Source organism: Rheinheimera oceanensis (genome assembly GCF_018831085.1).
GTDB lineage: Bacteria > Pseudomonadota > Gammaproteobacteria > Enterobacterales > Alteromonadaceae > Alishewanella > Alishewanella oceanensis.
In genome coordinates this window covers 1-57,671 of sequence record NZ_JAGPNM010000012.1, presented here as the reverse complement: position 1 = coordinate 57,671, position 57,671 = coordinate 1, and the positions used below count along the sequence as shown (strand labels likewise).

The following is a 57,671-nucleotide window of genomic DNA, read 5'->3' as shown; positions in this document are numbered from 1 at the left end:
AGGGTGTTGATCACCGGCGGCCGGCCGGGCCGGCGCGATATGGCATTGAACACTGCAGAGCTGTTTAACCCGCACAGCAATAGTTTTAGCCCAACCGGTAATATGACAACTGCGCGGCAAAAGCATGCTGCTGTACTACTGCCTGACGGCAGAGTGTTGCTGCTGGGTGGCTCTGATGGTAATGACAACAACAGGCATAACAGCACAGAATGGTTTGACCCTAAAACGAATGTTTTTACAGCCGGGCCAACTATGCAACAAAGGCGTTTTAAAATACCCGATGCTGTGGTCGTGATGCCTGATGGCGGGGTATTGGTGGCCGGTGGCGCTAAATATATTGAATACTTAAATCCCCAAAGCGGCCTTTTTGAGCAGTTGTCGCCAGCGCTGGATCTTGCGCCGGAGTTTGCCACGGCCACCCTGCTGGCCGACGGCACTGTACTGCTGTTGGGCGGCTATGACACGCAAATTAACACTAGCGCCAGGGCCTGGCTTATCAGTCAGCCTTAACAACATCTGCCAGCTAATATTAATATCAGGACTCAACGGCTTTGGGAGCGCTAAAAGCCTTACTGTAAAAACCGGACGGGTCGAAACAACACACCCGCCGCTTGCCCTCTGCCAGCATATTGCAGGCATCACTTACCCGCTTGGCCCGGGTTTTCGCCTGTTTGGCTGACGTGATCCAATGGATCCAATCCAGCCGGGCAATAGTTGTCGTGTCATGCCAAACTGCGCAAGCCTCAGGTGAAACAGCCAGCGCCTGTTGTAAATCGGTTGGTACTTCAGGTTCAGGTTCTTGCTCTGCCGCTTTAATATCAAAGTTGGCACCACTGCCAATGCTGGCTCCTGCTGCTTCAAGCAACTGTTCGCTTAAAGCTAACCAGTGGCTTAGCTGACCATCCGGCTCCAGTGTGGCCTGAAAAGCCACGCCGTTGATATGACCATTTACCGTTATTCTGCCCCGCCTGGGTAGCTTTTCACTGGCCGCCTTAGGCAGCACCACAAAAGCCTGCAGCAGCGTATTGTCTGACTGCGCCGGACGATACACTGTGGCAGTAAACTCAGAGTAGCTGTCGTTTGACGTCATAATAAGTCCAATGTGTTATTGCTGATGTTTTGTTTGGCTCACTACCGGCTTTTGTTGCTGCAACAGCCAGTTGTACAAATCCTGGCCGGCATAAACCTGGCGCCAGGCGTCATGTTCGGCCTGTTCTAACATGCTAAAGCGTACATTGCTGTGGCCAAGCTGGCGCAAGGTTTCAATACCAGGATAAAAGTAGTCTTTGTTAATAGCTGAATCACGCCCGGCGGCAAACACCCACAGCGGGGTTTTCTCTTGTGCAATAGGCGGCATTAAATCCGGGTGGCCCCAACCAACAACCGGTGCAACAGCGGCAAACAGCTGCGGGTGCTTACTGGCCATAAACCAGCTGCCAAAGCCGCCATAACTAATACCGGTTAAATACAACCGGCTGGCGTCGGTATGGTAGCTTGCCTGCACGTTTTGCAATATGGCCAGCACATCCTGCTCTGCCCGCTCCCAGCCATTTGGCAACAGTGCAGGTACGGTGCTCATATCGTGCACGACTGCAGCCGGTGCAATGGGTCTGCCAGACGCAAACATAGCCGGCCGGGGCGGTACGCCATCTGATAAGCGTTTGGGAATATCAGCTGGCGAGCGGTTAGCAATATAAGCTAACTTAGCCATATCAAACATATGCAGTTGTGGCACCACAATAATAAACGGCAGGTCACGCTTTTGCACCCAGGCTTCATATAGCGGGCCATGAATTAAGGTGTAATCCAACTCATCAAGGCCATTACCCCGTTCGCCATTACCGTGTAAAAACAGCATTACCGGCCATTTTTTGTTACTGCTTTGCTGGTAACCGGCAGGTAAATAAACAAAATACTGCCGTATGGTATTATCTATACTGCTTTTATAATCCAACCGCAGCAGTTGTGCTCCAGCATTTGCTTGCGCTGAAGTATTGTCGCTACTCATACAAGCAGCCAGCAGCAACGCCGTTAATGCCACTAGTAATACCAATATGCCTGACTGCTTTTTCATCTGTGCTCCGCTACCGAAAGTTTGTGCCTTACTGTTTCACTGGCCTGATATTTGCGCCGCAATGCTGATAGCCTGATTAACACCTGTGCCGGGGCCGGGCTTATCTGCCAGCCTTATTGATTTTCTGCCCGACGCGCGGCAGCAATCTCTGCCAGTTTGCTGTCAAGTGTTGCCCGGCTTAACCACTGGCCGCGTACCATTACACCCGCAGGCTGATACAGTACTGATAAGTCTTCCAGCGGATTGCCGTCTACCAGCAGTAAGTCGGCGCGTTGCCCTGCTGCTACCTGGCCAAACTGATCTTTATCAGCAAAATACCCGCCCACCAGCACAGTACCGCTGCGTAAAATGTCGTAATTGCTGATACCGGCGGCAGCCATCAGCGGCAACTCGCGGCGTAATGACAAACCCGGTACGCTATAAAGCTGGGGGGCATCAGTGCCCATTAAGATAGTGACATCAGCTTCATACAGCGCACGTAGCAAACGCTGCCGGTTTTGCGCATGCAAAGCCGCAGTATCGCCGCTGTAATAAGCTCCGCCTGGTTGCTGCACATAGCGCTGCCAACCGGCGATAACCCGCGCCGGCATATATTTTAGTTCATCGTAACTTTGCAACTGCGCAGCATCTGAAGCACCGATAATGGTTTGCCACAGTGCCTGGGTTGGTACTACGGCGACATTATGCTTTTTACTCAGCGCAACCAGTGGTGCCATATCAGCGGCAGTCAGCTCTTTGTCAAAACCGCCCAATGCTGCCATGTAACCATCCAGATGATCAATGGTACGGCTGCCAAGTAAAATAGCCTGCTCAATGCCTACCGCATCCGGCACATGGCCGGCAAAGTCTATGCCTTGCTGTTTCGCCTCATCGGCAATAGCCTGATAGTGTTCCAGGCTTAAACCCGGATGAATTTTCAGTAAATCCCAGCCTTGTTGTTTATGTTGGCGCACCCGCTCACGCGCTTGCTCTGTTGAAGTAACCGTATTCTGATTAAAGCTGGGCCCGGCCAGATACAGCGTTGGCCCCAGCCGTTTGCCACTGGCAATATCGTCTTTTAAGCGTAATTGCTGATCATGCCCCAGCATGCCACGCACAGTGGTAACTCCACCGGCCAGATACAGCATTAACACATCGTCCAGATAACGCGCCGGCATGCCGCTAAAATCAACCATCGGCGGTACATGACCGTGCATCTCTGCCAGGCCAGGCAACAGATAACGGCCTGCGCCGTCAATTACCGTAGCGTCTTGCGGCAGTGCCAGCTCTGCTGCCGGCCCAACAGCAACTATACGATCACCCTGCACCAGTACGCGTTGATTACGCAGCAGTTGGTCTGAATCCATCGGTAAAACATGCACCTGATCAAACACCGTAAAAGCTGCTGTTGCCGGCTGTGGTTTAGCCTGCAGAGCACTACAGGCCAGCACTGCCGATATCGCCGTAACAAACCATATAACCTTACTAAAATGTATTTTCATCTGATGTTCTCGCCCTGGTTATGCTGCGCCGCGCTGGTTATGGCGCGCTGGCGTTATTGCTGTAAAACATTAACGTGCACAGCAACAGTTTGCAAATATAGCGCCGGCAGTAAAATATAGTTGCGCTTATGCCACTACTGACTATTGTTAACAACAGAGCAAATGGATCACCGCCTAACCGCTATGCAGATAAGCCGTTACCCGCGCATGGGCCGGTTTTCAGCAGCAACGGTAGCAGATGGAAGTGCAGGTTTTTATGCTGTTTCAGATAGTTCACAGCGCAGGTAGCGCAATTTACTTTGTATTTTTTGTCTTACTGCTGCTTGCCAGCAGGGTACCCCGCACAAATCCGGGCTGTGGCTGGTGGGCCGCCGCCATATTTGTGGCTTTTATCGCCAGGTTAACGTTTTTGCACGTACAGGCTGATGATGCCGCCCTCGCTAAACTATTGTATGCCCTGCTTAGCATCACGGAAAAACTACTGTTACTGATTGGAGCAGCGCGCTTTTTTGGTGTCGTGCTAAGCCGCCGTACTTTATTGTTTGTAGTGCTGTTAATGCAACTATGGCTGCTAAACGCTCATCTTTATCAGTTCTCTACTGCAGTGTACAGCTTTGGCCTGGCGTTGTTTAATGCTGTCTGCCTGCTGATATTTATTATTACCGTCTGGTACGGCAGCGTAGCGCTGCAACGCGGTATTAAACTAACAATAATACTGACCTGCGCCCTGTTGATGCTGCACTGGCTGTTATTTGTTCCCATCTCGCGCATGCTCTATCAGGACTGGCGCACCATGGCCTTTATTATTGGCACCGCTCTGGTAGTAATGCAGTACACCGCCTTAATTGCCGCAGTGTTGTCGCTGTTTCAACAACGCCTGCTGGAATCAGAAAGCAAAGCGCTGGAGCTGGCATATAAAGATCCGTTAACCGGGCTGAGCAACAAACGTTATGTGGATACCTTGTTTGGCAAGGCGCTGCAATTGGCCACACGGCCGCATCAGTTTCTGGCACTGTATTATATTGACCTGGACAAGTTTAAACCGGTAAACGACCAGGCCGGCCACAAAGTGGGAGATTTGGTACTCAAAGAAGTGGCGCAGCGCATGCAAACCTGCCTGCGCAGTACAGATATCTGTGCCCGTATTGGCGGTGACGAATTTGTTGTAATAGCTACCCAGTTAGAGCAGCAAAGCCAGGCTGCTGGCATTGCGGAAAAAATTCTGCAATCTCTGCAGCAACCTTACGTTGTCGAAGGTAAGACGTATCAGCTTGGTGCCAGTATCGGCATCAGCCTATACCCTGAGCATGGCGCAGCTTTTAGCGATCTGTTGGAAAAAGCCGACACGGCCATGTATCAAATGAAAAACGCCGGCCGTGGCGGTTACCGTATCTTCCACAGCGAAATAGCTTAAACGAAGTTTAGCCGTGATCACTGGCCAAACATCTGCGCCGCCCGTTTTGCCATTTCCTGCTCAGACACATCTTCAATATGAGTAGAAATCATCCAGCGGTGGCCAAACGGATCCAGTAAGCAGCCACTGCGATCGCCCCAAAACTGATCGGATACCGCCATGGTAAGGGTTGCGCCTGCTGTGGTCGCTCGCGCGACAAAAGCATCAACATCCGGCACATATATCATCAGCGTTACCGGGCTGTCACCCAGCATATCCGGGCTTTTATTGCCCCAGTCATCGCTTTGCTCGCTCAGCATAAATACCGCACTGCCTATACGCATTTCGGCATGCATTATGGCTCCGCCTGGCATATCCATGCGCATTATTGTTTCTGCGCCAAAGGCGTTCTGATAAAAATCCAGCGCCGCTGCCGCGTTTTTAATTACCAGATATGGCAGCACCGCATTATAACCTGCCGGAATAGCCTGAACCTTGGACATCATTCTCTCCTTGCTGTAAATGGAAATTAAAAGCGGTTTTAGTATAGCTGGCGGCAGACTGCTTGCTGGCTCATTTTAACTGTTGTTTTAGTAAATCGACCACCGGCTGAAATTGCGATTTATTGCTGTCGTTCAGTGCAATCAGAGCTTCATGCGCACGCAGGATCATCTGGCCCTGTTGCTGCTCACTGTAGTGTTGTGCGCTCACGCCTGCCATATTCACGTTCTGATGAGTGGGTTGCTGCACTATATCAAACGCCTGATCCAGGCACAGACTAAACAGCAGTTCATTGACTTCTGTATGGGTAGAAAACAAGGTAGGCCGCGGTAACTGTTGCTGCTGACAATACCGAGCCAGGCTGGCTAACAAACCAACATAGGTGCTGTCCATAAAGCTGGCTTCGTTTAAATCGACTACCACCCGGTTACAACCCATTTGCTGGCGGAACAGCCGCTCAATAAGATCGTCCATACCGGTTGCATTGGTGTAACGCAGCTCACCGCTAAGTTTGAAATAACAGCAGTTATCAATACAGGCGAACAAAATCTGTTCTTGCTCTGCCATAGTCGCCTCAGCTAATGCCATGCTAATGTCAGTATAGTTAAATCATCCGGCAATGGCTGATCAGGGTCAATTGCCAACGCCTGCAACAAAGCGGCAATATCGCGCTGCTGCAAACTGCTTTGCTGTAAATACTGCAACTTTTGCTCCGTTGTCTGCTGTGGCAGCAAGTCTAAAATACCATCTGAAAACAGCAACAAACGGCAGCCCTGCTGCAGTTGCAGGCATTGATTGGCGTAGAGGGAAAAATCAAACATCCCCACCGGGGTGCTTTTTAATGTCAGATAGCCGCCCTCTTGTCCCTGCAGCAGCAAGGGCCAGGGAAAAGCGCCGGCATTGGCGTAAGTTACTTCACCGCTACGGGTATCCAGCACCGCATAGAACAGCGCAATATACTTACCGATTTTCTCCAGCAGTAATTCGGTATTCAGTGCCGCCAGCAGCGCGGCCGGATCGGTCAGTATCGCCGAACTGTCGCACCGGTAACGTTCGAGGTTGGCGCTGATAAAACGTTTTAAGTACACCGTAACAAAGGCCGATGCCACGCCATGGCCTGACACATCGGCGATATAAAACACCACTTTGTGTTCGTCGGCAGCAAAGTAATCAACAAAGTCACCGCTCATAAATTCGGACGGATACAAGGCATGGTTAAACTGAAACTGTGCCACACAGAAATCCGCTGGTGGCAACATTTTAAACTGCACCTGCTTGCCAGCACGCTCCCCGGCCTCCAGTTCAGTCAGGGTTTGCTGCAACTGTTGATTACTTTGTTGTAGCTCTGCCGTTCTGGCCTGCACCTGTTGCTCCAGGCTGGTGTTTAACTGTGCTAATTGTGCAATCGCAATATAAGAGCGCAGTGCCGACACGACCGACGTGTTAAGCCGCTGCACTGTCAGCTCAGTTTTAGCGCGATAATCGTTAATATCATAATCCTGCACCACGCGCTGCTCGGGTGCCTGCCCAGGCTGGCCGGTGCGTAAAATAATCCGTACCAGATGGTTGTGTAACGTTTCGCGAATATAGCGCACTAACGTCAGGCCAGCGTCATCGGTTTCCATCACCACATCCAGCAGGATCAGCGCAATATCATGCTTTGCCGTCAAAATATCCCTTGCCTCAGCGGCGCTGTAAGCACTGATAAAGTTAAGCTTGTGCTGTTGAAAATTAAAATCACGCAGTGCCAGCCGGGTGATCTGATGTATCTCAACATCATCATCAACAATCAGCACTGTCCAACTGTCATATTGCTCGTCAGTAACTTCAGTATCAGCAGCAAACACCAGTACATTTTCATCGGCTGCAGAATTGTACCGGCCATCAAAGTCCTGCGGCATAGAGCTTTCCTTCACATACAGTCAGCGCACGCTGGTATCAGCTAAATAGCATAACTATAGCTGCCTGTCGGTTAAGATGCCCAACGTAAGGTACAGATAGACATATTAACGGCAATGCAATAGATGGCTTGCTTATTGATCTGGTTGATATCGTCTGCAAGACCCAAATACCCCATTGGGGAATAACATTGCCTTTGTACTTTTAATCGCTGATGAACCTACCCTGTTCAAACACCTGCACCGACGCAGGTTCACCATTTACGTAATACACCCAACGGCCATGACGCTGGTTGTCAAGATACTCGTCGATGCTGTTCAAACTGCCATCTTCGTTAAAACTGTAAACTTTGCCTTGTATCCTGCCTTGCTGATCATACTGCATCAGCCCCAGCAGGTGGCCATTGGCAGAAAATGCCTGCCACTTACCTACTTCACGCCCGGCTTTATAGTTGCCGTGCCACAATTTAAGTTCCCGGTAGTTGTTTTCGTCCTGCAACTGCCAGGCACCTTCTCGTTCGCCATTAACATAACGGCCTTTGGCCTGTATCTGGCCATCAAAGCTGTGGCGTAAATAGTCACCGTGCAATTTGTCGTTTTTATAAAACTCCTGCCACAGTACTAAACCATTGGCGGTTATTTCTGTTCTTTCGCCTGACAGCTGGCCTTGCTGGTTAAACTGCTCAGTCAGTGTCACATCCCGGGTTTGGGTTATCCACTGCCCTACTTTTACGCCGTGCTGATATTTGCCACGCACAAAGCTACTGCCATCTTCCGACTCTTCACGATAGTCGCCATGCATTTTGCCGTTAACATAGCTTACCCGTTTTGTATCACCATTCCAGGCCGACCCTAAGTACAGCCCCTGATACTGATCACCAAGCTTCTCTTCGCGTGTGGTTAGCTCACCATCAGCGTTATAGCTTTCGCGTAAACTCCAGTTCTTGGCAGTATTTTGCTGATACTTATAACTTAGCCTGGCATCGTCGGTAAAACGTTGTTCAGTACTCACATAGCCTTCTGCCAGATACTGTGTATCGGTTTGCGTACTGATATTGCCGTTTTTATGATAGTCAATGCGCTGGATTTCCCGGCCGTCAGCATCATAGTTTTGCTGCTGCGTTAGCTCCCCCAACCTGCCGAACTGTTGCTGCAGCCCTACCAGAATGCCATGCTGATAGTTTTTTACAGAACCTAATATGCCGTCAGCCTGATAATAGCGCTCTTCACCGTGCAGTTTACCGTTAAGATAGTGTTGCTGATAAACCAGCCAGCCCTCTTTACTCCAGTACAGCCGTTCGCCCTGATTTTCACCAGCCACTTTATTAACTCTTTGTTCCGGCTTACCGTTATCATAAAAAGCTTCAAACAAGCCTTCCATACCGTTTTCGCCGTAAGTTACCTTCGATGCCAACTGGCCGTTAGCATGAAAGCTCTGCGCCAGCCCCAGATTTTCGTTATTAACACGTTGCTCATGGCGGTGTAGCTGGCCATTTTTATGATAGGTTTTCTGTTCACCATGCAACTGGCCATTTTGATACTGATATTCGCCCTGTATGGTGCCATCTTCCCAATAGTGCCGGTGAGTGCCGTGATAACTGCCACCGGCGGTACTGCTGCCTGAGCGCGATAACTGGCCGTTTTCGTAGAAAAACTCAAAATCACCAACCGGATAATGCCCGGCTAAATCCGGCCCGTTTAAGCTGCCTTTAAAAAAAGGTTTGTTGGTCGAAAGATGAAATAACTCTAATGGCCAAACGCCGTTTTGCTGCTGCGGTGCCTGGTTAATGTAATACATGGCTTCGCCGGGCTCATCGCTGGGTTGCCATTGTTGATCCAACAAAATACGCTCTGCTGCCAGGTTAAACGATAACAACAGTGCGCATAAGACTAATAAACTTTTCATAGTGCGCTCCTTAAGGTAAAGCCGGAAATTGCGTATGCCACTGCTTATTAACCGGCTCACCGGTTGTTATCAGTTGTTCAATAGTCAGGCTACGGCCCGCCAGGGCAAACCAGCGGCCATCCTGCAATACCTGTTGCAGCGGTTGCTGGTAAAAATCAGGGCTGTCAGCTGCGATTAATGGCGCTAACGCCTGCTCTCTGGCATTTAAAAAACGATAGCGTTGCATAAACTGACTAACGCTTAGCGTAGTATCAACATCTGGCAGCTGGCTGATATCTATAAGCCAGTTTTGCTCCGGCTGGTAGGCTACCGTTTGCCACTGCGGTGTACCGGCGCAGGTTAAGTTGCTGCTTACCTTGATGCCATAAAAGTTACGCCGGATACCATCTGCTGTACTTAACATATAGCGGATGTGTTTATCCGGCGCACCGCTTAGGTTGTTACTGGTTTTAACCTGAGTCCACTGCAATTTATGGCCATTAACTTCAGGTGCTTGTGTAATACTTAAGGTGCAAACTGCAGCCTGTTCTGCCGTAAGCTGCAGGCTTACGCCGTAGTTATTGACCATTTGCAGTTCAAGCAAGGCAGGATCGGCTTGCTGCGGTGCAAATTCAGCAAAGTTGTCATACAGGCCATCGTACATGTCCTCCAGATATAACAACTCCTCATGCGCTGGCGGATAAACCGCTTTTTGCCCGTATTGCTCTGCCGGCATAAAGATAAGGTCTTTACTAAACACTGTGCTGTCAGACACAGCATTAACATAGAATGTCAGGCTGGCGGGTAATTGTGTAAAAGTAAACTGTACCCGGTTTTCATACTGCTGTGATGCTGCCAGCGCCACCATAGTTTGCTCTTGATCGCTTAGCCAATCGGGTGCTTCGCTATGTGGCTGCAGATATTGCACTGTAGCGCCTTCTGCACCATCGTAGCGGCGCAGTAACCACTGCTTATCACTACCGCGGCTGGTTAAGCGGTAAGTAAGCGGTTCGCCTGCTACCGGAGCTAACTCCAGTTGTAAATCTTCATATTGCGCCGTTACCGTTTTAGCCGGATCAGGCGTCAGGCTAAGCGTAACTATTTTGCCTGGCGTATACTGGGCCGTGGCGCTGAACTGGGCTACCTGCTGCAGTATCTCTGCCGGAGCATTCCAGCCAACCAACAGGTTTTGCCGCACCGACTTATACAAACCATTCTGATCCGGATAGCTGTAGCTGCCGCTTTCTTCCAGTTGCAGCGGCAGAGTTTCACCCTGAGCATTGCTGGCGGTGATATTAGTTAACTGAAATTCGCCGGTCGGCATCATCTCAGAGAAATCATGCTGATACACCAGATGTAACTGGTGATCCTGCTGCTGAAAGTAGCCACCATCAAAAGGAAATACTTGCTCTTGTGTCAGGGCAATATTGGCGTCATCCACGGCAAAGTCAGGTTGCGCTTCATACTCAAAGGCAGGAAAATCGCGGTCATAATTAAAGCGCTGGCTCAAATCACCTAATTGTGGCTGTTGCTCAAACATCATGATGTTGCTGCGCATAGTGCCACTGTAGCCATAGCGCTCAAACGGCGCTTCAACTATCAGTGTCAGGCGCACTAACCAGCCACGCTCACGTTCCAGCAGCATCTGGCCATAAAATTTACCGTCATCCTGCTCACTTTCTACTTTAGCCAGTACATGAGTGTCCGTAACCTTAAGTACCGTCAACCTAACGTCTGCCTGACCTTGATAAGCAGGCAACTGCACGGTAGCGCCCACTGTTGCCGGTATTTTGTTGATAAAGGTGGCTGAGCCGAACAGCTTTTTCATTTCCTGCTCCAGCTCTGCACCGCGATCAGCCAGCAACGCCTGCCACAGTGGTTTATTTAACGCACTGTAATCTGTTACGCTGCCGCTGCGTAAGTTAGCGGTAAACTCAAATCCCTGGGAAAGAAGCGCATGCATCTCAGGGTTACGCTCAGCACTGTCGGCACTGCTGACACCGCCACCCTGGCCATCGCGCATTTGCATATAATCAATATGCACTTCAAAGCGGCTGTCGGCACCGGTATCAGTGACTTTGTAGCGAATTAACTGATGTGATGTAGCTTTAAGTGTTTCAGTTCGCCGGCCGTTATCGGCTTTGATACTGGTGGTGGTGTATACCTGATAACTGCGCTCCTCGCCCCGCTCGGGCTTAAACTCAACATCAGTATCAAAAAAAGAACAGGCGGATAAAACAAAACAAGCGAGGACACAACAGAGGTACTTCATGGCATTCCTATTACGTTACTAAAATAAAACGACGCAGTTTAACCGTTAAAGCCCTGTAAATAAAATGCTTTATCTGGTTAGGCACTGCGTCTTGCAAATTTCGTAACTAAACGCTTACATTTTACCCTTACGTCGCTGGTATACCACCAATACAGCAGCCGCACACAATAGTAATAATTGGGCAGCTAAGCCCTGCACTGTCGGGTAAACACCTAACCAGCTTACCGTTGGCAGCTGCAGCGGAGTTATTGGCATAGAACCGGCCTCTTGTAACGCCACAACGCCTTTTCCTGCCATTACCACCGCCAGCACTATCATTAGTACTGCGGTACTGCCAAAAAAGGTTTTTAATGGTAGTTTCAGGGCAAATTTAAACATGGCAACACCCAATATCAGCAATGTCAGTAACGCCGCTACTATACCGGCGATAAAGCTGGACTGGTGCACCGCCCCGCCCTGCAGCCACAATGACTGATAAAATAAGATGGTTTCAAATACTTCACGGTAAACCGCTAAAAACACTACCAGCCCAAGACCAAAATAAGCACCGGATTTCAGCGCTTTATTTACCTGCTGGCCAATAAATTGCTGCCACTGCGCGGCGGATGTTTTGCTGTGCATCCAAAAACCCATATAAAACAAAATAGCCGCTGCGGTTAAAGCGGTATAACCTTCAGTCAGCTCTCGCGAAGCACCCGATATGGTAATAACAAAGCTGGCAACTACCCAGGTAACGGCGCCCAGTGCCAGTGCGGCCACCCAGCCGTAATGCACTGAACGCTTTAAGCGCGGCTGTTGTGTTTTTACCGCTACGCTGTATATCGCTGCTACAACCAGCAGGGCTTCCAGCCCTTCACGCAGTAAAATCAGTAACGCCAGCAAAAATACATTAAAGGGTGCCAGCTCGGTTTCATCTAAAACCTGCTGCGCCTGTTGCAGTAACTGCTGTATTTCGCTGATCTCTGCCTGTAATACTGCAGTGGCAGCTTGCTGTTTAATTAACTGGCGCAGCTGCAACATACGCTGTTCAATGTGATCTTTTAACGCACTGTCTACCGCCGCCAGATTGTTTTCTGCCAGCTCGAAGCCATCCAGATATGCCGATACCGCCAGATCGTACGCCTGGGCATAGTGCTGTTGCTGCACCAGCGGCATAATTAAATCCAGCTTGCCGTGTGCAGTATGTAATGGTGAGGCCTGGGCAGCATTAAAAAACTGCTCTGGCTGCTGGCGAAACAAAGCCATTAGCGCTGCGCCATGCTCGGCATACTGTTGTGTCACATCATGTGGGGTAGCCGTAATTAAATTTGTGATGGCGGTTTTACTAATCAGTACCGACGGCACTGCTTTAGCCACTTTGCCTTCACCGGCATCCGGCAAAGCCCTGCTGGCACCTATCTGATCTTCGCTGGCAAGAGCACCAACGTAAAACGCCAGATCCCAGCGGCTTTGCTCATCCAGATGTGCAAAAGCCACCATACCGGTATCGGCAACGCCCAGGCTAATGGTATTAAACAGGCCAAATAAACTGCGGGCGTTATAGCGCTCAGTGTCATAAAAGTCGGTTGGTGCCGGGTCAAGAGCTGTGCCTGCCGGGCCATCTCCGTGGCCGGTATCACCATGACAAGCAGCACAATTTTGCTGATACAAAGCTTTGCCACGCTGGTGATCCGGTGCTTGTAGTGGCAGTGTAATAGCAGGCATGCTGGCAATAACCATTTTACGCATAGCAGCTGTTAATTGCTGAATTTCAGCTTCATCGGCATGGTTGGCTACCAGTTGTTGCAGCAACGCCGCCTGCTGCTGTAATTCGGTTTGCCCGGCTGGTAAATGCGCCGGGATCAGGCTGGCAAATTCCTGCATCTCAGCAAATTCGGCGGCATTTACCACCTGGCCATGTTGCACAGCTTCTTTATAATCGGCACCGATATATTCAATTAACTGGATAAGTTTGTCAGACGCCTGGCCAGGTAAGGTAACGAGGAATAAACACAACAACAGCAGCTTTTTCATGGTACAGCTCAAAACTTAAAAGGAATGATTCGCATTATACTCGTTTTATTGGCAACTGTTGCACCAATATTGGTTAACCGCCTTAAGAAACACGCTTCTTGCCGATTAGCCTTGCCAGCTCTGCTGCATTTGCCCGCAACCGGCTTTTATGAGTATGCTGTAGCATAAGCACCATTGCCGGAGAAACTATATGATTTTACTTAGCTATTTTGAGCCGGAAACCAACAACTGGCGTGAAACCACTTTAGCCCGGTTGCCAGGCTATTTACCGGCTGATGCCAGCTTATGGATAAATCTGAATAACGCCAGCCAGGAAGAGCAGTTGCAAGTTCTGCAACATTTTGCCATAAGCCCGACCCTGGCTGAAGATTTCAGCCGCGAGCGTCATCCGCCGAAGATGGAAGCACAAACCGACTTTACCCTACTAATTATGCGCGGTTATGCCGATGCTGACTTTAGTGAATACAACAGCAGTGCCCAGGTTAATCTGTTGTATTCCAAACAAGTGTTAATCAGTAAAATACAATGCCATAACCCTGTGCTGTTAAAGCAATTAGAGCCTCAGCTGACAGCCGGGAAAAACCATAATGTTGCCGAGTGGATAAAACAGTTAATTTTTGCAGTATCAGGTAGTTACCTGGAAAAACTAATAAACTTTGAAGACGAACAGAGTGAGCTGGAAGATGTTATGCTGCACAGCGGCAACGACGAGAAAATGGCCCTGATTATGCGCTACCGTTCGGTGCTACGAAAAATAAACCGCAACCTGGCCTATCAGAAAGATATTTTTTCTGACGCTTTGTATGAAGAGCAAAGCGCGCTGTTGCGTCATTTTAACAACACTGAAATCCGCGACTTTTATGAGAAATTTGAACGGCTGCACAGTATGACTGACATGTACTACGATCAGCTTAGCGATCTGGTGCATAGTTATATGTCTACCACCTCGCACCAGATAAACGAACGGATGAAAGTACTGACTATGGTAAGTACCATTTTCATACCACTGACATTTATTGCAGGTATATACGGCATGAACTTTATCAATATGCCAGAGCTACAAATGAACAATGGCTATTTTATTGTATTAATTGCTATGGTGACAGGCGGCATAGCCGGGCTGACATGGTTTAAAATACGCGGCTGGTGGTAATGCCACCACAGGCTAGGGAGTTGTAAATGGCTGAAAACCAACCGCTGGATATTGAAGAAATTGTACGGGACAGCTTTAACGAAGACGAAGCAGAACACCTGACCGGAAAGCTAAGCCAGCTGGAGCCGGAAGAAATTGCTATTGCACTGGAGGCTATGCCGGTAGAGCAACGGGTAAGTACCTGGCTAAGCCTGCACCCGGATGACCAGATAGCAGCACTGACCTATATGCGGGTAGACGCCCGCGACAATATATTTAAGCAATTAGACGAAGCGCAGCTACGTAGCCTGGTTGAAGGCATGGAAGTTGACGATCTGATTGAACTGCTTGATGAGTTGCCGCAGCGGATTTATGACTACGCCTGCTCACGTCTTGATGAAAGCCAGCGTCGCTGGCTGGACACTGCACTGGCATATGATGAAGATCAGTGTGGCCGTTATGCTGATCACGATATGCTGATCATCAATAAAAATGCCAAAGTACGTGATGCTATCCGGCTGTTTCGCCAGTTGGCAGAAGATGCAGAGTACCATGATGCCCTGTTTGTGGTAGACCGCACCGGCCGCTATGCCGGGCTGGTGCATGCCACACAATTACTCGGCCTTGCCAGCCATTTACCGATTGAAACCGTGATTGATAACGAAGCTCCTGTGGTTGAAGGTGAAATGGAGCTGGATCAGGGCTCGGATATCGTGTCGCGCTCCGGCTATACCGCCCTGGCGGTTATCGACGACGAAGGCAAATTGCTTGGCCGTTTATCTATTGGTGAAGCGCTGGAAAACGTGCGCCGCAGTCTGGAAAGCCAGTTTATGCACACCGCAGGTCTGGACGAGGAAGAAGACTTATTCGCGCCGGTATTATACAGCGCCAAGCGTCGCGCGTTGTGGTTGGGTGTCAACCTTATTACCGCTTTTCTGGCAGCCAATACCATAGGGCTATTTGAGGCTACATTGGCAGAGGTCGTGGCTTTAGCCGTACTGATGCCAATAGTGGCCAGCATGGGAGGCATTGCCGGCAGCCAGACACTCACCCTGATAATCCGCGGCCTGGCGCTGGAACAAATTACCCCGCAAACCCATATGACGTTATTGCGTAAAGCCTTAGGTGTAGCTGCGCTTAACGGCTTGCTGTGGGGTATGGTCATTGCGGTGCTAACTTATGTCTGGTTCGACAACTGGATTATTTGTATTGTTATCGGGCTTGCCGTCATTATTAATATCATCGTGTCGGCATTTGCCGGTGTTATCATTCCAATCTGGATGAAAAAGGTAAATATTGACCCGGCTTTAGCAGGTTCAGTTGTACTAACGGCCATTACCGACATGACCGGTTTTTTTGTGTTCCTGGGTTTAGGCTCATTACTGCTGCTGACATAAAAAGCAAGCTGATTATTTATCGCTGACAACTGTATTGTTGCTGCCTCAGGGCGCAGACACTTTTACAATAGCAGCTGATCTTACCTCTTATTGGAGAGCGCATGAAAATTGCGATTTTATCGCGCAATGCTGAACTGTATTCCACCAAACGCCTGGTGGAAGCAGCAACCAGGCGTGGCCATCAGGTACAGGTGATTGATCCCCTTACCTGTTATATGAACGTTAACCGTACCAATTCCTCTATTCACCATAAAGGCCAGGTACTGGAAGATTTTGACGCCGTTATCCCACGCATCGGTGCCTCTATCACGTTTTATGGCACCGCTGTACTAAGGCAGTTTGAAATGATGGGTGTATACAGCTTAAATGAATCAGTTGCTATCAGCCGCGCCCGTGACAAACTGCGTAGCCTGCAGTTATTAGCACGTCAGGGGATCGGCCTGCCGGTAACCGGTTTTGCTGATAAGCCCGGCGATATCCCCGACCTTATCGAAATGGTAGGTGGTGCCCCTTTGGTGATAAAGCTGCTTGAAGGTACCCAGGGCATTGGGGTGGTGCTGGCTGAAACCCGTACCGCTGCCGAGAGCGTAATAGAAGCCTTTATGGGGTTAAATGCGAATATATTGGTGCAGGAATATATCCGTGAAGCCAATGGCGCGGATATCCGCTGCTTTGTTGTCGGCAATAAAGTCGTCGCCGCAATGAAACGTCAGGCTAAAGCCGGTGAGTTTCGTTCAAACCTGCACCGCGGCGGTACAGCTTCAGCGATCAGGCTAAGTAAAGAAGAGCGCAGCACAGCTATCCGGGCTGCGAAAACCATGGGTTTAAATGTCGCCGGTGTAGATTTACTGCGCTCTAATCATGGCCCGGTAGTGATGGAAGTAAACAGCTCACCGGGGCTTGAGGGCATTGAAGCGGCAACCAACAAAGATATTGCTGATATCAGCATTGCTTTTTTGGAGCAAAAAGTGGCCAGCCACAAAACCAGGCGCAAACTTAACACCAAAGGAACCGGCTAATGCAAAATGGCACCAGAGCACCTTTTATACTGGGCAACAGTAATATTCCACCGGGCAGTCGAGCTGTAGTAGATATCCCTTTTGGTAAACTGTATACCCATACTGAACTGAACATTGGTGCCCATGTGATCCATGGCCGTAAAGACGGGCCGGTATTGCTGGTAACCGCAGCGCTGCACGGCGATGAAATTAACGGTGTGGAAATATGCCGCCGTCTGCTAAAGCTGCCACGACTAAACCAGCTTAAAGGTACGCTTATTATAGTACCGATAGTAAACACCTACGGCTTTGTGCAGCAATCCCGCTATTTACCCGATCGGCGTGACTTAAACCGCAGCTTTCCCGGTAGCGAAAAAGGCTCACTTGGCAGCAGGATGGCATTTCAGTTTACCGACAAAATATTAAAAAACTGCACCCATGCTATTGACCTGCACACCGGCGCTATCCACCGCTCTAACCTGCCCCAGGTACGCGCCAGCGCCAAAGATAAAATAGCCCTGCGCATGGCCGAAGTGTTTAATGCCCCCATTATTATTAAAGCCGCCAGCCGTGATGGTACTATGCGCGGCACAGCCAATAATCTGGGCATTCCGCTTTTGCTCTATGAAGCCGGCGAAGCGCTGCGCTTTGACGAGCAATCGATTAATGTCGGCGTACGCGGTATTTTAAATGTCATGACTGATTTGGGTATGCTCAGAGCGATGCGGAAAAAGCCCACCACCAAATCATTATTTTCGAAGAAAAGCAGCTGGGTACGGGCCGAGCATGACGGCATAGCCCGTTATTATGTGGGCCTGGGGCAAACGGTAAAAACCGGCGATGTGCTGGCGCATATCTACTCACCCTATTCCGATTTTGAAGTGGCGGTACCTGCCAGCTTTGACGGTATTGTGATTGGCCGTAACAACCTGCCGCTGGTAAACGAAGGTGAAGCACTGTTTCATGTGGCTGAAGTCAGCTCGCTTGATGAAGCAGAAAAAACCCTTGATGCCATTAACGACGAAGTAGATAACGCCATGCCACCGGTGCTGGGCGAAGAATATGGTGTGGTGTAAACCGCTACTGTTTTTGTGAGACCACGTCGTAACGTTTCAGCTCGGGCAGGCGCTGTTGTAATTGTTTTTCAATTTCGTCCAGCTCCTGCATACGCTGACAAAATAGTGCCGACTTTTCTTCCAGCTCTACCGCTTTGGCATCCAGCCCCAGATTAATTTTGTCTACCATTTGGCCAACTGACTGCCAATCCTGGTTATCTGAACGCTCAAAATTGCTATCTGAGTGGCGCAAGGCATCGCGCAGTGCTCCCCAGACCGCACCAACCGTATGGCGGGCCAGATTATCCAGCTGAGGTTTTAACTCGTTATGCAGAAAGTAATCCAGTTCATTCAGGCTTTGCGGCGCCAGATAGAAATGATCGTTGCTTCGCACAAAGCGCGACATCCACTGAAAGGTTGTTTCCCGCACCAGCTCACGCCACTCGGCCTGCTGCGCCTGGCTGCCAATGCCACTAAACATGGCTTCAATGCTGGATAACCCCAGCTCAACACCATCTACCGCTATACTAACAATTTCTGGCACAAAACGGCGTAAGCCCTGGCTGTACTGCATCAGCAATAAGGTGTCATCGTCTTCCAGTGTGATCCACTCACCGCGGATAAACAGTTGGTGATCAGCATTTATCTGCACATGGGTGCGGTTGTTTTGCATAATACGGATCTGATCAGGCGAGATAATAATACCGTGTGCAAAAGCCATATTGCACTCAGCGGCAGAGAGCAACGGCGCAAACAACAGCATAAAGATACAGAAAAAACGCTTCACTGATAATTTACCCGGTAACAATGACAGACAAAGCCTACGTCAGCACTGTAAAAAACACATTACCCTGCATCGCAGGGCAGTTGCCAACTGTCGAAAATGCAACCTGATGCCATATTAATAGAATGGTTCTATCGACACACTGCCATCTACCAGCAGTATTTTTGACGGGCCGTATTCACGGCGGCTGCGGATAATGTCTTTATCAAAGTGCACTTCAACTGCAGAAAATAACTGCTGATGCGCCACAATAAGTGCCTGCCCCAGTTTTTCTTTGCGCTGCACTTCCAGTGCTTTAACATCCTCTATTAACGCTAACGCCACAGTTTTGTGCTCATCAAACTCGCCCTGCAACTCCTGGCGACGCACTTCTATCTGAGCATTACCTTCAATTTTCTTCAACTTTTCCAACTGTTCACGAATTTCCAGCATATCTTTTTTCGCTGCTGTAATACTGGCACGCAGTACTTCTTGTTTTTCTACTATCGGATCGGTCAGCCGGTTAAGTTCAATATAAATATTGCTGCTGGACGGTGCACCAAGGTTGCCGGTATGAATGCCATAATCCAGATAATAATAGCCACCAATCACCTTACCATTAGGGTTGTCTTCAGGGCCGGCATACACTTTGGCAGCAGACACTGCACAATGCATTATTTGTTTTTTTACATAAACATTGCCGCTGGCGTTTAAGCGGGCATACTGGGCAATATTACACTCTATATCGCCCTGAGCTTTTAGCTCAGTGCTGTACTCAGTGTCTTTTTCTGCGGTGGCTATCTGATGGCCGATAATGGCACCACCAATTCTGATATCGCCACCGGCCTCTATCAGGCTACCTTCAACAAAACCTTTTACAAATACATTGCCGCCGGCGATCACTTTCATACTCTCAGTTACATCGCCGTTAATAACAACAGAACCGCGAAAAATAATATGCCCGGTAGCCAAATCAACATTCTTTACGGTAAATACTTCATCGACAGTAGCACCATGTTCGATGACCCGTGGTAAACCATCACGCGCCGCCAACAGTAAATCGGCATCTTCTGTCGATAACTCACTACCCTCGCCCAAATTCCACTCTATAACCTGGCCGGGTGTGGCTGGCAGTACATTGCCGGTAACGGTCATGCCATCTATTCCGGCAGTAGGCGGATGCCGGCGCATTAATGGCTCAGCAGCACGAATTGACGGAATAACACCAAAGTCGCGTAAATCGGCCTTTTCTTCAGATTGCAGTACAGGTTTATTACGGCGGCTTTCCATATCGGGGATCAGTGCTTCAAAACGGGAATCAGCTCCCTGCACTATCTGGCGGCCACGCGCAATAACCAGTTTAACTTTACTGCCGGGTTCAGCCTTGCTGGCATGGGTCACCAGCTTGATGATATGTTCTTTACTAAAGCCAAATACTACCCCGGCTTCCTGCGCGGCTTTAACCAGCATATTGGCCGATACCGGAGCCCCACCCCAGGCTGAGGTGATAATGGCAGCAGCTGACATTTTATCTTCACTGATATCAAACTTAAGCTCAGCCGGGCGCATGTCAGCAATACGATAGGTTAATGGCACACCTTCGGCTTGCAGTTTGTCTTTAATTTTTTGCTGAATTTGCTGATATTCGATCAGCAGATTGGTAAGTTGATCCTGGATCAAAAAGCAACGGCCGTAGCCAGCTTGTTGTAACTGGGCGTTAACGTCCTGCGCTGTCAGCGCATTCAGAGTTACAGGCACGGTTATCTTTATACTATTATTGTGCTCGGTAAATTGCATATGGCTTCACACTTCAGGTTACTGCACGAAAGCTAGTCTAATGAAGCAAATAACCGGCCTTAACACAAGCCCTTTTGTTAATATAGGGCCCAGTTGTGGCTAATACATCAGATATAGTTTTCCTGATGGATACGGATAAACAGTTCTGTACCCGCTTTACTGTAATCAATTTTATATTCTTTGTTATTAATAGCCTGAACAAACAGTAAGGTTTTCACCTCGCTAAAAACGTCAGAGCTGGAAATATCTACCACTTCCATATAGCGATCTTTTGCATCGGCCTTATTAGCCGGTACCGTTTCAGTAAAAACTTTCACGCCATGGCGTGTTACGATTATTACCGGGTCGTTATCATCATTCACTACAACCAAGTCAAGCTTTTTATTCTTATGTATCAATGTGTTGCGACCACTAACTAAAAATGCTTTTTCGTAAGTATTCATTCATTGCCCTGCACAATATCCGGTAATGACAATATTATGATACAGTCAGTACCTAGTGTCTAGGTTACTGTATTCTGGATACATTGTAACCTCGCCTGATTAATCTGCTTACACAGGTTAAGCGCATCTGCTTCGCTAAGCTCAACAGGCACAAAAATATCAAAGCCGGTGGCATTTGCCAGGCGTTGCATCCGGTGAGCGAAAGCCGCCTTAATGCCGTTATATTGCTGAGCCGCTGTGTTGAAGTTTTCGCCCTCCGCCATCAGCTCACTGGCGCACTGGCCGCGGTCACACCCCTGGCGTATTGCTTCAACATACAAGGCGCGTTGCTCTGTCATAATACGCACAGCCAACCGCAGTGGTAAGCTTTGTAAAAAACTGTCGTAGTCGGTCAGTTTAAAAGCAATATAGCTGAGTTTTTTTTGCTCCAGCTGCGGTACACCGCTGTATAAAAAACTGTTCCAGGGCAAAAACCAACTGCCGCGGCGGTGAAAATACTGTAAGCCTGTTTCATCATACTGCAAAAAGTAGGCAGGCTCCGATAATTTAGCCCAACCGGCAAACAGCCCAAGTGCTGCCATAACAAATGCCAGCGCATGCAGTACATTAAGTTGCTCTACCCAAAGCATACTAAGCAACAGTAACAGCAATACAGTGCTACTGCCTATCATCAGTGCCGCGCCGCCACGACTGGCACCACCCTGAATTTGATTCAGCTGCATATTCATTACCTCCGCTGCCGCTATATTATGACTAATATGACAGGCTTTGCTGCTTAGTTCAGCAGATATTGCTGAATCAAACCGCAGTTATACCCCGCTGAATCGACCAACGCCGCTACGACTGCGATAACAGGAAATCTAAACAACGCTTTCTTCCATACAATAAGGCAGAAATTATTATTAAGTTGTTATCCGGGGTTATCGTGGCAAAATTACATTCAAAATTAATTTGGGTGATTCTCATCGCTCTGCTGGTATTAGTGGGCTATTTGTACTGGATACCCAGCCAGAAAACTGACATCCGCCGCGACGCCGCTGTTGTAGCAGTAAGTACTGCTAAAGTAGAAACCAAGCCAATGATCCGCAGTGTTAATTCACTGGGTACCGGTATTTCCAATAACTCCATTCAGTTGATTTCCCCTACCAGTGACTTTGTTACAGAGCTGAATATCCGTGAAGGCAAAGCCATCAAAAAAGGCGAAGTGATTGCCCGTTTACATGATGTACAGGAGCGTGCGCGCGTAACAGAGCTTGAAGGCATACTGGAAGATCAAAAACGTCAGTTAGACCGGCTTAAAAATCTGGCCACCACTCAGGCCACCGCACAATCACTGCTGGATGAACAAGAAACCCGTGTTAATACCACGCTGGCACAGCTTGATATTGCCAAAGCCCAATTAGCAGAAATGACTATCCGCGCGCCTTTTGATGGCTATCTGGGCCTGCGCCAGGTTAGTGTTGGTGCTTATATTACCAATGGTACAGTGATCACCACGCTGGATGACTTAAATACCTTACGTGTAGCTTTTAGTGTTGCCGAACATTATCTGGCTGATATCAGCGTAGGTATGCCTTTAACCGTCACCAATGCCGCTTATGGCAATATCACCTTTAAAGGCAAAGTCAGTGCGATTGATACCCGGCTAGACCCGATAACCCGCACTGTAACAGTACACGGCGCTTTACCCAATGAAGATTTACGCCTGCGCCCGGGCATGTTACTGCATGTAAAACTGGAGCTGGATAACCGTCAGGCCATGCAAATTTCAGAAAAAGCGCTGGTGCCGCAGCAGCAAAAACAGTTTGTTTATAAAGTAGGTGCTGATAACAAAGTCACTCAGGTTGAGGTAAAAACCGGGCAACGCGTACCAGGCTGGGTTGAAATACTCAGTGGGTTAGAGGAAGGCGACGAAGTGGTAGTTGAGGGCATTCAGAAACTGCGCTCAGGTGTTACCATTAACCGGGTTGGAGGCTGATATGCTGCTGTCCGATTTGTCGGTTAAAAGGCCGGTATTTGCTACTGTTATAAACCTGCTGCTACTGGTATTTGGCATTGTCTGTTTTAGTATGCTGCCACTGCGTGAGTACCCGGATATCGATACTCCTATTGTTAGTATCAGCACTAACTACCCTGGCGCCTCTGCCGAAATTGTTGAGTCTAAAATTACCCAGTTGCTGGAAGATCGCATCAGCGGTGTTGAAGGTATTAAAAATATTAACTCGGTCAGCCGTAATGGCCGCTCGAATATTTCTATTGAATTTGCCGTTGAACGCGATATAGATTCTGCTGCCAACGATGTACGTGACCGGGTGTCACGTGCGCTGAACAACCTGCCAGATCAGGCTGATCCGCCTGAAGTGTCCAAAGCCAGCGACGATGAAGACACTATCGCCTGGTTTGTACTAAACAGTGAAACCATGACCTCACTGGAGTTAACCGACTACGCCGATCGTTATATTGTCGAGCGCTTCTCTGTAGTTGACGGCGTTGCCCGTTTACAACTGGGCGGTGCACGTGATTACGCCATGCGTATCTGGCTGGACCGCGATGCCATGGCATCGCGCGGCGTAACCGTACAGGATATTGAAAGCGTATTACGGGCTGAAAACGTAGAGCTGCCTGCCGGTAATATAAAATCTACCGATCGTGATTTTACCGTGCGCGTAGTACGCACCTATAAATCACAGGAAGATTTTCGCAAGCTGGTAATAAAACGTGGTGCCAATAATTATCTGGTGCGGTTGGGTGAAGTTGCCGATGTATTGCTAACTGCAGAAAATGAAGAAAGCGAGTTTCGCGGCGACGGTAAAAATCTGCTTGGTATAGGTATCATTAAACAGTCAAAGGCCAATACGCTGGAAGTTGTTAAAGCCGCACGGGCAGAAATGGAGCGGATTAAACCCACCCTGCCCGAAGGTACCACCATTGAGCCGGGTTATGATTCTTCGCTGTTTATCGCCGAGTCAATTAAAGAAGTATACAACACCCTGGCCATAGCAATGGCTTTGGTTATCGTAGTGATCTTTTTGTTTTTAGGTAATATCCGCGCCACTTTTATTCCGGCCATTACAGTACCGGTATCGCTGGTCGCGGCGGTTACTGTGTTGTTTGCACTGGACTTTTCTGTCAACCTACTAACCTTGCTGGCTATGGTTTTAGCTATAGGCCTGGTGGTAGATGACTCTATCGTGGTGCTGGAAAACATTTACCGTCGGATTGAGCAAGGCGAACATCCGCTGCTGGCGTCATATCGTGGTGCTCGTGAAGTTGGTTTTGCGGTTATCGCCACCACACTGGTGCTTATTTCAGTGTTTGTGCCGCTGGTGTTTATGCAGGGCCAGTTGGGCAAGCTGTTTACCGAGTTTGCGTTGGCCATAGCTGCCGCAGTGGCATTTTCCAGTGTCACGGCGCTTACATTGTCCCCCATGCTGTGTAGTAAGTTACTGACGCATCAGAAACGCGAAAGCAAACTGGGGCTGTGGCTGCATAGCGCCTTTCATAAACTGGAAAATGCTTACCGGCGCCAGCTGGACGTGGTGTGCGCCACACGCTGGCCGGTAATTATAGTGGTTGTATTGTGTTTTTCTGCCAGCTATATGCTGGTAAAACTACTGCCCAGCGAGCTGGCACCGGTTGAAGACCGCGGTACCTTTTTTGTAATGATGAGCCCGGCTGAAGGCGCCAGCTACACCAGCAACAGCCGCAATATGCGTTTGATTGAAGATGTACTTATGCCCTACTACCACGGCGGCGAATTTAACCGCTTACTGGTACGGGTGCCTGGCTGGGGTAACAGTGGCGGTATTGCTATAGTCGGCACAGAAAACTGGCATAACGGCAAACGGCGCACACAGGAATTAATGGGCGAAGTGGGTGTAAAGCTTAACGAGATCCCCGATGTGCGTGCCTTTACCTTTATGCGCAGCGGTCTGGGCGGCGGTGGCGGCGGTGGCCGGCCAATCCAGTTCGTGTTGCAGGGTAATACCTATGAAGAACTGGCGCGCTGGCGTGACATTGTGATCAGCAAAGCGTCAGAAAACCCTAATATTCTGATGCTGGATCACGACTATAAAGAAACCGTACCGCAAATACTGGTTGAAATTGACACCGAACGTGCCGGCGATCTGGGTATCTCTGTCGGTGCTATCGGCCGTTCTTTAGAAGCCATGTTAGGCGGACGCCGGGTAACCACCTTCTTAGATCGCGGTAAAGAATATGACGTTATTATTGAAGGTCTGGATGACGATTTCCGCTCGCCGGGCAGTATCAGCAATGTGTATCTGCGCTCGGATACCTCAAACGAACTTATTCCGCTGGATAACCTGGTCACACTGCGTGAAGAAGCTACATCGTCAAGCCTGAACCGTTATAACCGCATGCGGGCAATTACCTTAACTGCCAGTATGGCACCGGGTTACAGCCTGGGCGAAGCACTGGAATACCTGGAAAACGTGGTTAAAACTGAAATACAGGATACCGTTGGTATTGACTACAAAGGTGAGTCGCTGCTGTATCAGGAGAGCGGCAGCTCTACCCTGATGGTGTTTATTCTGGCCCTGCTTATTACTTATCTGGTGCTGGCCGCGCAGTTTGAAAGCTTTATTCACCCGCTGGTTATTATGGTCACGGTGCCTCTGGGGTTAGTTGGCGCCTTATCGGGGCTGTATTTTAGTGGTATGACACTGAATATCTACAGCCAGATTGGCCTGGTTATGCTGATTGGCCTGGTGGCGAAAAACGGTATTCTGATTGTTGAGTTTGCCAACCAGTTGCGCGATGCCGGTGTAGAATTTGTTGCTGCCATTCAACAAGCTGCAGCACAGCGGTTACGCCCTATTGTGATGACAGCCTTTACCACCGCGATGAGCAGTATCCCGCTGATAGTCGCATCAGGCCCGGGTTCAGAAAGCCGGATGGTAATAGGTATGGTGATCTTCTCCGGCGTGGCGCTGGCAACACTGATGACAATCTATGTAGTGCCGGTAATGTATATTGCTATAGCACGCAATACCGGCTCACCCAAGCGGCTGGAGCATAAGCTACAACAACTGGAAAAAGAAGCTCCAGATGCACACGCGGCAGATGAAGTGCATCCCAGCTGATAGTAGTCAGCTCTGGTGTTCGCTAAAAAACGCCCCGCATAACCGGGGCGTTTTTTATTACAACACTATTAAGCTACGGGTAAGCTACCGGGCCCTGTTGTTTGTCAGAGCGCGTCAATACCCTCGCCTTCTTTATCTACCGGTGGCGGTGGCAGCATATCTTCACGGCTGATGCCGAGAATTTCAGCAATCGCACTGGCAACATACACTGAAGAATAAGTACCTACCGCAATACCAAACAGCAGTGCCGTAGCAAAACCGTGTATTAACGCGCCGCCCATATAAAACAACACCACTAATACCAGTACCGTGGTTAAAGAGGTAATAACCGTGCGGTTTAATGTGGAGGTAATGGCATCGTTAATAGTTTCAGCTACTGTTGTTTCACGCAACTTACGGAAACTTTCACGAATACGGTCAAACACCACTATGGTATCGTTAATCGAGTAACCTATCAGCGCCAGTATCGCGGCCAGCACTGTTAAATCAAATTCCAGCTGCAATACTGAGAACAACCCCAGGGTTAAAATAACGTCGTGTGCCAGCGCCGCTACTGCCCCCACCGACAAGCGCCATTCAAAGCGCATGGCAACATACGCCAGAATACCCAGCAGTGCCATCAGCATGGCCAGGCCACCGTCTTGTTTTAGCTCTTCGCCTACACTTGGCCCGACAAACTCTACCCGGCGCATAGTTACCGCATCTGCCTGTTGGCTGTTCAGTGCCTGCAGCACGGTATCGCCCACCTCTGCCTGGGCAATATCGGGGCGTAGCGGAATACGGATCAACACATCGCGGCTGGTACCAAATAGCTGTACCACGGCATCGTCATACCCGGCATTAGTCAGTGTTTGCCTTACGGCGACTAAATCAGCTGGTTTGGCAAAACCAACTTCAATGACAGTGCCACCGGTAAAATCCAACCCCCAGTTAATGCCATTTATAGCAATAGAAGTAAAAGAGCCCAGCACCAGCAAAGTGGATAACACCACCGCTGCCCATTTTAACCGCATAAAATTCAGCGGTTTGGCAAAGTTAAATACCTGCATAGTGTGCTCCTTATATCGGTAGTGACTGCACGCGGCGGCCACCCCAAATTAAATTAACTAATAACCGGGTGCCAACTACCGCCGTAAAAATAGATGTTAAAATGCCTATCGCCAGCGTTACTGCAAAGCCTTTTACCGGCCCGGTGCCAATGCCAAACAGCACCAGAGCTACCAGTAAGGTGGTAATGTTAGAGTCAGCAATAGTGGCAAAAGCACGGTCATAGCCATGATGAATAGCCTGCTGCACCGAGCGCCCTTCCAACAACTCTTCACGGATACGTTCAAAAATAAGCACATTGGCATCTACCGCCATACCTACCGTTAGTACTATACCGGCCATACCCGGTAAGGTTAGGGTTGCACCGGGGATCAGTGACATAACCCCAACCAGCAGGACCAGATTGGCTACCAGTGCTATATTGGCTACCATGCCGAAGGCTTTGTAATACACCGCCATAAACAACAGCACCACAACCATGCCCCACTGAATAGCGGTTATGCCAAGCTCGATATTTTCTTTACCTAAACTGGGGCCTATGGTGCGCTCTTCAATAATCTGAATGGGAGCAATCAAAGCGCCGGCACGCAGTAAGGTGGCCAGGTTTTGTGCTTCTGCCGGCGAGTTAATACCGGTAATCACAAAGTCGCGGCCCAAACGTGCCTGAATGGTGGCGTCGTTAATCACTTCCTGCTGTTTAATCAGTACAGGGTTGCCGTCAGCGCCTATTTCAGTGCCGGGCTTATATTCAATAAATACCGAGGCCATACGCCGGCCTATCGTGTCTTTTGTACTGGCTGAAAGTAAGCTGCCACCTTTAGCATCCAGCTTAATATTTACCTGCGGCCGGCTGTATTCGTCATAACCCGAACTGGCGCCGGTAATATGATCGCCGGTAAGCATAATGCGTTTTTCCAGCAGCACCGGGCGGCCATCACGGCTGTAATATAACTCTGAATTTGGCGGCACCCGGCCTTCAAGCGCGGCAGCTAAATCGCCGTCTGTGTCTACCAGACGAAATTCCAGCGATGCTGTAGCGCCAAGTATTTCTTTCGCCTGCGCTGTGTCTTGCACTCCGGGCAATTGCACCACGATGCGATCTGCCCCCTGGCGCTGTACTAACGGCTCGGCCACGCCAATTTCATTTACCCGGTTACGGATAATGGTAATGTTTTGTTCCAGCGCATATTCACGGATCTCTTTTAAGCGGTTTTCGCTAAGGCTAACCAGCAAAGTCTGGTTGTCGCTGCCGGTGGTAAATACCAACTCACGATCACGCTGTTTTAACGCTGCTTCGGCAGCAGCCAAATCCTCAGCGCTGCGAAAAGTAATCTGTACCTGGCCACGTCCAATGTCGGCCTGCACATTGCGGTAGCGGATTTTATCTTCACGCAAGTCGGCGCGGAAAGTTTGCACCATGTCGTTCAGGTTTTTATCCAGTGCGGCTTTCATATCTACCGCCAGCAAAAAGTGTACGCCGCCGCGCAAGTCCAGGCCCAGGTTCATCGGCGTAGCACCAATGGCGGTTAACCAACCGGGCGTGGCCGGTGCCAGGTTAAGTGCGGTAATAAAATTTGCCCCCAACTGCTGGTTGGCAATTTCACGCGCCTGCAGCTGATCTTCGGTACTGTTAAAACGGGCCAGAATTTGGCCTTCTTCCAACACCACCGATTTAGCCACAATATTGGCAGCGCGGAAGCCTTGTTCCAGTTGCAAGCGGGTTTGCTCTGCAACAGTGCCTCCGCGGGTAGCGCTGATATTCAGCGCCGGATCTTCCGGATATAAGTTTGGCAGTGCATATACCAGTGCCAGCAATAACATGCTAATCACCAGCACATAGCGCCAGGCAGGGTTTTTATTTAACATCAGTTTATCCTTACATTCTTCCTTACAGCCGCCAGCGATACGGCAACTGCAAGACTGTGCAACACTTTGCGACAACCACGCCGGTGGTTAATAACAGAAAAGGCAAAGTGTGATTTGTAACCGGCTGAATACCGTGCAAGCACAAATAAAGTGCGCGGCTAGCACGTAAAATATGTAATCAGTTTGCCGGGTTAAGCTCTAACTTCAGGAGAATAGCGGCGGTGCTCTGGCTTGTTGCGGAGTAAGGAAAACGGATGAATGCAGTACAGACAATACCGCAGGGATAACAGAAGATGCACTAAACACCACACTGCGTTTTACAGGTATTACTACAGGTTGGGGGTCATCGTCTTTGTCTTGGGGTGTGTTCAGCGTATGCTGATGCAGTGAGGGGTTTACTGCATGAAATTGTGTATCTGCCAGCGGTGATAAGCGTGGATCGTGCACAGAAAATTCTTGCGGCGTACACAATAAGCTTAGATAAAACAGTATGGCAAAACTACTCAGCCAGCGCATAACACCTCATTTTACAGGGCACGTAATCTGCTAAGCAGGTTTACGTAAGCGCATAATGGGCCCTAATTCACCACAGTACAAGCGTTGGCAAAAGAAAATTTGCTGTCGCGCGCACTAAATCACCTTTGAATAACGCTGCTGGCCCTGGCTTAAATAAGCATCAAAGCAGGCGCAAATACTGCGCACCCACAAGCGCCCTGCTGCGGTTACATGTATCCGCCCGGCATAGACCTCAACCAGGCCATCTTCCATAAACGGCTGCAAGCGCTCAAGTGCCGGGGCAAAGTATTGCCAGAAACCATGCAAGCACCACTGGCGGCTGAATGTTTCTATGTCCAGCTCAAAGTGGCAAATTAACTGGCTGATAAGTGCTGCCCGTAGTTTGTCATCAGCGCTTAAGCTAAAACCGCGTTCAACCGGCAACTGGCTGGCAGCAATAGCCGCATAATATGCCGGTAGTTCTTTACTATTTTGCCACAGTACCCCATTTACCTGGCTGATGGCGGACACGCCAAGACCAATCAGGGCATTTTGTCCGGCAGTAGTATAGCCCTGAAAATTACGCTGCAGCTTACCGGCAAGCTGAGCTTTAGCCAGCGCATCATCGGGCCGGGCAAAATGGTCCATACCAATAAACTGATAACCGGCCGCCATAAAGGCTTTAATGGCCATGCATTGTAGCTGCAGTTTAAGCGTGGCATCTGGCAGGCTGGCGTTGTCCAGCTTGCGCTGGGCAGCAAAACGCTCAGGCAAATGCGCATAGCTGAATAACGAAATACGGTCTGGGTTCAGGCGGATAATTTCATCCAGCGTGCAGGCAAAACTATCTGGCTGCTGGAAGGGCAAACCATATACCAGATCAAGATTAACCGAGTTAAACCCCAGTTGGCGGCTAAGCTGCACCTGATGGCAGATAAGTGCGGTGTCCTGCACACGGTTAATGGCAATTTGTACTTTTTCATCTAAATCCTGCACGCCAAAACTCACCCGGTTAAAGCCCAGCGTACGTAAATGCGCCAGTTTACTGTCATCGCAACTGCGCGGGTCGATTTCAATGCTGATTTCCGCATCCGGCTCTATCGCAAAGTTGCTGTGCAGCAGCGCCATTAAACGACTAAGTTGCACTTCAGTTAAAAAAGTTGGCGTACCACCACCCAAATGCAGCTGAGTAATCTGCTTTTGCGCCAAAAACGGACGGTACAACACCATCTCCTCTGCCAGCGCATCCAGATAGCTGTCGGCTTTATGCTGATGCCGGGTTACCACCTTATTGCAACCGCAGTAGTAACACAGCTTATGGCAAAACGGGATATGGACATAAAGGCTAAGCTGGTCCGGGCCTTGCCCTATTGCAATCGGGAGCAGCGTTTTATCAAAATCAGTACTTAACGCCAGCGCTGTGGGGTAAGAGGTGTAACGCGGGCCATTAATATTATACTTGCTGATTAACTTTGGGTCCCAGTTGCTGCCGAACATCTTAACCTCTTTAACACTGCTGGCGATTGACTAATAGCCATGATAAACCCTGCTGTGTCAGCTGATATTGATCTGCCTCAGGCTTGGTTTAACTATCACTGTGCAAGCGCAACAATATTCGTCAGCACCTCTGGTAACGGCGGGGAAAAGGATTTACTGTATTTACTTATTAAGGCTGCGTTCAGCCTCGCCTTTTAATGGCAGTTAACAACCGCTACAGCAGTAATAGAAACACCGGAGCAGATATGGGATCCAAGCTATATAGCAAATACCGGGCACTTGCCGTTGCTACGCTATTTGGATGCGTGTCAGCGCAAAACGCTTTGGCACAAGAGCCAGTGTTCCCCTACCAGAACTGGGCTGAGGTCGTGCGTAGCAAGCCTTATGCAGAAAGCAAAGGCGTGTATGACAATGTGATGAATGTACGGCGCTGGATCCTTACCCGCTCAGGTCATTGCACTGAGCGCAACCGCCATCTATTGTTTGATATGCGTGGTAATTTTCTGCAGTTTATTGAAGACGCTGCCGACTCGTTGCAAACCCAGCTAATTCTGAATCAAACCCGTCAGGGCATGGCACAACAAGGTGTGGTTCATGCCTGGGTAGAAGGCAATAGCCAGACCCTGGGTTACCCTTTTGCTATTCGCTGTCATCAGCCCTATGTAGATTTACCTCTGGCCATATCCCGCTATCTGGGAGAGCACCCGGACGGCCGCTTGTCTGGAAACTGGGATGGTATTAAAGTGGGCAGCCCTGACAAGCAAGCCTCATTGCATGACACCCTGCGCCTGGTGCACGCCCGCCGGGTGCAGCAAAAGCGCATCAGTCTGCCCGACAACTTACTTTCAGATCTGGCCGGCATGTTAATTATCGAAAGTGGTGGCGTACGCGAAGCACACTCAAAAGCCAACGCCAGAGGGATCCTGCAGCTGACACCTCAAGCACTGAAAGATTGCAAAGTACCAAACAATAAACAACTGCACCGTATTGCTCAGGTAGATTGCGCGCTATGGCTGTTTGAACGCAACCACCGGATGCTACGGCCGGTATTTTTGACACGCTTTGGCCATCTGCCGGAAGAAAAACAGGAGCACATATACCGGCTGCTGCTGATCCAGGCTTATCATGGCGGCCCAGGCCGGGTAAGAGCGCTGCTGATAGACGACGAGTTCAGCAAACCCGCTGCTTATTTTGCCGAACACCACCAGGACTTCAGTGCCGGCGATATCGCCTTTGGTATGGTATTCCATAACCTGGGCCGCAATCGTTTAGGCTTTGCCTCACTGTATTACACTGCCGATATCCGCATTGCGTTGCAGCAGCTGGAGTCCAAGCAGAGCGCCCGCCTCGCTCTGGGGCAGCCTGCCAAAACGCCGATACCGCCGGGAATAAACCAGCTAAGCGGCAAGCTGTAACAGTTTATGCCGATAACGGCCAATTACAGCAGGCTGTCAGCTCAGGTGGTGCTTAGCTCAGATTGCAGAGTGCCAGTATAGAGCTACTTCGAGGGATTAACTTTGATCTGCCGCAGGCTAAATACAGAAGTTGTTGTGAACCGTAATCCGGTAAAAAAATAGGCGTATTTACACACCGTACAACTTAAAAGCCCAGGATGTGGTTGCGACACGCTGGCTTAACTGACCACGTTGAAAACTAAATAACAGTGCCGGTTTACGGTTAAGCTGGCTATTATCGTATACCAGCCCCAAATCAGCCTGCAGTACCGCCTGGCGGATCAGTGTTTTGTTACGCACAAAACGGTCACGGATTTTATCTTCCGGCACATCATGTCCGCCCTCTGTGACCCTTAATGCTACACGACGTACTGATAAATCGGCTGCTGCAACGCCAACATGGAATACCATCACAATAAACCCAGCGGCTCTGGCCTGTTGTAGTAAATCCAGCTTAGAGGGATGTGAGAAGGTAGATTCAGTCACAAAACTGTGTTGCAAAGCCAAATACTCTGCCCTGCGCTGAGCCGCCAGCTTAGCTGCCGCATAAGCGCCAGCCATTGACTGATCGCTAAGTTCAGTTTTCTGAATAATATCGGCGTTAATAAAGGGAGCTTGTACTTTGGGCTTTAACACTTGTTCGTAGAAGGTAGACTTGCCTGCACCATTGGGGCCGGCAATCAGATACAGTATCGGTTTACTATTCATCTTTTACCGTAGCATTCAGCTCTGCCTGTGTAATAACTTCGCCATTGCTGTCTACCCCGGCCCCAAGCCCTCGCTGTTGTCGCTGCTGATAAAAAGCCTGTTGCTCGTGGGTATAGCCGGTATTTTCGTTAAACATATCCGCTTCGAACATACCCAGGTAAACTGCCGCCTCTTCATTTGAAGCCAACTGATCCGGGCTAAGCTGGCCTTGCAAAATAGCCTTAACTTTTGCCATATCAAATAACGGTGATTGTTCGATAAACCGACCAATACGCATCCAGTGCGCCGCCTGCTCGCCAATAGAGCGGCTCATCAACTCACTTTCTTTGCGCACTTGCTGCACAATCTGTTCATCAGACACTTTTATCGTAACGGCCATTTTTCACTCCCGGTGTCAATCAGACACCTTAATCAAACAACCGGAGTATAGATGATGATGGCTATATCGCCAAGTCGCATTACTTGGGTTTTGCCAACCAATAAAACAACCAGCCTATCGCACGACTTTCTCGTAAGGCAGCATTTGAGGATTGTCTTTGGCAATCTTTTTGTACTCATCTTCAAGCCACGCCTGACAATTCTCCAGGCACAACAAATGCACCTCATAGTCAGATAGATCGCGGATCGTTTCACTATGCCGCTGTGCTACTCGACTTATCGGCCAGACGCTTGATAGCTATTTCATCAAGGCGGGCATGCCTTACTGACTCAGAAATACATGCGCCGATGTTTTCGTAAAAGCGTTTGCCCTGCTCATTGTCGTGCGCCACGATCCAGTCTATGCGGCCACAGCCTGCTTCTTCAGCGAGGTTACACAATGCCGACAAAAGCGCCTCACCAATACCTTTACTTCGATACTGCGGGTAAATAAATAAATCATCAAGCCAGAACCCAGGCTTAGCAATAAAGGTAGAGTAGATACTGTAGTAGGTTGCAATTCCAATGACTTCGTCAGCCTCAACCACAACCAATGCGTATGCTTTTGGAGCCGGTGAAAAGAAAGCTTCTTTAATATCACTTTCTTTCGCCCGCAATGTGTCGGCGCAGCCGTCAAATTCTGCTTTCGCCCGTATAATGTTAAGTATCTGGCTGGTATCAGCACTAACCGCTTTTCTTATGCTAAAAATGATAAGTTCTCCTTACGTGTAATCATTACGCCCACGTTACACTGCCTCTGGCAGCAACTGTGGGTTCCACACTACTTCCCATAAATGGCCATCCGGGTCTTGAAAGTAGCCGGCGTAGCCGCCCCAAAAGGTGTCTTTTGCAGGTTTTACTATTGTTGCACCGGCGGCTTTGGCCTCTGCCATTACCTCATCTACTTCTGTTTTTGACATCACATTGTGGCCAATTGACACGCCTGAGCCGTGGCCACTAAACGCCAGGCCGGTATCCTGTGCCAGGCTGGTTGTTGGCCACAATGCCAGTTTAAGGCCGGCGGCTAAATCAAAAAATGCCACTGCGCCATGTTCAAACTCAGTACCGACTATACCGGCGGTGGGCAGGCCCAGGCCATCACGGTAAAAATGCACGGCACGTTCTAAGTTAGCTACGCCAAGGGTTATTACGGAAATACGGGCTTTCATTTAAATTAACCTCTGTAACACACCTTTGCGTTTAACGATATTTTTATAGTCCCACTGAATATCTCTGGCTTTAGCCAACCAGCGCTGCAAGGCGGCGGTGTCAATCTCCGCAACAGCGTTATAAAAAATCGAGGCATCTTTGAATTTTTTGCCAGGAATGTTTAAGCCTGCTTCGCCAAAGTCTGCCCCGCTCCAGAACATCAGCCGTATACCGGCTTTTTGTTTGCTGTAGCCAACAATAGGGTTGCCATTTAAAAACCATACCGGATGCGAATGCCATATCTTGCAGTCTGCATCAGGTAAGGCGTTATTTATTTGCTCCGCCAGCAGCTCGCATACTGCTTTTAGTTCTGGCTGCTGAGCCTCGTTGTAGTGGCTAATCTCTGGTTGTATCGTCATATTTGCTGAAGCCTTTTAAGTTACATAAGCAACAAAATCGGTCACACCAACGTCATGGCCAAGCTGGTGCAATAGCGTGGTAAGCTGGCCGCGATGATGGGTTTGGTGATTAAACATATGCGCCACGGCCACCCAGGTGGGGTGTTCGCGTAACTGGCCCTGCGAATTGCTGTACTTCATACTACTGGCAAGTTGCGCATCGGTTAACTCTGCGGCAAAGCGCGTCATTACTTCATCAGTTGCCACCCTTTGCGCACTGAGCTTTGTAAAATCTGCGTACAGTTCATCACGTAAAGACGAAAACTGCTGCACCAGTTCGGCTTGCTGTAGTGACGCCATGGCAGGAAAGGCTGTGGCAAAGCGACCAAGCCAGATACGGTCAGCCAACAGAATATGATTCAGCGTAGCATGAACAGAGCCAAAGAAGGCACCCAACTCTTTTTTACGCTCGTTATCGCTTAAACCCGCTACCAGGGTGAATAACCGGTGATTAAACTCAAGGTTATATTTAGCAAAACCACACATTTGCTGCTGATGTGAACCCATTATTTAGCCTCCCGTTTCCACATTACTTTGTTGTTCCTTATAAATATCCAGCATTTACCCGCGATAACAATCCCCAGCTGTAAAACCACGAATAATCTTTGATAGTGTGCTCTTAAGCCAATCAGGCCCAAAATCTGTCATATCGTTATGCTTTGCGTCAGCAACCTGAACAATACAAGCATCAAACTGCTTTAACTCTGCGGTTGTATACAGCACACCGTCATCGGCCGGAAAGTCGCTACCACGAATTGACAATACCGCTACAGTTTCAAGCTGCGGTAAGGGCACCCGGCGATGATCCAGCGTTATCAACTGCTTCACACTTGCCAGGCCACTATTAATATACCAGGCCGAAATATCACCACCATTAGAATGCCCCACCAGAATGATGCTGGCAAAGTTGTATTTTGGCATGCGCTGTTGCAATTCAGTACGGACAAATTCAAGGCTGTTAGCGCCACGCTGCCAGTTTTCACTGCGTGCAGTATAAAGATCACCATGCACCGCCAACGGCGGGTCACCCGGCAATTCGTGCTGCACCGCTACAACCAGGTATCCAGCGCCATTTAATGTGTTGCTGATAAACTTATAGTTATCATAAGCCACCCCATAACCAGAGCTTAGCAGCGCCACCGGACAAGGGCTTTTACTGCTGCAAACCGAAGTATCCTGCGGGTAACTGATGTGAATGGGAATATCGCGCTGCGTTTGTGTATCGTGCAGCACACGGTACTCTGCCGCACCTGCTTGAGTCGCTGAAGCCTGATTTAGCCATATAACAGCAAGTACAGCGATATATCTCAACAGCATCGGTTTAATCGTCATTGCTTTTTTATGCCATAAATCCAATCCAGTCCCTGAATTGCAGTAGTTGGAAATGCCACCAGCATTAATAATTTCATTTGGTTAACCTAATGTGCAGCAACAATTTTTGGCACTGTCTTACTCGGAAAATACCTACTGATGATACTTACGGATCATAGCTACCTTTTCGCATAGCTTGTTTGCCGTCAGGCTTGCGCGAATCATCAATAACATACGGTAAATGTGTGTAACCCATACATTAACTTATGCTGGTTGTACTTTTTGTATTGTCATATGCAGCAGCGGGTAAGGCTTGCCCTGATCATCGGTTGGTGAGCGCCCGGTTACTGCAAAACCAATATGCTGATCCCCTCAAAGCCTGCGAATCCAGCTTGCCTCCACTTCAGTCACAATTTATTTAATTTTCATATATTTATTGCAATCAAAGTATATGGCAGGTATTAAGTTTCGTATTTTATTTTCCATTTTGTAAAAAGTGCTCAGCAAAGCATCTCTATGCGCATGGTATATTTTAAAACTCTGTAACTCTTCATCAGAAACAGAAGAAAAATCTACTTCCCTGTTCACAAGAGCCATAAACCTATCGCCTCTACTTGAAGAAAATAATTCACCATACAACAACACAGAGTCTGTGGTTTGATTTTCTCTTGCTGCCTCAGCATATAAATTAGGTAGCTTATCAGTAGAGTTCTTAATAACACATTCAACAAGCGCCTCTGAAACATCAACTGATTGATTTGATGCTGAGTATCTGATTCCGTCGACAAAACTTTTATCGAAATTTAATTTTTCGACCACCAACTTTGAAGCGTCAACTAAATTAATACCGTTTGCCTTCGCATTAAAAGAAAAAATCAAAATCATTGCAGCAATATACTTCAATTTAAGTCACTCCATTTCAACAGAACGCCGTTCACATTGGGTAAGTATTATAGAACACCTCGCTATAGCTTACGAAGGTATACTTTATAAGGCTACAGATACCGACAACGGCGAAAAACTGTTTTTGCGATTATTGGTATTGCGTATTTCGGCTTTTTCAGTCGTTTGATGCTGAACTACGCCGCTGAAGATAAATAGGCGTCAAAGTAAAAACCACCCGCAGGTGGTTTTTTATCAAGCTAAAGAGCCATCTAGAACCGCTTCCGCTTTACATCAGCTTGGGCTTTCGCTGAACTGTTAAGCTTACTGTTTTGTTCCAGCAAGATAAGCATTTCTTTTGCTACCAGCGCGGCTGATGGCAGAAACATGGTTGAAACAATGCGCTGATCAATAATCACATCATGCTTATCGGCAATATTGTCTTTGTTGATTATAACTGCGCCATTTTTGCGCAGCTGTGCTTCAACCAAAAACGGCAGCAATGCCCCCTGCTTTGCCCAGGATTTTTCTTTCTCTGTCGAATCCGGAAAGCCGGCTACGCGCTTACCCTGCACCATAAATTTGCCGTTAGTTAGTTTTACGTTGGCAAAAGCGCCGGCACCGTGGCCACTGCTGCCGATTACTCCGCCATTTTGATAAATACCCGCCATAATATCCAACAGCGGCTGATTGGCCGCCACATCGAACAAGGTGCCATAGCCACCACCGATATAAACAGCGACGTAGTTTGCTGCCTTAACCTGCGCCGGTGCCAATGAACTGTTAGCCTTATCTAAAAACCCTTCATATTTTATCGTGTAACTGCTGATTCCCAGCGGGTCCATCATAAAGGGTACAGCGCCACCGGCAGGAGAAGCAAAGTCTACACTGTAGCCATGGGAAACAAAGATATGATACGGCGGTGCGTATTCCCACAGGTTATTCCTCGCATCGTGCTTATCAGGGTCACCCATATCCTCCAGGTTTGACGCAATGATCAAAATTTTCTTAGTATCATCCGCTGCGACCTGAAAACCGAACACAATAATTACGAGCCCCAGCAGCAAAATCAGATTTCTCATATTCATTCCTTTGTAAATACAAAGGCTGCAAAAGCAGCCTTTGGTTGTTTAAGCAACATAACATATTCGCGAAGCTTATAACTTATCCAGCTCTATATCGCCGCTTACTGTACTTAGCTCTACACTGCCGTCACCACTGCCCAGCGTAAACTGCAGGCTGCGGGCCGGGCCGTATTTGGCTTTATTGGCTTTGTCGTTGCTCAGCTGGTTTTTAATGCTGCCACCGGCTGAGGCTTTAATGTCAAAGCGGGCATTCACGTTGCTGTCCAGTTTTAATTCAATATCACCGCTTACACTGCTACCACTAATACGCGGGCTGGCAGAGCCTTTTAATTTGGCATCAATTTCACCGTTTACCGTGCTTAGTTTTAACTGCTTAGTACCGTTTAGTTCCAGCTCAGCGTCGCCGTTTACGGTGCTGACACTTACTTCTTCGGCACTGCTTTTAGCATTAATTTTACCGTTAACTACGTCATAGCTCAGGCGGCCACTTGAGCCTTCGTCATCTATTTTGCCATTAACCGTGCTTAGCTCTACCTTACCACTGGCACTTTTTACTTTAATTTCGCCATTTACCGTGTTCAGTTTTACACTGTTGCGCAGATCAGAGGCTTTAATGTCGCCGTTTACCGTACTGATCTGGCTGCTGCCATGAATACCGTTTACGGTAACATTACCGTTTACGCCTTTAAATTCAACACTGCTGCCTACCGGTACATCAAAACTTAGCTCTGCGTTGTTGGCTTTATCGCGCCAGTTGTAATTAACCTGGCGTGGCATAGTCATTTCAAAACGGGTAAAACCGTCTTTGCTTTCCAGCGTATAACCGGTAGCTTTTTCATCCAGCTTACCGCTGGCTTTAAACTGGTTGCTACGTACTGCATTAATGGTTATTTCACCGCTCATTACTTCAATATAAATTTTCTCGTTGGCGCTTACCGCCCGGCTTTCATTTACTGCTTCACGCGCATCGGCTAATACCAGTTGGCTAAAGCCCAGCAACACTAAACTGCCAAGGCCAAAGGCCCATGTTTTTGCCATTGTATTCATATGTTATCTCCTAACTTATTACTAAAGGTTGTTGCAGTGTCGCCTGTTGCAGGTAAGACAACTGCTGTTGATACAAGCTTTGCAACTGTGCTAACAGCTGCGGTTCATCCGGATAAAATGCTAACGCCTGGCGTACCTGGGCTATTGCCTGATCCCACACACGTATTTGTTGCTGCCAGTTATCAAACCCCTCAGCCACGGCCACCATCTGGCTTAGCTGGGTGGCTTTTTGCTGCTCATAAATCTGCAGCAATATCAGCTCTGCGCTGGGCATAGCCGCGGTAGTGCTGGTAGTGCCGGGCATAAGTGCCTGCTGCCAGCCAAATACACTCAACAACCCCAGCATAGCGGCAATGCCCCAATACCAGCGCACGGCTTTGCTTTTGGCCGCAATCGGGGCTTCAGGTTGTTGGCCAACTGTTTCAAGCTGTGCGGCAATATCCGGCCATAAATCACGTTGTGGTGCTATCTGCGGTGCCAGTTGGCTGATAGCCTTGTCAAGTTGCTGTTCATTCATCTGCTAACCACTCCTGTAACAGTTGTCTGGCTCTGAAATACTGTGCTTTAGAAGTACCTTCAGCGATGCCCAGTAAAGTTGCAATTTCCTGGTGCTGATAACCTTCCAGAGCAAATAATACAAACACCGCCCTGGCCTGTGCGGGCAGGCGCTGGATCGCCTGCTCCAATGGCGCCTCTGTACTGGTGCACTCTACTGTTTGCTCAGCCAATTCAGGTTGCTCATCACTACTGTCGGTTAAGCGCAGGTATTTTTCCTGGCGCCAGATATCAATAGCGGTGCGGGTAGCAATACTGTGCAGCCAGGTAGCGAAACTGCTGTCACCGCGAAACCCGCCCAGTTGTTGCCATACCTTAATAAAAATTTCCTGGCTGGCATCTTCAGCTTTTTGCTTGTTGGCCAGCAAGCGCCAGCAAATAGCGTATACCCGGCCGACATACTGCTGATACAGGTAATAAAAGGCCTGTCTGTCGCCTTTTTGCGCAGCTGTGACTGCCTGCGCAATCTCCATTGCCATAAACGCCCTTAAATACCAAAGTTATTGTGTTAATTGTCAGGTTAGTCGGCAGGGTAAAACGAAAGGTTTAAAGGCAGCAAAATTTTTGTTGGTAATTTTCTTCAGTTTGGTTTTGCAGGTAGCGTATTGGCAGAAAAAATAAAGCGGGAGCCAGGGCCCCCGCCACTAAATAGTGTTTAATAATCCAGGAAGGAAGGTGTAACGCTGTGCATTGTGCCCGGCCTAAGTGTCAGTTGTGTTACAGCTTAGCGATAGTTTTATGAAGACTTTTAATAACAACAGGCAATAAAACAATAGGCAGAAGATAGCCGGGTAAAAAAAGCCGGATCTTATAGATCCGGCGAATTTGAAGCACTAGGAGGAACAGTTTTGCCTTAACAGGCAATGCTTAGTGTGCAGGCTAAGTGTTACAGCAAGATGATCTTGCACCGCTATATCAGTTATTATCAGCATCTTTATTTTGATGGCTTAACCTCATGACATTCCCTGCTCCACAACGTCTGGCAAAATGGATTGCCCAAAGCGGCTATTGCTCGCGCCGGGCGGCCGAGCGGTTAATTACCCAGGGTGTAGTTAGCATAAATGGCGCTGTAGCGCGCCACACAGATGATGTTAGCGCATTGGATCAGATATCTGTTCACGGCCAGCCGTTACCGGCCCCACCTGCTTTGCAGTATCTTTTGTACCATAAACCCGTTGGAGTTGATTGCAATAACCGTCCGGATGACCCGGCCAGCCTGTATCAGGTACTCAGGTTATTACCGCAGCGTTTATTTGCTGTTGGCCGGCTGGACAAAGACTCCAGTGGCTTATTGCTGTTAACCAATGATGGCGGTCTTAGCCAGCGCCTGATGCACCCCGCCTATTACCATGAAAAAGGCTATCAGGTAAGCACAGATAAAAGCATCAGTGCCGGTTTTATTGCCAGTATGGCTGCAGGGGTAAGCTGGCAACTGGGTGAAACACGCTATCAGTCACGCCGGTGCCGGATAACCCAAACTGCTGAGCAAGAATTTTATATTGTGTTAACCCAGGGCCTGCACCGGCAAATACGCTATATGTGTAAAGCATTGGGGTATCGTGTTACAGCGTTAAAACGTGACAGATTGCATAATTTACAACTGGCACAGCTGCCTGAAGGGCAAATGCGGCCGCTAAGCAGTGCCGAACTACACCAGCTACAACTGCTTAGTACGCTGCCACAGCCATAAACATAACAACAGGGTTACACCATACATCAGTAAAGCGCCCAGCACTACGCCATTCCAGCTGTGCCATTGCCAAAATGGCTGCAAATACAAACCACCGGTGCTGGCGCCAACATAGTAAAACACCAAATACAGTGCATTAGCGCTGGCTTTGGCCCTGCTGGCACACTGATTTACCCAGCTACTGGCCAGCGAATGGGTAAGAAAAAAGCCAAAAGCATTAATAAAAAAACCGGCGACAATAAAACCTAAACTGCTACTCAGCGTCAGTAAGGTGCCCAACATTAAAATAACCACACCCAACGCCATACCCAGCGGTACCGGCATTTTCAGTGCTACTTTGCCGGAGATGGCCGAACCGACAGTGCCGGTAAAATAAGTAATAAATAACAAGCCAATCCAGAAGCTGGACAAGCTGTAAGGTGCATCTGACAGCACAAAAGCAATATAGGTATATTGGTTAAGAAAAATAAAAAAGTTAAGCCCGCCAATAAGGTAAGTTAACAACAGCAATGGCTGGCGCAGATGAAACAGGTTGTCGGCTAATGCCTGTTTTAACGCAAACGGCTTAACTACAAAGCGCTTTGCCGGTGGTAAATGGCGCCAGATAAGATAACAGCTCACCACACCCAATGCGGCTACCGGCCAAAACACCCATTGCCAGTGACCAATATCGGCCAGCGCTCCGGCCATTAAGCGGCCGCTTATCCCCCCTAACGAGTTGGCACTGATGTAATAACCCACGGCAGCCACCAGTGCCGGTTTGCTGTATTCTTCTCCCATGTAAGCAATGGCTACGGCAGGCAGCCCACCGAGAAAAATACCCTGCACAGCGCGCCAGAACACCAGTGCAGCAAAACTCTCTACCTGGGTTAATGCCAGAGTACTTAGCGTCATGCCTATCAGGGTAAGTAACAGCAGCTTTTTGCGGCCCCAGGCATCGGATAACGCAGCATAAACCAGTAACGACAGGCCAAGGCACAAAGTACCGCTGGCATAGGCCCAGGTTGTTTCCAGTGGCGTTAAGGCAAACTCTCGGCTTAACACGGGTAATAAGGGCTGCAGTAAATGCAGGTTGGCAAATACCACCACAGCCGCTAAACACAGCGCAAAGGTAGCACGGTAAAACGCCGGGCTTTTGTACTCGATCACAACACAGGGCCTGACTTGTTAAAGTGCGGCTATTATAGGGCTATTTACCGGCCCATACGAGCAGGCATAAACCGTTACAACCTGTATTATCTGCTGTTGGCCTGCTGAAATAATTGCAAAAAAGGTTAAAGTTTCGCCAACATCAGCCGTTAACCAGTTACGGGTTATACTGATGCCAGATTAAAACCAGCTTTTCAGGAGCAACATTATGTCAATCACCTCCGGCAATGGCGCCTCTGTAGCAGGCGCAACCAAACCAAACACTGCCAGCATAAAAGCGGAGGATAACCGCGGTATTAAAAATATGGCGGCAGAGGCCAAACAGGCACAAAACACCGCTATTCTGCGTGCTAATGAGCAGGTATCACTGCGCAGCAATAACGACTCGCTAAGTTTACTGTATAAAACCGCGCTGGAAGGCATAAACGCCGAACTGGAACCGGTAATGGGCGAAAACGCTGCGCAAAAAATTTATGATTCCGGCATTGATACCTCGCCCGAGGCCACTGCCGACCGTATTGTCGCCTTTGCTACCGGCTTTTACAGCCGCTATAAAGAACTGAATCCGGGTAAATCAGAAGAAGAAACCCTCGATAGCTTTATGAAGATCATCGGTGGCGGTATCGAAAAAGGCTTTAACGACGCCAAAGATATTCTTAAAGGCTTAAAAGTGTATGAAGGCGAAGTAGAAAGCGGCGTAGACAAAACCTATGGTCTGGTTATGCAGGGGCTTAGCAACTTTCGTGAAAAAATGCTGGAACTGGCCGCTATGCCCGCCCAACCTGATAACAGCGCTAAGGTTTAACCCTGGCGCTGTGTTTTTACAGTTACTGCTTAACTGCAGGTTCGGCTGAGCCAATACGGGTAACCAGCAGTTGGTCAATTTTATAGCTGTCGATATCAACTACTTCAAACTTATAGCCGCCATGTAGCACAAAGTCGGTACGTTTGGGAATTTTACGCAGCGTATACATCATAAAACCGGCAATGGTTTCATAGTTTTCCGGGCTGGGGAAACTATCAATATCCAGCACCCGCATAACATCCTGTAGTGGTGTTAACCCCTCTACCAGCCAGGAATTAGCATCACGCGCTACTATCTGCTCTTCCTCTGAACTTACCAGCTCACCCATCACAATGCTCATAACGTCTTTTAATGTAATAATGCCCACCACCAACGCGTATTCATTCATAATAATGGCAAAATCTACCCCGGCTGATTTAAAGTGCTCCAGCACTTCGTACAGCGATAAGGTATCGGGAATAATAAGCGGCTGGCGCACTATGCCTTCTTTTTTCAGTGATATAGGCTGATCGTGCAACACCTGCATCAGAATATCGCGGGTATCGACATAACCCACTACCTTGTCCAGCACCTCGTCACAGACGACAAATTTAGCATGTGGATGTTCGGCAATTTTGGCCTTAATGCTGTCTTGTGATTCATTGTTAGTGAAAAAAATCAGGCTTTCGCGTGCTGTCATAGCAGAGGTTACCGTGCGCGATTCCATATCAAACACGTTTTCCAGTAACTGGTGCTCATGCTCCTGTAATACACCGGCCTGCGCACCGGCTTCCATCATGGCAATAATATCTTCCGGGGTAATATCATCTTTGCGCATAGTAGGTACATTAAACAGACTGAAAAACAAATTCGCCAGGCTGTTAAACAACCAAACCAGAGGTTTTAGCAGCATGATCAAAAACAACATCGGGCTAACCACCTTAGTGGCAATTTTCTCCGGAGCTATCATCGCCAACCGCTTTGGCATTAAATCGGCAAACAGGATAAACAGCGAGGTCACAAAAAATACCGATAAGGCAAAACCGGCGCTTGGCACCCAGGCACCGCTGAAAAACAGGGCCAGCAAAGCAGTAAAGTAAGGGGTAAAAGCCGATTCGCCCAAAATCCCCCCCAAAATCGCCACCGCATTAAGGCCAATTTGTACTATGGTAAAAAAGTTACCGGGGTGCTCCTGCAATGCCAGCACCTTCTCGGCATTGGCGTCGCCTTCGGTTGCCATCAGCCGCAGACGCATTTTTCGTGATGCCGCCAGTGCAATTTCAGATACCGAAAAAAATGCACTGCCGGCAACCAGCAGCAGCATCAGCAACATATATTCCAGCGTAGACATATTCTCTCCCGTATAACAGCATCAGCCTGAAGCACTGACATATGGCGCTAGTATAGCGCTGTTGTATGACTAAACCTGCTAACTATCTGAAAATATTCAGACAGCTGCTATCTGCCGCCGGAGAAAGGCTAAAAGTGCGGCAATTCGCACTGATTATCATAAATTCATTTGATACATATCAAACACGGCCTGCCAGCATGATGTACATTTATTGAGCAAATAACTTTTACGGAGGTCAGCTATGATCAGAGCGCCTATGCCACCGGCATCAGTATCACAACAGCCTAAGGTACTTAGCATAGTGCTGGCCGGTGGTGCCGGTAAAAGACTGCAACCGCTGACATTAAAGCAGGCTAAGCCGGCCCTGCCTTTTATCCGGCAGCGGCGTGTTATTGACTTTGTGCTAAGTAATTTATGGCACTCAGGCTTACGACAGCTGCTGGTATTAACCCAATACAAACCCCGCAGCCTGCACCAGCATTTACAGCAATTCTGGCAACCTGTGTTTAACCGTAGTGGTTTTTTACAATGGTATCAGGCACCTGCGTCTGTTTGCCAGGGTACAGCAGGGGCAGTTGCCGCCCAGCTTAGTGTTATTCGCGATCAGCGCCCTGATGTTATAGCGGTATTAAGTGCCGATCATGTTTATAAAATGGACTACCGCCAAATGCTGGCTTTTCATCAACAGCAACAACTTGCTGTAACTGTTGCAGCCATAGCAGTGCCGGTGGCTCAGGCCCGGCAGTTTGGTATTTTTAAAGTAAACGATAACCATCGTATCTGTGGTTTTATTGAAAAACCACAGGGCGAAGTACCGCAAATACCGGGCAAGCCGGGCTATGCGCTGGCGTCGATGGGTAACTATTTATTTAATGCCGATTGCCTGTATCAGTTGCTGGATAACACCAACCCGTCACAACCGGTCGATTTTGGTCACGACCTGCTACCTACGCTGTTTCGCCAGCAACAAGCCTGCGTGTACAACTTTAGCAATAACCAGTTACCTGGCGGGCAAAGCCTGCCGCACTACTGGCGTGATGTCGGTACTTTAGCTGCTTACTTCCACAGCAGGCTGGATATACTACAGCACCCCGACTGGCTTGAAGGACAAGCGCAGCAATGGCCGATACTGGCAGCCAACACCCAGGAACCCAAAATAAGGCTATGCATCCGTGCTATGCAGCGCTTAACGCTGCAACATCAGCACCCGCTATATGCCTAGCAAATAGTTATAACAGCGAAAATGCCAGGGCCAGACTGCGGCCACTTAATAACAGGCTTATCAGCAACACCAGAACACCCAGCCCGTTTTGCCAGTGGTTATTTTTATATGGCCCCAGTAAAGCATGGTTCATTGCCAGTAATAAGCATAAACACATCAACGGCAATAAAATACCGTTAGCTACCTGAGCAAACCAAATTACACTTACCGGCCGGATCCCCAGCGACGCCAGCAACACACCACACACAATAATAAACAACCAGGTAAGGCGAAACAGCGGCAGCTTAAGATTAAGCGGCTTACCCAAAATACCCGACAACGCATAAGCCGCCGCCAACGGCGCAGTAATAGCCGATGATAAACCGGCCGCCATCAGGCCCAGCGCCAGACACCAGGTAGCGGCATTACCAAACAAGGGCGTTAAGCTTTGTGCTAATTGTGCTACGTTTTCCAGCTGTTGCTCACGGCCAAAAAACGCCGCAGCAGCTGTTGATACTATGGCAATAGAAATAAGACCACCAAGCGGAATAGCAACTGCCATATCCTGACGTGACGCCTTAAGTGCGGTATTAGTGTCGGTATGTTGTTTCGGCCATTTTTGTGCTGCTCCGGCGGCATGTAAAAACAGCGAATATGGCACTACCGTGGTGCCAATCAGGGCTACCACAGTTAACAGCGCACCTTGCGGAATAACCGGCATAAAAGCGCCGCTAAACAGCGCGGCCAAATCCGGCTTGGTCAGCAGCATAGTACCAATAAACGCCAGGCTCATTAGCAGCACCAGAGCAATAAGACAACGCTCAATCAGCTTATATTGGCCAAACCACAATACCACTGCCGCTACAGTTCCCAGCAACAGCGCCCACAGGTTAATACCGGTACTGCTGTGCCAGCGTTGGATCAATGGCAGATGGCCAAACAATGCCTCAGCCCCCAGCGCTGCACCGCTGATGTTACCGCCCTGATAGGCACTGTTGCCAATAACAATAGCAGCCACCACCAACAGTAGCAGCGGCCAGCGCAGGAGTGGCTGGCGTACCAGCTCACGCAGGTTTTCACCCAAACCACGGCCAGTAACAATACCCAGCCGGGCCGCCATTTCCTGCAGCACCATAGTGGCAAATACGGAAAACAGCAGCGCCCACACTAAGGCATAACCATAGTTAGCCCCGGCAAGTGATGCCGTAATAACGGTTCCGGGGCCAATAAAGGCGGCAGTAACTAAGGTTGCAGGGCCAAACCACGACCTTTTATGTGCGGGCGTCTGTTTATTGGATAACGTGTCGGACATAGTTAGCAGATGACAAAAATAACAATGGCGCTACCTTAGCATAAGGCAGCGCCATTTGGCTTAACTGTTCGCAGTGTCAGCCGTCAGTTCAGAGCAAACCTTCTTGGGTGTCCAGATGCTCCTGGCGGTGATGCTCTGCAATTTCCTCTGCCAGTTGCTGCTTGCTGCGGGTTTCGCGAATGCGTAACTCGGTTAGCCAGTAAAAAAACAACGGTACAAAAAATACTGCGAGGAAAGTTGCCGCCATCATGCCGCCCATTACGCCTGTACCTACGCTGTGGCGCGCCCCGGCACCGGCACCACTGCTAAATGCCAGTGGTACCACACCCAGAATAAACGCCAGAGAGGTCATAATAATGGGCCTGAAACGCAAACGTGCAGCCTCCAGCGCAGCGGTGCCGGTACTCCAGCCCTGCTGCGTTTTCATCAGCGCGTATTCAACAATTAAGATGGCATTTTTTGCTGCTAACCCGAGTAAGGTTACCAGGCCAATCTGGAAGTACACATCGTTGGTTAAACCGGCCAGCCAAACGGCAACCAACGCACCAAAGATACCAAATGGCATCGCCAGTAATACTGAAAGTGGCAGTGACCATTTTTCATACAGCGCCGCCAGAATTAAAAACACCATTACCACCGCCATGCCCAGTGCTAAACCGGTGGTACCACCGCTGCGCTTTTCCTGAAAGGCGCTGCCGGTCCAGTCGTAACTGATATCGGGTGGCAACATGGTGTTGGCAATACGTTCAATCTCGGCAATCGCCTGGCCCGAGCTGTAACCGGGTGCAGCATTACCCAACAGTTTTACTGCCGGCAGATTGTTGTAGCGTTCCATATTGTCCGGGCCCGAGCTGTACTGAATTTCGGCCAGTGCCGACATTGGGATCATCTCACCGCTTTGGCTTTTAACATAAATATGGTTGATGTCGTCTGGTTTCATCCGGAACTGCGCATCGGCCGACATTAACACCTGCCAGGCACGGCCATACTTATTAAAGTCATTTACATAGTAAGTTCCAAGCGTACCGGCCAGTGTATTAAAGGCGTCGTTTACCGGCACACCCAGCGCTTTGGCGCGTTCGCGGTCCAGGTTAACCTTAAGCTGCGGCGTATTAGGCCGCCACAGTGTTTGCACGCCGGCCAGCACCGGGCTTTGCCCGGCAGCGCCCTGCATAATACCCATAGCTTCAGCCAGCTTTTCCGGCCCGCCATCACCACGGTTTTGCAGATAAAACTCAAAACCACCGGTATTACCCAGGCCAAAAATAGGCGGCGGGTTAAAGGCCAGTACTAATGCTTCATTAATACCGGCTGTTTTCATAAACAGCTCGTTTACCAGGTCACTGGCGCTGATATCCCTCTCGCTCCAGTCTTGCTGGGTAACAAAGATAGTAGCTGCACTGTTTTTATAACCGCCGCCGATAAAGTCAAAACCGGCAAAGCTGATCACATCTTTGTTGGCCGGGTTAGACCGGATAGCAGCAATCACCTGCTCGGTAACTTTTTGCGTGCGCTCCAGCGAGGCACCATCAGGTAAAAAGATCGCCGCTATATAAAAGCCCTGATCTTCATCCGGTACCAGTGACCCCGGTGTCGCCCTCCACATACCGGCAGTAATAAAAATCATGCCGCCTACCAGTATCAGCGCCAGTAGACCACGGCGCAGGAAAAAGCCCACAGTAGAGACATATTTACCGGTAATACGCTGGAAAAACGCATTAAACCAGAGGAAAAACTTCGCTGTTTGTTTATGCTCATGGCGCAAAATCATCACGCACAGTGCCGGTGTCATTACCAATGCGACCACACCGGATAAACTCACGGCAATAGAAATGGTTACGGCAAACTGGCGGAACAGTTCGCCGGTTAAGCCACCTAAAAAGGCAATCGGTACAAACACTGCACACAATACCATTACGATAGCCACCACCGGGCCCGATACTTCCTGCATGGCCTTTATTGCCGCATCACGCGCCGACACATGTTCTTCGTGCATAATACGTTCAACGTTTTCCAGTACAACTATGGCGTCGTCAACCACTATACCTATCGACAGCACCATGCCAAATAACGTTAGCGTATTAATGGAATAACCCAGCATATACAAACCGGCAAAAGTACCCAGCAACGAAATCGGCACCGCCAGAATCGGAATTAACGTAGCACGCCAGTTTTGTAAAAACAGATACACCACCAGAAACACCAGCAGCATGGCTTCGGCCAGAGTTTTTACTACCTCACTGATAGACACCTCAACAAAACGGGTGGTGTCATAAGGTGTAGCCTGAGCTAAACCGCTTGGAAAACGCTGTTTTAATTCGGCAATAGTACGGTTTACTTCGTCCGCTACATCCAGTGCATTAGCACCGGGTTGCAGAAATATACCCACCAGCGTGGCCGACTGGCCATTGTACTGGCCGACAAAGTCGTAATCACGTGAGCCCAGCTCTACCCTGGCAATATCTTTTATCCGTAACGTACTGCCATCTGCATTAGCGCGGATAATAACGTTCTCAAACTCTTCAGCAGTAGAAAAACGCCCCTGTGCGGTAACGGTATACACCAGCTCCTGTGCGTCGGCCGAGGTTGGTGTGGCACCAATTTTACCGGCAGCAAACTGGGCATTTTGCTCACTTAACGCCGCAGCAACTTCCGGCACTGTGACTTTAAGCTGGCTCATTTGATCCGGTCGCAGCCAGATACGCATAGCGTAATCTTTAGCACCAAAAATCTGTACGTTAGTGGTGCCAAGAATACGTTTTAACCGGTCCAGCACGTTTAATGTGACATAGTTTGACGTCCATAAATCGTCACGGCTGCCATCGGGTGAGTAAAATGCCAGCACCTGTAAAAAACTCGACGAGCCTTTTTCTACCGTTATGCCCTGGCGCCGTACTTCCTCCGGCAAGCGCGCTTCTACTTTGCTAACGCGGTTATTTACATTCACCGCGGCCTGATCAACATCAGTACCAATTTCAAAGGTAATAAAGATAGTAGTAATGCCTGAACTGGTAGAGGTAGACGACATATACATCATGCCCTCTACCCCGGTAATGGCGTTTTCCAGCGGTGCCGCTACCGTTTGCTCCAGCACTTCAGAAGAGGCTCCGGGGTATACTGCCATTACCTGCACCACAGGTGGCGCAATTTCAGGATATTGCGCTACCGGCAGGCTGCGCATAGCTGCCAGGCCCGCCAGACAGATAAAAATACCTATCACAAGCGCAAAGATAGGCCGGTCTATAAAATAACGAGAAAACATAAGCTGATCCTTGCCTGTTAACCTGCATCAGCCGCAGATGCAGCCAGTTGCACCGGCATACCGGGGAAGAAAATACGTGCCATACCTTCGATGATCACCACATCGCCACTTTTCAGGCCACTTTTAATTACCCAACCATTACCGTTATCCAGCTTTACCCACTCGCCAACTTCAACCGGCGCAGGCAAAGCCACTTTACCGCCCTGCTCGCCGTCAGCTAACAGGTAAACAAATTTACCGGTACCACTGTCCAGCACGGCTTTTTGTGGCACCACAATGGCGTTGTGCCGCACCGCGCCTTCGAGCTGAATACGCACAAACTGCCCGGGGCGCAATAAAGCGTCGGGGTTGGCAATTTCAGCTTTCATTTCACTGGTGCCGGTTTGGGTATTAATACGCACATCGGAAAAATCTACTACGCCAGCCTGGTTATACACCGAGCCATCAGCCAGCAGCAGCTTAACCTGCCATTTTTCAGGCAAATCAACCTTACCGTTTTGTGCTTCAGCACGCAGTTTCAGCTGGTCGCGCTCTGCGACAGAAAAACGCACATACATTGGGTCTAGCTGGGTAACGTGCGTTAACAACAGTTCAGGGCCTGATACCAGGGAGCCTTCTGATACCAGCTCACGGCTAACCACACCATTAATTGGCGAACGCACTTCGGTATAGTTCAGCTGTAATTGTGACTGCTGCAAAATGGCTTCTGCTGTTTTTACATCAGCACCGGCAACATCCATTGCCGATAAAGCATCATCATAAGCTTGTTGCGACACAGCGCCATCTTTGCGCAGCTTATCCAGCCGCTTAAGTGTGCGCTCTGCCTGCGCCCGGCGTGCTTGTGCCGCCGCTAATTCTGCTTTATTACGGTTTACCGCTGCCTGAAAAGGCGCAGCATCCAGGCTGAATAATGTCTGTTCAGCTTTAACCGATGCACCTTCGGTAAAATTGCGTTTTTCCAGAATGCCGGACACTCTGGCGCGAATTTCCACCTCGCGCGAACCTGCCAGCAAAGCCGGGCTTTCGATTAGCAGCGGTACTGTTTTCAACTCTACAGTTTGCACATTTACGGTAGCAGGTGGCATACCTGCGCCACCGGCGTCTGATGCGGCAGAAGGCTCTGAGCAGGCACTCAATAAGCCCAATGAAAACATGACAGCTGTTAATTTAGCTGTACCGGAAGATAATGACATTCTTGTCATACAAGCACCCTTAAGCTGGCCGCCTTAACTGCAGGCAGCAACGCAGGCTGCAGCAGTACCACGCGGGAATGTTATGCAATATAAGCGAGGAAATAAGATTAAACGCCAGTAAAATAGCATATTTTTTACCGAGCGGGATAAAATAAATATGAAGAATTGTAAAAAGCTGTTGCAGCGTATTTTTCAGCTAATCATTGCGCGTTGCAGTGCCGGATAAAATAAAGCTGCCGGCATAAAAAAGCCCCGGAAGCGGGGCTTTTTTTGTATAAGCGTGGTATTTATTAGCGGCGCGACATTCTGCGACTAAAACCCAGGCCTAACAGTGCCAGACCAAAAATTGCCAGTGAAGCAGGCTCAGGTACAGTTGCCGGAACCTGTGCAATACCGGTCTGGACTAAAAATGTTGCCTGGCCACCGGTAAAATTAAATACCGGCACACTACTATAAGCAATATGCAGGCTGTTAGCGGTGTATGACAGTACCGGCTGAATACCATTAGTGACCAGATTATTACTTAACAGCGAAAAGCCAAGGATAGATTCACCTGGCTCGCTAAACAGAATGTTGCTCATCCATGCATCAAAAGTTTGAAAATCCCAGCTATCTTTTGATGTTAATGTCAAAATGCTGCTTAACGGATCAAAGTCCATCCATACTACACCGCCACCCCAGTTAGACGGGTTTGCCAGCAGATGTTTGTTTTTCAGCTCTGCGCCACCACCGATCCCGGCAGCCAGATTTTGATAGGTTTTTGCACCTGATTGCGAATAATCAGGTAAATGTGACTCAGTGCGAAAATCGGCACTGATAAGACCAGCGTGGGAAAAACATGATACAGACAATAACAACATTGAAACAATGGCTTTCTTCAACATAAACAGCATCCTTCTTATGTACTGCTGAATTACTACTGCTGCAGCAAAGCAAAACCTGTGCCATAAAAAAAATTCAAGAATATTCATTAACATAATAAAATCCAGCTTCGCCTGGCATGACTAAATGTAAACAAAGCTGACATGACATACTGACACTAACTGTTACAACCTGATGTTTTGCCGCCGCAACACAATGTGCTTTACTTGTGGACGAATCAGAACCATAACAAGGATACATCATGTTTAAACCACGTTACCTTGCACTGTTATGTGCGCTGGCAAGCAGCGCTACCTTTGCCAATGATGGCACACGCTTGCTGCGCCAGCCGGATATTTCAGCAGAGCACCTTGCTTTTGTTTACGGCGGCGATATTTGGCTTAGCGATAAAAATGGCCAAAACCCACGCCAGCTAACCAGCCACCCGGCCAGCGAATTTGCGCCGAAGTTTTCTCCGGATGGTAACTGGATTGCCTTCTCTGCCAGCTATGACAATAACACCGATGTATACGTTATGCCGGTTAGCGGCGGTGCCGCCAAACGGCTGACCTTTCACCCGGGCGCAGACACAGTAAACGGCTGGACCCCGGATGGCAAAAGCGTGATCTTTGCCTCTAACCGCGAAATAGCCAACAGCCGCAGTAATCAGCTGTATAAAGTTAGTATTGATGGCGGCTACCCACAGCAGTTAATGCAAGCCGTGGCGTTTGAAGGCGATTTAAGCAGTGATGGCAAAAAGCTGGCCTACCGGCCGAACAATATGGCGTACAGCGGCGCCAGTGGCTGGCGTTTGCACCGTGGTGGCAGCACCCCGCCGGTTTGGATAATCGATTTAGAAAAACAGCAGTTGGAAAAGATCCCCCACCCTAATGCCAACGAATTTAACCCGTTCTGGCTTAACAACACGGTTTATTTCCTGTCAGATCGCGACAATAAAGCCGTTAACCTGTTTCGTTACAGCGACAAGCAGGTAACGCAACTGACCAACAACACCGACTGGGATTTACGCAGCGCTGCAGGCTATGGCAACACCATAGTGTACGAAGCCGGTGGCTTTTTGCACAAGCTGGATGTCAGCAGCGGCCAAAGCTCGCCGCTGACAATAAATATTAATACCCAGTCAGCACAATTGCGACCACAGTGGAAAGACGCCAGCAAAACCCTTACCCGCGCCCGTTTGTCGGCGACCGGTCAACGGTTAGTGCTAAGCGCCCGTGGCGATGTGTTTACCGTGCCGGTAAAAGATGGCAGTAGCCGTAACCTTACGCAAAGCAGCGGTATTAATGAGTTTGATGGCCTGTGGAGCCCGGATGGCAGCAAAGTGGCTTATATTTCTGATGCCAGTAATAAGCACCAACTGGTGCTACAGGCTCAGGATGGCTTAAGCGCAGCAGAAACTTTTGCATTGTCAGACACCGGCTATTTCAACCTGCTGAGCTTCTCGCCAGACGGCAACCTGATTGCTTACCACGACAACCATTTAAACCTGTATGTGTTTAACCTTAAAACCAAACGCAGCCAAAAACTGGATACCTCAGAGAGGCGCGACGGTTTTAATGTGTCGTTCTCACCCGACAGCCGCTACCTAGCTTATACGGTATCCGGCGCTAACTATTTCAGCCAGATAAAACTGTTTGATTTTAACACCAACAAAGCCACGCAAATTACCGATGGCTTAAGCCAGGCTGATGATCCGGTATTTACCCAGGATTATCTGTACTTTACTGCCTCGGTCAACACCGGCCCGTCTCAGGTGGGGCTGGATTTATCTACCCGCGAGCGGCCGGTACGTAAAGCCATTTATGCTTATGTGCTCTCTGCCGATGGTAAATCGCCGTTATTACCTAAAACCGGTGATGAACCGCTAAAAGCGGCTGAAAGCAAAGACGATAAAAAAGATAAAGACGATAAAGCAACTGCGGTTAAAGCCGTAAAAATTGATCTTGCCGGTTTACAAAACCGCATAGTGGCGCTGCCGCTGCCAGAGCGTAATTACGACAGCTTAAGCGTGGCCAGCGACGGTGCGCTATTTTACGTAGAACGCACACAACCAGGTGCCAGCAATGAATTACCCGGCAGCAACGGCCAAAACAACGGCACCTTATACCGCTTTGACTTTGAAGAGAAAAAAGCCGAACAGGTAAAAGATGGCCTGGCCAGCTATAACCTGAGTGACGATGGCAAAAAGCTGCTGTTAGTCAGCCTGCCAAATACATTGCAGGTAGGTGATGCCAAAACTAAACCTGAAGCCAAACCTGTAAGCCTGGCAGAAGTACGCAGTTTTGTTGATCCGGCGCAGGAGTGGCAGCAAATCTTTAACGACGCCTGGCGTATGCAGCAAGAGTACTTTTATGATGCCAAAATGCACGGCATCAACTGGCAGGCGGTATATGACAAATACCAGCCCATGCTAAAACACGTGCAGCGGCGTGAAGACTTAAACGACGTACTGGTAGAAATGATTGCCGAGCTACAGGTTGGCCATAACCGGATTGGTGGCGGCGATGTACACCAGGAAAACCCGACCAAAGCCGGTTTACTGGGTGCCGACTTTGTTATCAGCAACGGTAAATATCAGTTTAAAACCGTGTATCAGGGCGATCGCTGGAGCCCGTTCTTAAAAGCACCGTTAAATGTGCCGGGCGCCAGTGCCAAAGCCGGTGATTACCTGCTGGCTATTAACGGCAAAGAGCTTAACGCCTCTGACAATATCCACGCTTTTATGGATAACACCCTGGGTAAGCAGGTGGTACTGAGCATTGCCGACGATGCCCGTGGCAAAAACCGTCGCAATATTACCGTAGAGCCGGTAGCCAACGACAGCCAGTTGCGCTTATGGCACTGGGTAGAACAAAACCGCCAGTTAGTGGCAGAAAAAACCGATGGCAAAGTGGCCTATGTTTACCTGCCTAACACCGCAGATGGTGGTTTTTACTTCTTTAACCGCATGTTCTTTGCGCAAACCGATAAACCGGCAGTAATTATTGACGAGCGTAAAAATGGCGGCGGCCAGGCAGCAAACTACATTACCGAAATTCTTGGCCGGCCGTTTTTATCCGGCTGGAAAGACCGTGACGGTTTAGTGTTTACCACACCGGGCGCAGGCATTTACGGCCCGAAAACCATGCTGATTGATCAGGACGCCGGCTCAGGTGGCGACTTCCTGCCCTGGGCCTTTAAGCGCCTGGGCTTGGGTAAAACCATAGGTACCCGCACCTGGGGGGGCTTAATTGGTATTTCAGCTAACCCGAATATGATAGACGGTGGCTTCCACGTTGTGCCGTTCTTCCGCTTTTACACGCCGGATGGCGAATGGCGGGTAGAAAACGAAGGCGTAGCGCCGGATATCGAGGTAGAGCTGGATCCGATAGCAGTAAACAAAGGCCGGGATGTACAGCTGGAACGTGCAATTGAGCATACGCTGGCCGAACTGAAAGCTAACCCGCCCAAAGATCACAGCAAAGCCCCGGCCATGCCGACTAAACTGGGTTTATAATCTCCCGCACCAACCGTAAAAACCGCTGCCAGCCAGCGGTTTTTTATCTTCCAATCAAGTGTTCGTTACTCATCAGCTTATCTGAGCTGGCTATCCTTGCTACCACGACGGTTAATGCCGCCCGCTTGCGTCTCCTGCTTTTCCAGTGCGGACTGACAAGCAACACAAAGCCGCACGCCGGGAATTGCTTTGCGCCGCTGCTCAGGAATAATCTGGTCGCACTCTTCACAGTTCACCGCGCTGTCGCCATTAGTTAATTGGCTGCGTGCGCGCTGCACGGCTTCGTCAACGCTGGCATCTATTTGCTCCTGAATAGCACCATCCCGTGACCAACCTCCAGCCATAACAATCTCCAATCTTTAAAGGATTAATGCAGTCAAGTGTGATTCACTGCAGCCAAAATAAAAGACTAGCATTAGCTAAACGGTAAGTCTGTGCGCTTGCCAACAAATTCAACACCTTACTACGCTTAACCCGACACCGTTACCCGACAAACCTTTTGCTAAGCTGGGCCACGCGCCGGCCTAAGTAGTGTGCGGTAAGTAAATCCGTTTCGTGTAACAGCCCGTCGGCTGAGTGGGCGATAAGGCCGGATTGCGCCCCCAGCCGGTTAAGCCCGCTATCGTCCTGATTACCGGGAATATCCAGCCCTACCCATAACATACCCTGCTGATTTGCCAGAATTTGCAGGTACTGCAGCGTATGTAACTGATCGCCGCTAAAGTTGCTGCCAATGGTAAAACCGGCAGCAATTTTATTAGCCCACAACTGCTGCTCCCAATACTCGCTGCTGGCATCGGCAAAGGCTTTAAACTGTGCCGACACAGACCCCATATAAGTAGGCGAGCCAAATATTATGGCATCAGCATTGGTTAAATCTTCCAGCAGTTTGCTATTGCAAAACCGCCCGGCGCTGATATCAGCGCTGACAATTTCGGCCTGCATAACATTTACATCAGGCACGGTTGCAGCTCCGCTAGCTACCGCTGCTGCTAATTGCCGGGTACTACCGCTGGCAGAATAAAACACTACTGCGACTGTTCTCACTTACCCCTCCTTATCAATACTCCCTTGATCAATACTCTCCTGATCAAGGTTTTATCTTTGAACTGTGTATTTAAAAAGCCGCGATTAAGCGGCTTTGCTTTGCATAACTTGCTGGTGCAGCATCAG

At 49.0% G+C, this 57,671-nt stretch carries 50 protein-coding genes (1 of these 50 running past the window's edge); 13 read left to right on the top strand and 37 right to left on the bottom strand.

Going from position 1 to position 57,671, the window contains the following annotated elements; all coding sequences use genetic code 11:
- A protein-coding gene (locus tag J3B89_RS19125; RefSeq protein ID WP_215399233.1) for a Kelch repeat-containing protein crosses the window boundary here: on the top strand, positions 1-510 show its 3' portion. Its footprint begins 636 nt before the window's first position; 510 of the gene's 1,146 nt are visible here — the last part of the coding sequence; its start codon lies beyond the left edge, outside the window; its stop codon occupies positions 508-510.
- A 25-nt stretch (positions 511-535) separates the two neighbouring features.
- On the opposite strand, the gene J3B89_RS19120 is transcribed toward J3B89_RS19125, so the two are convergent.
- From J3B89_RS19120 to J3B89_RS19110, 3 genes are all read right to left on the bottom strand, one after another.
- Positions 536-1,090 (bottom strand): YdeI/OmpD-associated family protein, encoded by a 555-nt coding sequence (locus J3B89_RS19120; protein ID WP_215399232.1) that lies wholly within the window; start codon positions 1,088-1,090, stop codon positions 536-538.
- 15 nt (positions 1,091-1,105) lie between these two features.
- A complete protein-coding gene (locus J3B89_RS19115) occupies positions 1,106-2,074 on the bottom strand; it encodes a carboxylesterase family protein (protein ID WP_215399231.1) in 969 nt (322 codons plus the stop codon).
- A gap of 113 nt (positions 2,075-2,187) precedes the next feature.
- Positions 2,188-3,555, bottom strand: a complete 1,368-nt coding sequence (locus J3B89_RS19110) for an amidohydrolase family protein (RefSeq protein ID WP_215399230.1) — start codon at positions 3,553-3,555, stop codon at positions 2,188-2,190.
- A gap of 238 nt (positions 3,556-3,793) precedes the next feature.
- Between J3B89_RS19110 and J3B89_RS19105 the strand changes: the two genes are divergently transcribed.
- On the top strand, positions 3,794-4,969 hold the full coding sequence (locus J3B89_RS19105) for a GGDEF domain-containing protein (protein ID WP_215399229.1): 1,176 nt from the start codon (positions 3,794-3,796) through the stop codon (positions 4,967-4,969).
- Positions 4,970-4,986: 17 nt separating this feature from the next.
- Here the strand turns inward: J3B89_RS19105 and J3B89_RS19100 are convergent, their stop codons facing one another.
- The 6 genes from J3B89_RS19100 to J3B89_RS19075 form a co-directional block, all read right to left on the bottom strand.
- Positions 4,987-5,451, bottom strand: a complete 465-nt coding sequence (locus J3B89_RS19100; protein WP_215399228.1) for a VOC family protein — start codon at positions 5,449-5,451, stop codon at positions 4,987-4,989.
- A gap of 70 nt (positions 5,452-5,521) precedes the next feature.
- Positions 5,522-6,037, bottom strand: a complete 516-nt coding sequence (locus tag J3B89_RS19095) for an STAS domain-containing protein (protein ID WP_251372579.1) — start codon at positions 6,035-6,037, stop codon at positions 5,522-5,524.
- Complete coding sequence (locus tag J3B89_RS19090) at positions 6,028-7,350, bottom strand: SpoIIE family protein phosphatase (protein WP_215399227.1); 1,323 nt, start codon at positions 7,348-7,350, stop codon at positions 6,028-6,030. Before J3B89_RS19090 ends, J3B89_RS19095 begins: the two co-directional genes overlap by 10 nt.
- A gap of 202 nt (positions 7,351-7,552) precedes the next feature.
- On the bottom strand, positions 7,553-9,253 hold the full coding sequence (locus tag J3B89_RS19085) for a toxin-antitoxin system YwqK family antitoxin (protein ID WP_215399226.1): 1,701 nt from the start codon (positions 9,251-9,253) through the stop codon (positions 7,553-7,555).
- 10 nt (positions 9,254-9,263) lie between these two features.
- Positions 9,264-11,504: a hypothetical protein gene (locus J3B89_RS19080; RefSeq protein ID WP_215399225.1), complete on the bottom strand. Its 2,241-nt coding sequence runs from the start codon at positions 11,502-11,504 to the stop codon at positions 9,264-9,266.
- A 114-nt stretch (positions 11,505-11,618) separates the two neighbouring features.
- Positions 11,619-13,517, bottom strand: coding sequence for a cytochrome c/FTR1 family iron permease (locus J3B89_RS19075; RefSeq protein ID WP_215399224.1), 1,899 nt, complete (start codon positions 13,515-13,517; stop codon positions 11,619-11,621).
- 190 nt (positions 13,518-13,707) lie between these two features.
- Here J3B89_RS19075 and J3B89_RS19070 point away from each other — a divergent pair, with 190 nt between their 5' ends.
- The 4 genes from J3B89_RS19070 (at position 13,708) to J3B89_RS19055 (ending at position 18,120) form a co-directional block, all read left to right on the top strand.
- A complete protein-coding gene (locus J3B89_RS19070) occupies positions 13,708-14,670 on the top strand; it encodes a magnesium transporter CorA family protein (protein ID WP_215399223.1) in 963 nt (320 codons plus the stop codon).
- Positions 14,671-14,696: 26 nt separating this feature from the next.
- Entirely contained in the window at positions 14,697-16,046 is a 1,350-nt protein-coding gene (locus J3B89_RS19065) for a magnesium transporter (protein WP_215399222.1), read from the top strand.
- Between the two features lie 101 nt (positions 16,047-16,147).
- Positions 16,148-17,065: a 30S ribosomal protein S6--L-glutamate ligase gene (gene rimK, locus J3B89_RS19060; RefSeq protein WP_215399221.1), complete on the top strand. Its 918-nt coding sequence runs from the start codon at positions 16,148-16,150 to the stop codon at positions 17,063-17,065.
- On the top strand, positions 17,065-18,120 hold the full coding sequence (locus tag J3B89_RS19055; protein WP_215399220.1) for a succinylglutamate desuccinylase/aspartoacylase family protein: 1,056 nt from the start codon (positions 17,065-17,067) through the stop codon (positions 18,118-18,120). The genes rimK and J3B89_RS19055 overlap by 1 nt, the downstream gene beginning before the upstream one ends.
- A 4-nt stretch (positions 18,121-18,124) precedes the next feature.
- Here the strand turns inward: J3B89_RS19055 and J3B89_RS19050 are convergent, their stop codons facing one another.
- From J3B89_RS19050 to J3B89_RS19035, 4 genes are all read right to left on the bottom strand, one after another.
- Positions 18,125-18,820, bottom strand: a complete 696-nt coding sequence (locus J3B89_RS19050) for a DUF2884 family protein (protein WP_215399219.1) — start codon at positions 18,818-18,820, stop codon at positions 18,125-18,127.
- 180 nt (positions 18,821-19,000) lie between these two features.
- On the bottom strand, positions 19,001-20,620 hold the full coding sequence (locus J3B89_RS19045) for a flagellar assembly protein A (protein WP_349814237.1): 1,620 nt from the start codon (positions 20,618-20,620) through the stop codon (positions 19,001-19,003).
- Positions 20,621-20,766: 146 nt separating this feature from the next.
- Positions 20,767-21,102, bottom strand: coding sequence for a hypothetical protein (locus J3B89_RS19040; protein ID WP_215399217.1), 336 nt, complete (start codon positions 21,100-21,102; stop codon positions 20,767-20,769).
- Between the two features lie 59 nt (positions 21,103-21,161).
- The gene (locus J3B89_RS19035) at positions 21,162-21,824 is read right to left on the bottom strand and encodes a DUF2982 domain-containing protein (RefSeq protein WP_215399216.1); all 663 of its coding nucleotides are present in this window, start codon (positions 21,822-21,824) and stop codon (positions 21,162-21,164) included.
- A 203-nt stretch (positions 21,825-22,027) separates the two neighbouring features.
- On the opposite strand from J3B89_RS19035, the gene J3B89_RS19030 reads away from it, so the two are divergent.
- Both J3B89_RS19030 and J3B89_RS19025 read left to right on the top strand, forming a co-directional pair.
- Positions 22,028-23,080, top strand: coding sequence for an efflux RND transporter periplasmic adaptor subunit (locus J3B89_RS19030; protein WP_215399215.1), 1,053 nt, complete (start codon positions 22,028-22,030; stop codon positions 23,078-23,080).
- A 1-nt stretch (position 23,081) separates the two neighbouring features.
- Positions 23,082-26,207, top strand: coding sequence for an efflux RND transporter permease subunit (locus J3B89_RS19025; RefSeq protein ID WP_215399214.1), 3,126 nt, complete (start codon positions 23,082-23,084; stop codon positions 26,205-26,207).
- A 104-nt stretch (positions 26,208-26,311) separates the two neighbouring features.
- On the opposite strand, the gene secF is transcribed toward J3B89_RS19025, so the two are convergent.
- From secF to hemN, 4 genes are all read right to left on the bottom strand, one after another.
- The gene (gene secF, locus J3B89_RS19020) at positions 26,312-27,256 is read right to left on the bottom strand and encodes a protein translocase subunit SecF (protein WP_215399213.1); all 945 of its coding nucleotides are present in this window, start codon (positions 27,254-27,256) and stop codon (positions 26,312-26,314) included.
- A gap of 10 nt (positions 27,257-27,266) precedes the next feature.
- On the bottom strand, positions 27,267-29,120 hold the full coding sequence (secD, locus tag J3B89_RS19015; protein WP_215399212.1) for a protein translocase subunit SecD: 1,854 nt from the start codon (positions 29,118-29,120) through the stop codon (positions 27,267-27,269).
- A 204-nt stretch (positions 29,121-29,324) separates the two neighbouring features.
- Entirely contained in the window at positions 29,325-29,636 is a 312-nt protein-coding gene (locus J3B89_RS19010) for a hypothetical protein (protein WP_215399211.1), read from the bottom strand.
- A gap of 114 nt (positions 29,637-29,750) precedes the next feature.
- The gene (gene hemN, locus J3B89_RS19005; protein ID WP_215399210.1) at positions 29,751-31,112 is read right to left on the bottom strand and encodes an oxygen-independent coproporphyrinogen III oxidase; all 1,362 of its coding nucleotides are present in this window, start codon (positions 31,110-31,112) and stop codon (positions 29,751-29,753) included.
- A 245-nt stretch (positions 31,113-31,357) separates the two neighbouring features.
- Between hemN and J3B89_RS19000 the strand changes: the two genes are divergently transcribed.
- A complete protein-coding gene (locus J3B89_RS19000; protein WP_215399209.1) occupies positions 31,358-32,527 on the top strand; it encodes a transglycosylase SLT domain-containing protein in 1,170 nt (389 codons plus the stop codon).
- A 168-nt stretch (positions 32,528-32,695) separates the two neighbouring features.
- Here J3B89_RS19000 and J3B89_RS18995 read toward each other — a convergent pair whose 3' ends face one another.
- From J3B89_RS18995 to J3B89_RS18940, 12 genes are all read right to left on the bottom strand, one after another.
- Positions 32,696-33,274 (bottom strand): ATPase, encoded by a 579-nt coding sequence (locus J3B89_RS18995; RefSeq protein WP_215399208.1) that lies wholly within the window; start codon positions 33,272-33,274, stop codon positions 32,696-32,698.
- Complete coding sequence (locus J3B89_RS18990; RefSeq protein ID WP_215399207.1) at positions 33,267-33,653, bottom strand: ParD-like family protein; 387 nt, start codon at positions 33,651-33,653, stop codon at positions 33,267-33,269. The genes J3B89_RS18995 and J3B89_RS18990 overlap by 8 nt, the downstream gene beginning before the upstream one ends.
- Before the next feature lie 253 nt (positions 33,654-33,906).
- A complete protein-coding gene (locus J3B89_RS18985; protein ID WP_251372578.1) occupies positions 33,907-34,308 on the bottom strand; it encodes a GNAT family N-acetyltransferase in 402 nt (133 codons plus the stop codon).
- A gap of 129 nt (positions 34,309-34,437) precedes the next feature.
- Positions 34,438-34,860 (bottom strand): VOC family protein, encoded by a 423-nt coding sequence (locus tag J3B89_RS18980; protein ID WP_215399206.1) that lies wholly within the window; start codon positions 34,858-34,860, stop codon positions 34,438-34,440.
- A complete protein-coding gene (locus J3B89_RS18975; protein ID WP_251372577.1) occupies positions 34,861-35,259 on the bottom strand; it encodes a DUF1801 domain-containing protein in 399 nt (132 codons plus the stop codon). It lies immediately after the preceding gene.
- Positions 35,260-35,274: 15 nt separating this feature from the next.
- Positions 35,275-35,805, bottom strand: coding sequence for a DinB family protein (locus J3B89_RS18970; protein ID WP_215399205.1), 531 nt, complete (start codon positions 35,803-35,805; stop codon positions 35,275-35,277).
- A gap of 54 nt (positions 35,806-35,859) precedes the next feature.
- Positions 35,860-36,630 (bottom strand): alpha/beta hydrolase, encoded by a 771-nt coding sequence (locus tag J3B89_RS18965; protein WP_215768305.1) that lies wholly within the window; start codon positions 36,628-36,630, stop codon positions 35,860-35,862.
- Between the two features lie 393 nt (positions 36,631-37,023).
- Positions 37,024-37,512: a hypothetical protein gene (locus J3B89_RS18960; RefSeq protein ID WP_215399203.1), complete on the bottom strand. Its 489-nt coding sequence runs from the start codon at positions 37,510-37,512 to the stop codon at positions 37,024-37,026.
- Positions 37,513-37,763: 251 nt separating this feature from the next.
- Entirely contained in the window at positions 37,764-38,573 is an 810-nt protein-coding gene (locus J3B89_RS18955) for a type 1 glutamine amidotransferase domain-containing protein (RefSeq protein WP_215399202.1), read from the bottom strand.
- 75 nt (positions 38,574-38,648) lie between these two features.
- Positions 38,649-39,623: a DUF4097 family beta strand repeat-containing protein gene (locus J3B89_RS18950; RefSeq protein ID WP_251372576.1), complete on the bottom strand. Its 975-nt coding sequence runs from the start codon at positions 39,621-39,623 to the stop codon at positions 38,649-38,651.
- A gap of 10 nt (positions 39,624-39,633) precedes the next feature.
- Positions 39,634-40,140 (bottom strand): hypothetical protein, encoded by a 507-nt coding sequence (locus J3B89_RS18945; protein ID WP_215399201.1) that lies wholly within the window; start codon positions 40,138-40,140, stop codon positions 39,634-39,636.
- Positions 40,133-40,657, bottom strand: coding sequence for an RNA polymerase sigma factor (locus J3B89_RS18940; protein WP_215399200.1), 525 nt, complete (start codon positions 40,655-40,657; stop codon positions 40,133-40,135). The genes J3B89_RS18945 and J3B89_RS18940 overlap by 8 nt, the downstream gene beginning before the upstream one ends.
- Before the next feature lie 476 nt (positions 40,658-41,133).
- On the opposite strand from J3B89_RS18940, the gene J3B89_RS18935 reads away from it, so the two are divergent.
- The gene (locus tag J3B89_RS18935) at positions 41,134-41,868 is read left to right on the top strand and encodes a pseudouridine synthase (RefSeq protein ID WP_215399199.1); all 735 of its coding nucleotides are present in this window, start codon (positions 41,134-41,136) and stop codon (positions 41,866-41,868) included.
- On the opposite strand, the gene J3B89_RS18930 is transcribed toward J3B89_RS18935, so the two are convergent.
- Complete coding sequence (locus J3B89_RS18930; protein WP_215399198.1) at positions 41,836-43,017, bottom strand: MFS transporter; 1,182 nt, start codon at positions 43,015-43,017, stop codon at positions 41,836-41,838. The two genes, J3B89_RS18935 and J3B89_RS18930, sit on opposite strands and share 33 nt — an antisense overlap.
- Positions 43,018-43,225: 208 nt before the next feature.
- Here J3B89_RS18930 and J3B89_RS18925 point away from each other — a divergent pair, with 208 nt between their 5' ends.
- A complete protein-coding gene (locus J3B89_RS18925; protein ID WP_215399197.1) occupies positions 43,226-43,822 on the top strand; it encodes a DUF5610 domain-containing protein in 597 nt (198 codons plus the stop codon).
- 22 nt (positions 43,823-43,844) lie between these two features.
- Here the strand turns inward: J3B89_RS18925 and paeA are convergent, their stop codons facing one another.
- A complete protein-coding gene (gene paeA / locus J3B89_RS18920) occupies positions 43,845-45,152 on the bottom strand; it encodes a polyamine export protein PaeA (protein WP_215399196.1) in 1,308 nt (435 codons plus the stop codon).
- Between the two features lie 241 nt (positions 45,153-45,393).
- On the opposite strand from paeA, the gene J3B89_RS18915 reads away from it, so the two are divergent.
- Positions 45,394-46,374, top strand: a complete 981-nt coding sequence (locus tag J3B89_RS18915) for a sugar phosphate nucleotidyltransferase (protein ID WP_215399195.1) — start codon at positions 45,394-45,396, stop codon at positions 46,372-46,374.
- Between the two features lie 7 nt (positions 46,375-46,381).
- On the opposite strand, the gene J3B89_RS18910 is transcribed toward J3B89_RS18915, so the two are convergent.
- From J3B89_RS18910 to J3B89_RS18895, 4 genes are all read right to left on the bottom strand, one after another.
- A complete protein-coding gene (locus J3B89_RS18910; RefSeq protein WP_215399194.1) occupies positions 46,382-47,665 on the bottom strand; it encodes an Nramp family divalent metal transporter in 1,284 nt (427 codons plus the stop codon).
- Between the two features lie 88 nt (positions 47,666-47,753).
- The gene (locus tag J3B89_RS18905; RefSeq protein WP_215399193.1) at positions 47,754-50,927 is read right to left on the bottom strand and encodes an efflux RND transporter permease subunit; all 3,174 of its coding nucleotides are present in this window, start codon (positions 50,925-50,927) and stop codon (positions 47,754-47,756) included.
- Positions 50,928-50,944: 17 nt separating this feature from the next.
- The gene (locus tag J3B89_RS18900; protein ID WP_215399192.1) at positions 50,945-52,129 is read right to left on the bottom strand and encodes an efflux RND transporter periplasmic adaptor subunit; all 1,185 of its coding nucleotides are present in this window, start codon (positions 52,127-52,129) and stop codon (positions 50,945-50,947) included.
- A 281-nt stretch (positions 52,130-52,410) separates the two neighbouring features.
- Complete coding sequence (locus J3B89_RS18895; RefSeq protein ID WP_215399191.1) at positions 52,411-53,004, bottom strand: PEP-CTERM sorting domain-containing protein; 594 nt, start codon at positions 53,002-53,004, stop codon at positions 52,411-52,413.
- A gap of 239 nt (positions 53,005-53,243) precedes the next feature.
- Between J3B89_RS18895 and J3B89_RS18890 the strand changes: the two genes are divergently transcribed.
- Positions 53,244-56,498 carry a S41 family peptidase gene (locus J3B89_RS18890; protein WP_215399190.1) on the top strand — a complete coding sequence of 1,085 codons (3,255 nt, stop codon included), beginning with the start codon at positions 53,244-53,246 and terminating at the stop codon, positions 56,496-56,498.
- 77 nt (positions 56,499-56,575) lie between these two features.
- On the opposite strand, the gene J3B89_RS18885 is transcribed toward J3B89_RS18890, so the two are convergent.
- Positions 56,576-56,842, bottom strand: coding sequence for a DksA/TraR family C4-type zinc finger protein (locus J3B89_RS18885; RefSeq protein ID WP_215399189.1), 267 nt, complete (start codon positions 56,840-56,842; stop codon positions 56,576-56,578).
- 139 nt (positions 56,843-56,981) lie between these two features.
- Positions 56,982-57,545: a flavodoxin family protein gene (locus J3B89_RS18880; RefSeq protein ID WP_215399188.1), complete on the bottom strand. Its 564-nt coding sequence runs from the start codon at positions 57,543-57,545 to the stop codon at positions 56,982-56,984.
- Between the last annotated feature and the right edge of the window lie 126 nt (positions 57,546-57,671).

Excerpts from the sequence above, each read along its gene's own strand:
- J3B89_RS18995 (WP_215399208.1), bottom strand. The coding sequence starts at position 33,274 with ATGAATAGTAAACCGATACTGTATCTGATTGCCGGCCCCAATGGTGCA.
- J3B89_RS19070 (WP_215399223.1), top strand. The coding sequence starts at position 13,708 with ATGATTTTACTTAGCTATTTTGAGCCGGAAACCAACAACTGGCGTGAA.
- J3B89_RS19105 (WP_215399229.1), top strand. The coding sequence starts at position 3,794 with ATGGAAGTGCAGGTTTTTATGCTGTTTCAGATAGTTCACAGCGCAGGT.
- paeA (WP_215399196.1), bottom strand. The coding sequence starts at position 45,152 with ATGTCTACGCTGGAATATATGTTGCTGATGCTGCTGCTGGTTGCCGGC.
- J3B89_RS19075 (WP_215399224.1), bottom strand. The coding sequence starts at position 13,517 with ATGAAAAAGCTGCTGTTGTTGTGTTTATTCCTCGTTACCTTACCTGGC.
- J3B89_RS19055 (WP_215399220.1), top strand. The coding sequence starts at position 17,065 with ATGCAAAATGGCACCAGAGCACCTTTTATACTGGGCAACAGTAATATT.
- J3B89_RS19065 (WP_215399222.1), top strand. The coding sequence starts at position 14,697 with ATGGCTGAAAACCAACCGCTGGATATTGAAGAAATTGTACGGGACAGC.
- J3B89_RS18950 (WP_251372576.1), bottom strand. The coding sequence starts at position 39,623 with ATGAATACAATGGCAAAAACATGGGCCTTTGGCCTTGGCAGTTTAGTG.
- J3B89_RS18975 (WP_251372577.1), bottom strand. The coding sequence starts at position 35,259 with ATGACGATACAACCAGAGATTAGCCACTACAACGAGGCTCAGCAGCCA.
- J3B89_RS18955 (WP_215399202.1), bottom strand. The coding sequence starts at position 38,573 with ATGAGAAATCTGATTTTGCTGCTGGGGCTCGTAATTATTGTGTTCGGT.
- J3B89_RS18910 (WP_215399194.1), bottom strand. The coding sequence starts at position 47,665 with ATGTCCGACACGTTATCCAATAAACAGACGCCCGCACATAAAAGGTCG.
- J3B89_RS18990 (WP_215399207.1), bottom strand. The coding sequence starts at position 33,653 with ATGGCCGTTACGATAAAAGTGTCTGATGAACAGATTGTGCAGCAAGTG.
- J3B89_RS19100 (WP_215399228.1), bottom strand. The coding sequence starts at position 5,451 with ATGTCCAAGGTTCAGGCTATTCCGGCAGGTTATAATGCGGTGCTGCCA.
- J3B89_RS18980 (WP_215399206.1), bottom strand. The coding sequence starts at position 34,860 with ATGAAAGCCCGTATTTCCGTAATAACCCTTGGCGTAGCTAACTTAGAA.
- J3B89_RS19025 (WP_215399214.1), top strand. The coding sequence starts at position 23,082 with ATGCTGCTGTCCGATTTGTCGGTTAAAAGGCCGGTATTTGCTACTGTT.
- J3B89_RS19040 (WP_215399217.1), bottom strand. The coding sequence starts at position 21,102 with ATGAATACTTACGAAAAAGCATTTTTAGTTAGTGGTCGCAACACATTG.
- J3B89_RS19115 (WP_215399231.1), bottom strand. The coding sequence starts at position 2,074 with ATGAAAAAGCAGTCAGGCATATTGGTATTACTAGTGGCATTAACGGCG.
- J3B89_RS19120 (WP_215399232.1), bottom strand. The coding sequence starts at position 1,090 with ATGACGTCAAACGACAGCTACTCTGAGTTTACTGCCACAGTGTATCGT.
- J3B89_RS18965 (WP_215768305.1), bottom strand. The coding sequence starts at position 36,630 with ATGACGATTAAACCGATGCTGTTGAGATATATCGCTGTACTTGCTGTT.
- J3B89_RS18900 (WP_215399192.1), bottom strand. The coding sequence starts at position 52,129 with ATGACAAGAATGTCATTATCTTCCGGTACAGCTAAATTAACAGCTGTC.
- J3B89_RS19050 (WP_215399219.1), bottom strand. The coding sequence starts at position 18,820 with ATGGCTTTTGCACACGGTATTATTATCTCGCCTGATCAGATCCGTATT.
- J3B89_RS19010 (WP_215399211.1), bottom strand. The coding sequence starts at position 29,636 with ATGCGCTGGCTGAGTAGTTTTGCCATACTGTTTTATCTAAGCTTATTG.
- J3B89_RS18905 (WP_215399193.1), bottom strand. The coding sequence starts at position 50,927 with ATGTTTTCTCGTTATTTTATAGACCGGCCTATCTTTGCGCTTGTGATA.
- J3B89_RS18915 (WP_215399195.1), top strand. The coding sequence starts at position 45,394 with ATGATCAGAGCGCCTATGCCACCGGCATCAGTATCACAACAGCCTAAG.
- J3B89_RS18970 (WP_215399205.1), bottom strand. The coding sequence starts at position 35,805 with ATGGGTTCACATCAGCAGCAAATGTGTGGTTTTGCTAAATATAACCTT.
- J3B89_RS19095 (WP_251372579.1), bottom strand. The coding sequence starts at position 6,037 with ATGGCATTAGCTGAGGCGACTATGGCAGAGCAAGAACAGATTTTGTTC.
- J3B89_RS18890 (WP_215399190.1), top strand. The coding sequence starts at position 53,244 with ATGTTTAAACCACGTTACCTTGCACTGTTATGTGCGCTGGCAAGCAGC.
- secF (WP_215399213.1), bottom strand. The coding sequence starts at position 27,256 with ATGCAGGTATTTAACTTTGCCAAACCGCTGAATTTTATGCGGTTAAAA.
- secD (WP_215399212.1), bottom strand. The coding sequence starts at position 29,120 with ATGTTAAATAAAAACCCTGCCTGGCGCTATGTGCTGGTGATTAGCATG.
- J3B89_RS18935 (WP_215399199.1), top strand. The coding sequence starts at position 41,134 with ATGACATTCCCTGCTCCACAACGTCTGGCAAAATGGATTGCCCAAAGC.
- J3B89_RS19090 (WP_215399227.1), bottom strand. The coding sequence starts at position 7,350 with ATGCCGCAGGACTTTGATGGCCGGTACAATTCTGCAGCCGATGAAAAT.
- J3B89_RS18895 (WP_215399191.1), bottom strand. The coding sequence starts at position 53,004 with ATGTTGAAGAAAGCCATTGTTTCAATGTTGTTATTGTCTGTATCATGT.
- rimK (WP_215399221.1), top strand. The coding sequence starts at position 16,148 with ATGAAAATTGCGATTTTATCGCGCAATGCTGAACTGTATTCCACCAAA.
- J3B89_RS19000 (WP_215399209.1), top strand. The coding sequence starts at position 31,358 with ATGGGATCCAAGCTATATAGCAAATACCGGGCACTTGCCGTTGCTACG.
- hemN (WP_215399210.1), bottom strand. The coding sequence starts at position 31,112 with ATGTTCGGCAGCAACTGGGACCCAAAGTTAATCAGCAAGTATAATATT.
- J3B89_RS19035 (WP_215399216.1), bottom strand. The coding sequence starts at position 21,824 with ATGCAGCTGAATCAAATTCAGGGTGGTGCCAGTCGTGGCGGCGCGGCA.
- J3B89_RS18945 (WP_215399201.1), bottom strand. The coding sequence starts at position 40,140 with ATGAATGAACAGCAACTTGACAAGGCTATCAGCCAACTGGCACCGCAG.
- J3B89_RS19110 (WP_215399230.1), bottom strand. The coding sequence starts at position 3,555 with ATGAAAATACATTTTAGTAAGGTTATATGGTTTGTTACGGCGATATCG.
- J3B89_RS18940 (WP_215399200.1), bottom strand. The coding sequence starts at position 40,657 with ATGGCAATGGAGATTGCGCAGGCAGTCACAGCTGCGCAAAAAGGCGAC.
- J3B89_RS19085 (WP_215399226.1), bottom strand. The coding sequence starts at position 9,253 with ATGAAAAGTTTATTAGTCTTATGCGCACTGTTGTTATCGTTTAACCTG.
- J3B89_RS18885 (WP_215399189.1), bottom strand. The coding sequence starts at position 56,842 with ATGGCTGGAGGTTGGTCACGGGATGGTGCTATTCAGGAGCAAATAGAT.
- J3B89_RS19080 (WP_215399225.1), bottom strand. The coding sequence starts at position 11,504 with ATGAAGTACCTCTGTTGTGTCCTCGCTTGTTTTGTTTTATCCGCCTGT.
- J3B89_RS18925 (WP_215399197.1), top strand. The coding sequence starts at position 43,226 with ATGTCAATCACCTCCGGCAATGGCGCCTCTGTAGCAGGCGCAACCAAA.